We start from the raw sequence: 57,671 nt of genomic DNA, 5'->3' as shown, positions 1-57,671 counted from the left end.
GTAGCCGCGCTCCTCGAGCTCCGGGCGGATCATGTCGGCGAGATCCTGGCCATCCGGGATGTCGATCTTGTTGAGGACGACGATGCGGGGCCGGTCGTCCAGTCCGCCGTACTGCTTCAGCTCCTCCTCGATGATGTCGAGGTCGGAGACCGGGTCGCGGTCGGACTCCAGCGTCGCAGTGTCCAGTACGTGCACGAGAACCGAGCAGCGCTCGACGTGCCGCAGGAACTCCAGGCCGAGGCCCTTGCCCTGGCTGGCGCCCGGGATCAGCCCGGGGACGTCGGCGATGGTGTAGACGGTGCCGCCCGCGGTGACGACACCCAGGTTCGGGACGAGCGTGGTGAACGGGTAGTCGGCGATCTTCGGCTTGGCCGCGGACAGGACGGAGATGAGCGAGGACTTGCCCGCGCTCGGGTATCCCACCAGTGCGACGTCTGCGACGGTCTTGAGCTCCAGGACGATGTCCCGGGACTCGCCCGGCTCGCCGAGCAGCGCGAAGCCGGGGGCCTTGCGGCGGGCGGAGGCCAGTGCGGCGTTGCCGAGGCCGCCACGGCCGCCCTGTCCGGCCACGAACGTGGTGCCCTGGCCGACCAGGTCGGCGAGCACATTGCCGTCCTTGTCGAGGACGACCGTGCCGTCGGGAACAGGCAGGATCAGGTCCTGGCCGTCCTTGCCGGAACGGTTGTCGCCCGCACCGGGCTGACCGTTGGTGGCCTTGCGGTGAGGGCTGTGGTGGTAGTCGAGAAGCGTGGTGACGTCCTGGTCGACGACCAGGGTCACATCGCCGCCACGGCCGCCGTTGCCGCCGTCAGGACCGCCGAGCGGCTTGAACTTCTCACGGTGAACGGAGGCACAGCCGTGACCTCCGTTACCCGCGGCGGCATGCAGCTCGACGCGGTCCACGAAGGTGGTCATGGTGGAAACCTCCAGTTACGTACATGCAGAAATGACTCAAAGCTCATGGTGTCCCGCTGGGGACAGAAGTTGTCTCTCACAGGAGAAACACGCGAAAGGCGGACCCGCTTCCCGTACGGGAAGTGAGGTCCGCCTCCGCAGAAACCGCTCGACGAGCGCCGAAATTACTCGGCGATCGGAACGATGTTCACGACCTTGCGGCCACGGTGGGTGCCGAACTGCACCGCACCAGCGGCGAGCGCGAACAGCGTGTCGTCGCCGCCACGGCCGACGCCCGTGCCCGGGTGGAAGTGGGTGCCGCGCTGGCGGACCAGGATCTCACCGGCGTTGACGGCCTGGCCGCCGAAGCGCTTGACGCCGAGCCGCTGAGCGTTGGAATCGCGCCCGTTCCGGGTGGACGATGCGCCCTTCTTGTGTGCCATGTCTCCTCAGTCCCTTACTTCGCAGCCGCGGGGATACCGGTGACCTTGATCGCCGTGTACTGCTGACGGTGACCCTGGCGACGGCGGTAGCCGGTCTTGTTCTTGTAGCGAAGGATGTCGATCTTCGCGCCCTTGTGGTGGTCCACGACCTCGGCCTGGACCTTGATCCCGGCAAGCACCCACGGGTCGCTGGTCACGGCGTCGCCGTCGACCACGAGCAGGGTCGAGAGCTCGACCGTGTCGCCAACCTTGGCAGTGGAAATCTTGTCAACCTCAACGATGTCACCGACAGCAACCTTGTGCTGGCGGCCACCGCTGCGCACGATGGCGTACACGCGGATCTCTCTCTCACTCGGAACGGGTCCCCTGATGCCAGCCGCTCGCACAGGCCGAAACCTGCGACGATCCGGAAGGATGAGCGGCCTCTCCTGGCGGACGGATCCGCCATGAGGGATGTGCTCAGGGGTGGGCGCGCATGGAAACACGCCGAGGTGCAAGGCTACGGGGCCGCACACTTGCGGGTCAAACCGGGACCCTCGGGCCTGTCGGCCGGCTTCCGCCGGGTCGTCGCCAGGCTCCGCGGGCCCACCCGTGGAGCCTCCCCACCAGCCGAAGCACCGGGTCGGCAGCGTGCTAGTTTGTCGGTTTTGATCATTCTTTCGTATTTTCGAGGCCGTAGATGCTGCGCTCCGCCCTGCTCGGCCGCACCTGGCTGTTGCCCCTTCTGGTCTGTTCCATCTACGCGCTGACGCAGCTGACCGCCGGTTCCTCGTGGACCCTTTTCCCGGACTCGTACCGTTACGCACGCGCCGCGGAGCAGCAGCTCGGCGCCACGCGCGAGGAGGCGCACCAGATCGCGCTCAAGGCGTTCTGCACGAGTCGCGCCGACGCGGCCGCGGAGACCAGGTCCCTGGATCCGCTGGCCGATTCCGCCGACGCGGCCGACACCGGGGCATCGGGCTCCGCCGCCTGCCTGGCCCGGTGGTCGGACGCCACCGACATCACCACGGCGGACGACCGCTACCAGTCGATCTTCTCGACCCGGCCCGGGTATCCGATGCTCGCCGCTCCTTTCATCGGCGCTCTCGGCGTGCTGGACGGGATGCGCACCCTGGGCCTCGTACTGGCCCTGGCCGGTTCCCTGATGGTGCGCGGACTGCTGCGGAGCGCGGGTCTCGGCCACGTGCCGGCCGTCGTCGGGCAGATCGCTTTTCTCGTCTCGCCACTCGGCTGGTGGAGCCTGCAGGCGCTGAGCGAGGGGCTGGTCACGGTCTGTGCGCTCGGGGCGGTGTGGGGTGGTGTCCTGATGGCGCGCGGCAGGCGGCTGTCCGGTGTGCTGCTGTTCACCGGCGCCCTTGCCGCGTGCGCGGTGACGCGCTACTCGACGGCTCTGCTGCTGGCCGCCCTGATCGCGGCCGCGGCGCTCACCTCCTGGCTCCTGCGCCGCTCCCGGCACGATCTCCTCCTCGCCGGTGCGGCCACCGGATGCGCCGTCGTCGTGCAGCTGGCCATGAACCTGCTCGGCCTGCCGTCCTCCGAGGTCACGCTCCAGGACACCTTCACTCGTCATTTCCGCTCGCCGGACGTGCCCGACCCGTGGGCCCGGCTGACCGACCTCAATCTGCAGTACTGGAGCCACTGGTTCGCAGAGCAAGCCGCGATGCCGTTCTTCCTGGTGGCCCTGGTGGTCTCGCTCTGGGTGCTGATCCGTCGCGGCGGCGTCCTCGGCCCGCTCGCCTGTGCGGTGGCACTGACCGGCGTCGCTCAGGTCGCGGCTCATCCGCTGGTCCAGGAGGCTGATCGGCTCGGAGTGCTCATGTGGGTTCCGGTGACACTGGGGATTTCCCTGATCGCAGAGAGCGTTCAGGACTTTCGCCGGTTCCCGATAGGCCGTACGGTCCGAGTTCCTGCCCCAACCGTGGAGCCACAACGTGTCGACACCGCAGATCCCCGATGAATTCCTGGCCAAGGTCGCCCGCCGGGCGACCGCGCGGATGGCCCGTACCGACCGGCCGTTCCTGGCCGAGCGCATCCTGGGGGTCACCGCCCACCGGGTCCGTGACCGCAGGCTCAAGGCGGACCTGCTCGGCGCGGCGGCCGATGCGCAGCTGTCCCGGGGGCTGGTCCCACGCCATCTCGTCCAGGCGTACGGAGCCGAGCTGGCCTGCGCGGACGCGCATCTGAAGGCGGGCCGGAAGAAGGAAGCCGCCGCATCCTTCGCCAGCGCCCTCCAGCTGGCGTTCCACCGGGTCCCGCACATAGACCGGCTCCACTCGCCCCTGTCGGACGATCCGGGCGGCTTCACGGCCCGGCTACGCGCCAGTGCCACCGGCCGCGCGACAGCCGCGCCGCGCGGCCGCAAGACACCGGCCACTGCTGCGCCGACGGACCGGCCGCTGCGCCTGCTGGTGGTGACCCGGGGCAATGCCAACTTTCTCGGGCTGCTCACCGAACGTTACGCACAGCATCCCGGTGTCGAGCTCCGCACCCTGGACCTGGCCGCCGATCCCGTTCTGGCGCCACTGGCCAAGGGGCTGCAGCGGATGATCGAGCTGCCGCTCGGCGGCCAGGCCTCGTACGGCGCAAAAGTCGAAGCAGCGCTCCGTCCTCATCTGGACTGGGCCGACACCGTGTTCGTCGAGTGGTGCTCAGCGGCTGCGGCGTTCATGACGCTCGTCGATCCGGGCGCCACCCGGATCGTGGTGCGGCTCCACAAGTACGAGTCGTTCACGTACTGGCCGCACATCATGGACTTCTCCCGGGTCGACGATGTCGTCTTCATCGCCGAGCACATGCGGGAGTTGACCACCGCTGCCGTACCGCGCCTGCTCGACGCCGACGCGCCCCGGCTCCACTTCCTGCACAACGCGCTGGATCTGCGGCGCTTCGACCGGCCGAAGCAGGGTGACGTGCGGTTCACCGTGGCTCTCGTGGGCATCGGACAGATTGCCAAGGACCCGCGCTGGGCGCTGGATGTGCTCCGTCTGCTGCGCAGCCGGGACGAGCGGTACCGCCTCGTGATGGTCGGCGACGGCCTCAAACCGGGAGCGAGCGCGGCCGCGACGGCCTATCACGCGGCGCTGGAGAAGGATCTCGCCGAGCTGGAGCCGATCGGCGCCGTACACCGGCTCGGACCGACCAACGACGTGCCCGGCGTGCTCGCCGGGGCCGGGGTGATCCTGAGCAGTTCGGTGCGGGAGGGCTGCCACGTGGGGCTCATGGAGGGCGCGGCGGCCGGTTCGGTGCCGGTGGTCCGGGACTGGCCGTTCGTGGCCGGGCGGCCGCACAGCGCGCGCACTCTCTTCCCCGAGGACTGGCTCGTCACCACCCCTCAGCAGGCGGCCGAGCGCATTCTCGCCGTCACCGCGTCCGAGGAGATCCGGTCCGCTGCAGGTCTCGCCGCGTCCCGGCACGCCCTGTCCACCTGGGACTGGGAGACCGTGCGGGACGACTACGACCAGCTGCTGCTGGGCGCGGACCGGAAAGTAAGCTCACCGGTCGAGCACGCACTCCGAGAGGCAGACACATCGTGAACTACAGGGTCCAGCCCACCGCCCAGGTCGACGAGACCGCCGAGATCGGGGCAGGCAGCAGTGTCTGGGAACTCGCCCAGATCCGCGAGCAGGCCCGGCTCGGCGAGGGCTGCGTGGTCGGCCGCGGCGCGTACGTCGGTACGGGCGTCCGGATCGGTGACAACGTCAAGATCCAGAACTATGCGCTGGTGTACGAGCCGGCCGAACTCGCCGACGGCGTCTTCATCGGCCCGGCGGTGGTGCTCACCAACGACCACAATCCGCGTTCGGTCGACCCGGACGGCAAGCAGAAGCGCGGCGGTGACTGGGAGGCCGTCGGCGTGAAGATCGCCGAGGGTGCCTCGCTGGGCGCGCGTTCCGTCGCGGTGGCCCCGGTCCGGATCGGCCGCTGGGCCATGGTGGCGGCCGGCGCCGTGGTGACCAAGGACGTGCCCGACTTCGCACTCGTCGTCGGTGTTCCGGCCCGGCAGGTCGGCTGGGTCGGCCGCGCCGGTGTGAAGCTGGTGGAGTCCGCGGACGAGCCCGGGGTGTGGGAGTGCCCGCAGACCGGTGCGCGCTACCGCGAGACCGGCCCGGCCACCCTCGTCGAGGTCGCATCCGCCGAGCGGTAGATCCCCGAAACGCCCGAGAGACCCGGCCGACGCGATCGACCGGGTCCCTCGGCGCGCGTACGGCGGATCAGCCGCCGATGACGACGCGGCGGACGCCTTCCCAACGAGCCGGGTCCGTCGTGCGGCGGCCGTCGACCAGGACGCGCACGTCCGGCAGGTCGGCCGCGGCCAGTTCGCGGTACTCGGCGTGGTCGGCCTGCAGGATCGCGGCGGTGACGGTCTCGCCGGCGTGCGGCGGCAGGCCGTGGGCGGTCAGCTCCTCGGCCGTGTACAGCGGGTCGCAGACGTACGGCACCGCGCCGCGGGCCTTGAGCGCCTCGACCGTACCGTAGACGCCGGAGAAGGCCGTCTCCTTGACGTTGCCACGGTAGGCCGCGCCCAGGACGAGCACCTTCACACCGTCCAGGTCACCGTAGGCCGCCGCAAGGAGATCCACGGCGTACGACGGCATCGCGACGTTGGCTTCGCGCGCCGCGCGCACGACGGTCGCCTCCGGGTCGTTCCACAGGTACATCCGCGGATAGATCGGAATGCAGTGGCCGCCGACAGCGATCCCGGGCTGGTGGATGTGGCTGTACGGCTGCGAGTTGCAGGCCTCGATGACCTTCTTGACGTCGATGCCGGTCTTGTCGGCGAAGCGGGCGAACTGGTTCGCCAGGCCGATGTTGACATCGCGATACGTCGTCTCGGCGAGCTTGGCCATTTCGGAAGCCTCCGAAGTGCCCAGGTCCCATACGCCGTTGGGGCGCGGCAGGTCCTCGCGCGCGTCGAAGTCGAGCACCTGCTCGTAGAACTCCACACCCCGCCGTGTGGACGCCTCGTCGATGCCGCCGACCAGCTTCGGGTAGCGGCGCAGGTCGGCGAAGACGCGGCCGGTGAGTACCCGCTCGGGGGAGAAGACCAGGTGGAAGTCGTCCCCCGCGGTCAGGCCCGAGTGCTCGGCCAGCATCGGCGCCCAGCGATCGCGGGTGGTGCCGACGGGGAGCGTGGTCTCGTACGAGACGAGCGTGCCCGGTCGCAGACCGGCCGCGATCGCCCTGGTCGCCGCGTCCATCCAGCCGAAGTCCGGCACGCCGTCGGCGTCCACGAACAGCGGCACGACGACCACGACGGCATCCGACTGCGCGACCGCCGCAGTGGTGTCCGTCGTGGCCGAGAGCAGCCCGGCCCCGACGGTCTCCTTGAGCTTGACGTCGAGGTCGTGCTCGCCGGGGAACGGCTCGACCGCGGCGTTGACCAGCTCGACGACCTTCTCGTTGACGTCGGCGCCGATCACCCGGTGACCCTTGGCGGCGAACTGCACGGCCAGGGGTAGGCCGATCTTGCCGAGGGCTACTACGCAGATGTTCATGGGGGTTACTTCCTCTTGGAGAACTTGGCGCCGGTCAGCCGGGCTCGTAGCCGCGATCCCAGCGATGCCTTGGGCGGGTTGAGCGGGCGGGTGCCGACCACCACGCGCCCCTTGCTGTTGGGACGTGCCGCGGCCCGGTACGGCTCCTCCCCGCTGTGCCACTGCCGCGCCAGCGGCATCGGACGGCCGTCGGCCCGCACCGGGATCTCGTACGTCGATCCGGCTACGTCGACGTAGACACGCACCCCGCGCTTGGAGTTGCGCGGCTCCAGCGGGATCCGGGCATACAGCACAGTGGCGTTGCCGTCGGCCGCGACCTCCCGGAGGAACTCACCGGGCGCCGGGGGCAGTTGCTTGTCATCGGGCAGCCGCTGGGCGCGCGCCTTGTCGGCGCTGCCGGGCATGGCGCCTTCGGCGAGGCGTACGACGGCGGAGCCGGTGTCGCCGACGACGCCGATTCGTACCGTGGCGGTGAAGGACAGTTCGTCGCCGTCCTGTGCCCAACCGGACTCGATCAGCTCGGTCTTGTTCGCGAGCCGCCCCGGGACGCGCTCGCCGACCAGCTCGAAGCAGCGGTCCGGAAGCTCCGCACCGGCGTCGCGGAAGCCGGGGTACCGCGCGAACGCGCGGCCGTCCTCCAGGTGGAACGGCGGTGCGCCGTGCTCGGTCTCTTCGGTGATGGCACGGCAGAGTGTGTCCGTGGCACCGCTCTGGGCCAGCCGGAGCCTGGCCCGCAGCTTGACGGGCAGCGAGTCGCTCAGCTCGTCCGTCAGGTAGCTGTCCGCCAGCCGCGCGATGCCCGCGCAGACCTCGCGCCGGGTCTCCCCGTCGAGCGCCGGGAAGTCACCCTGGATGAGCTTGGACAGCTCCCAGGTGAAGTGGCGTTTGAGGAGGGCGTCCCGGTTCGGACCGGCCTCGATCAGCCCGGCCGCGTGGTCCATGATCGCCGCGGTGCAGCGCAGCCGCGCCAGGTGATCGGCGCGGTAGGTGATGTTGCTGGCGTCGCCGCGCTTCACCGCGTAGTAACAGGTGTAGTCGGCGACCACCGATATCCTGCGGGCGCGGTAGCAGGCCTCGATGGTGAACGGCTGGTCGCTGCCGACCGGCAGGTCCTCCGGGAAGCGCAGCTGGTACTTCTCCACCAGCTCGCGGCGGAAGAGCTTGGTGTTGGCCAGCGCGAACGGCAGCTCCGGCCCGTAGAGGCTGACGTCCGTGTCGTTGGCCTGGTAGAGCGTCTGGCGCACGTACCGGCCGTTGGTGCCGACCATCTTGCCGACCACGACGTCCGACTCGTTCCGGTCGGCGCAGGCGACCATCCGCTCCAGCGCTTCCTCGCCGAGGTAGTCGTCGGAGCCGATGAAGTAGACGTACCGGCCGGTGGCCAGCTCCAGCGCGCGGTTGCTCGGCGCTGCCGGGCCACCGGAGTTGGGCTGGTGGACCACCTTGACGACGTTCGGGTAGCGCTCGGCGAACCGGTCGAGTTCGGCGCCGCTGTCGTCCGTCGAACCGTCGTCGACCGCCACGACCTCAAGGCGGTCCGTACCGATGGACTGCCCTATGAGCGAATTGAGGCACTCGGTGAGGTAGGGCATGGTGTTGTACACGGCCACGACGACCGTCACATCAGGAACATCGGTTCTGAGGGTCACACGGTCACCTCGGCGGCTCTGTCGACGGATATGCGCGGACGTGCGGGAAGCAGCTTCGTGTACACCTCGTCGAGCGCCTCCGCCTGGGCCTCCCAGGTCCACTGGTCGAGCAGTCCCGGTTCGCCGTACACGTCCCGGTACTTCTTCGGTTCCGCGAGCACTGCCTTCACGGCGCGGATGTAGTCCTGGACGTCGTCGGCCTTGAAGACCTCGCCCTGACCGGTCTTGGCGGCCATGGCGCCCATCGTCTTCACATCGCTCACCACGAGCGGCAACCGCGCGTGCGAGTACTCGAAGAACTTGGTGATCAGAGCGATCTCGTGGTTCGGCCAGTGGTGGATCGGGATGACGCCGAAGTCCGCCTTCTCCAGGAAGGGCACAACCTGGTAGTGCGGTACGTAGGGCAGGATGTGCACGCGATCGGAGACACCGAGCTCCTCGGCGCGCTCCGCCAGTTCCGTCATGTACGGCGACTTCGGCCGCAGCACGATGAACGCCACATGCAGTCCGGGCAGGTTCGGCAGCGACTCGACCATGATGCCGAGGCCGCGCTGCGGGGCCGCCGCACCGCTGTAGACGGACAGCGGAACGTCCGGGCCGATCCCGCACAGCTCGCGCAGATCCGGCACCGGCTCCGCGGCCTGCTCGGGCGAGATCTCCGCGTCGGGGGCGTTCAGCACGACCGAGGGCGTCGTCGCCAGTCCGTGCCGCTCGGCCAGCATGTCCGCGAGGGTCGCCGAGACGGTGGTCACCGCGTCGGCGTACTTGGAGTACGCCAGCTCGTGCAGGCACTGGGCTACGTGCCAACGGGGGTGCGGATCCCACGGCTTGATGCCGGGCAGGAACTCGTGCGCGTCCCACACGAGCTTGACGTCCCGCTTCGCGGCGCGGGCCCGCAGCACGGCCCGTGCGCCGACGCCCAGCATGCGGAAGTCATTGGCGTGGATCAGATCGGGCTTCAGCTCGTCGATCACCTTGCCGTAGGCGAGATCGAGGTCGAGCAGGTAGGGGTCGAGCTTCCGCCAGGCCCGCCGCCCCAGCATGCGCTGCCAGAACGCCGTGGTGAACCGGTCGAGCGGGGAGTCCATCCGCTTGCGCCGCTGCTCCAGGGCATGCGTACGCCGCAGACGCACGCCGACCCAGCGGCTGACCACCTTCGCGCGGAGCCGCTCCGGGAGCAGCCTGGCCTTCGACAGTGCCGCCCCCTTGGCGCCCGCCTCGATGAGACGGATGTTCAGGTCGGCCCGCCACGCCTTCATCTTCTGCTTGCGATAGGCGGCGAGCGGTCCCGGGCGGTAGGCCAGGGGGGAGCGCAGCGGGGCGCGCCGGTACTCGTGCCGGCGCCGCTGCATCGGGTTCGGGACCTTGAGCAGCCGGACCTGGGCGTCGCCGATCATCCAGTGCTGTTCCGTCTTGCCGGGCGACTTGCCGAGCAGGATCACGTCCCAGCCGGCTTCGGCGGCCGAGCGTGATTCCTTCTGTACCCGGGAGTCACCGTTCACGCCGTTGTCGACCAGCATGACGATTCGCCCGCGGGTTCCGGCCCGCGGTGCGGGGTTGTTCTCAGACGCCATGAGCGGCCAGTTCTCCCGTGGAGGTGGTGACGGTGAGTCCGCTGCGCGCGGATTCCAGGATTGCGGCGGCGACCTCGACCGTACGAAGCCCCTCCCGCAGCGTGCAGATGTCCTGCGAGACGCCGAGCACCGCGTCGCGGAAGAGCTCGTGCTCGACCAGCAGCGGTTCGCGCTTGGGGATGGCGTACCGGATCATGTCGCCCTCGGAGACGCCGCGGAAGGCCTGGAGAGCCTCCCACTCGGTGGCCACGGCGGCGTTCGAGTGGAAGGTCAGGTCGGCGGTGAGAGTGTCGGCGATGAAGGTGCCGCGCTCGCCGGTGACGGAGGTGAAGCGCTCCTTGAGCGGGCTCAGCCAGTTGACGAGGTGGTTGACCATGCTGCCGTCGCTGAGCAGACCGGCGACGGACACCATGTCCTCGTGCGGCCGGCCGCTCTTGTGGGCGGTGTGGGCCGCGACCGAGACATAGCTCTGGCCCGTCACCCAGCTGGTCAGGTCGATGTCGTGCGTGGCGAGGTCCTTGACGACGCCCACGTCGGCTATGCGGTGCGGGAACGGGCCCTGCCGGCGGGTGACCACCTGGAAGACCTCGCCCAGCTCGCCCGCCTCCAGACGGGTACGCAGGGAGCGCAGCGCCGGGTTGCAGCGCTCGATGTGCCCGACGCCCGCGACCAGACCACGGGACTCGAAGGCCTCGACCAGACGGCGGGCCCGTTCGACCGTGTCGGCGACCGGCTTCTCGATCAGGGCGCAGACGCCGGCCTCGGCGAGCTGCAGGCCGACTTCCTCGTGCAGCGCGGTGGGGCAGGCCACCACGGCGTAGTCGATGCCGAGCGCGATCAGTTCCTCGACGGTGGACAGCACCGGAGCGCCCTGGGCCCATCCGTTCTTGTCGCCCATCGGGTCGACCACGCCGACCAGCGTCACGTTCTCCAGACCGGCCAGCACGCGGGCGTGGTGGCGGCCCATGGAGCCGAGACCGATCAGCCCGGCTCTCAGTCCTGCGGTCACTGTATTTCTCCCAGCGAGTTCACGGCCGCGACAATACGGTCCAGGTCGTCCGGCGAAAGCGACGGATGTACGGGCAGCGAGACGACCTCGGCGGCGGCGCGCTCGGTCTCCGGAAGATCCCAGTTGCGGCCGGCCTTCTGGTCGGGCTCCCAGTACGGCTTCAGCCGGTGGATCGGGGTCGGGTAGTACACGGCGTTGCCGATACCCGCCTCGTTCAGTCTGGCCATGGCGGCGTCCCGGTCACCATGCACCCGGACGGTGTACTGGTGGTAAACGTGGCGTGCACCTTCGGCGACGGGCGGGACCGTCACATTGGCCGCGGTGATGTGCCGGTCGAGGTAAGCGGCGTTGGCACGGCGCTGCTCGGTCCAGCCGAGCACCTTTCCGAGCTGTACGCGGCCGACGGCGGCCGAGACGTCCGTCATCCGCATGTTGGCGCCGACGATCTCGTTGGCGTACCGCTGCTCCATGCCCTGGTTGCGCAGCAGCCGCAGGGTCCGCGCGACCTCGGCGTCGGCGGTGGTGATCATGCCGCCCTCGAGCGAGTGCATGTTCTTGGTCGGGTAGAAGCTGAACGTGCCGCCGGATCCGAAGGCGCCGACGGGCGTGCCGTTCAGGGCCGCGGCGTGTGCCTGGCAGGCGTCCTCGACGACGGCGAGGCCGTGCTTGGTCGCGATCGCCATCAGCGCGTCCATCGCCGCCGGGTGCCCGTAGAGATGAACGGGCATGATCGCGGCGGTGCGCGGGGTGATGGCGGCCTCGACGGCGGCCGGGTCCAGACCGAAGCTCCCGGGCTCGATGTCGGCGAAGACGACGTCGGCCCCGGTCAGACGCACCGCGTTGGCCGAGGCGGCGAAGGAGAACGACGGGACGACGACCTCGTCGCCGGGGCCGATGCCCAGAGCGAGCAGCAGGAGGTGCAGCGCGGAGGTGCCGGAGTTGACGGCGACGCAGTGGCGTCCGTCGACCAGCTCCGAGAAGCCCTCCTCGAAGGCGGCCACCTCCGGCCCCTGGACCACGCGGCCGCTGCGCAGTACGCGCACCACCGCTTCGATCTCTTCCTCACCGATCACCGGCCGGGCAGCGGGGACAGGTCCCCGAGTGTCGCTCGACATGGGCATCCTCCTTGAACAGCGCAAGAGCTTGATCGGCGAGGGCTTTGAGGCGTGCGGATGTCCGGGGGGACCCCTACGCCCGGCACATAACCGATGGTGTACCAATGCATTACGGACAAAATCTGCCATTCCCTACGGAATTGGTTCGCGCAGGGAATGAACGACTGCTTCGCCCTGGCTGGGCCAGGCCACCGCCAGGAACAGGGCTTTTCCAGAAAGACCTCCCCCGGCACAGCCGCGTCACATTATCAGGCTTTTCACCGAGGGTTTCGTCCGGGTTAAGGGTCACGAAAGGGCCCGAACGACGAGGTGCGGCCCTCCCGTGAGAGGACCGCACCTCGTCGATCACCTTCTGCCCGTCGGTCAGCCTTCGGTGTCGGCCGAGACGCCCGCCGGCGACGACTGCTCCGCGGCGACCGTCTTCTTCGCCACCTTCTTGGCCGTCGTCTTCTTCGCGGCGGTCTTCTTGGCAGCCGTCTTCTTGGCGACTGTCTTCTTGGCGACCGTCTTCTTGGCAGCCGTCGCCTTCTTGACGGTCTTGCGCGCCGTCTTCTTCGCCGGGGCCTCGGTCTCCGCGGCTTCCGCGGCCTCCGCGGCCCCGACTGCGGCGGCGACCGGCTCCGCGTCAGGCTTCGGCTCGGTGGAGCCGGTCACCACGACGACTTCGGCGCCGTCCGCACCCGCGGGCGATCCCGCGGGGGCGGTGACCTTGCGGGTCACCCGGCGCCGGGCGCGCGGCGGGGCGGCCGGAGCGGCCACCTCCTCCGGCTGCGGCGCCTCGGCCACCGGGGCCTCGGCCACCACGTCCGCGACGGACAGCGGCGCTTCGACCGGCGCGACCTGCTCGGCCGGGGCCGGCGATCCCGCCGGAGCAGTGGCCTTACGGGTCGCCCGGCGGCGCGTACGGCCCTGCGGCGCCTCGGCCACGGGGGCCTCGACAGCCACCGGGACCTCGACGGCCGGCTCGGGCTCGACGACCGGCTGGGCCTCGGCGACCGGCTCCGGCTCCACGACCGGAGCGGGCGCCGGTGCGGACCTCGGAGCGCCGGCCGGGGCCGTTGCCTTACGGGTCGCACGCCGGCGGCCACGGCCACGCGAGGCAGCCGCCTCGGCCTCGGCCGGGCTGCTGTACAGCTCCTCGTCCGGTACGAACTCCGGCTCGGGGAGGGCCACCGGGGCTGCGACCTCCGCAGCCACCTCGGCCTCGGTCTCCACCTCCGCCTCGACATGCTCATGGTCGACGAGGTGCTCGTGCTCGGGCTGCTCACCGGCACCACCCCGGCCGCGCTTCTTGGCCCGCTTGCCGTTGCCACCGCCACCGATCGAGCTCGGCTGCTCCATGTGCACGATCACGCCGCGCCCATTGCAGTGAACGCAGGTCTCGGAGAACGACTCCAGCAGCCCCTGGCCCACCCGCTTGCGGGTCATCTGGACCAGGCCCAGCGAGGTGACCTCGGCGACCTGATGCTTCGTACGGTCGCGTCCCAGGCACTCCAGCAGGCGCCGCAGCACCAGGTCGCGGTTGGACTCCAGGACCATGTCGATGAAGTCGATGACGACGATGCCACCGAGGTCGCGCAGCCGCAGCTGACGCACGATCTCCTCGGCCGCCTCCAGGTTGTTCCTGGTGACGGTCTCCTCGAGGTTGCCGCCCTGACCGGTGAACTTGCCGGTGTTGACGTCGACGACGACCATCGCCTCGGTCTTGTCGATCACCAGCGAACCGCCGCTGGGCAGCCAGACCTTCCGGTCCAGCGCCTTCATCAGCTGCTCGTCGATCCGGTACGTCGCGAAGATGTCGACCTCGGAGGTCCACCTCGACAACCGGTCCGTCAGGTCGGGGGCGACATGCGCGACGTAACCGTGGATGGTCTGCCACGCGTCGTCACCGCTGACGATGACCTTCGAGAAGTCCTCGTTGAAGATGTCGCGGACGACCCTGACGGTCATGTCCGGCTCGCCGTAGAGCAGCGTCGGCGCGCTGGCGCTGCCGTTGCTCTTCGACTTCTTCTGGATGTCCTCCCACTGCTGCTGCAGCCGCTCGACATCACGGCGCAGCTCGTCCTCGCTCGCACCCTCGGCCGCGGTACGGACGATGACGCCCGCGTCCTCGGGGACGATCTTCTTGAGGATGGTCTTCAGCCGGGCGCGCTCGGTGTCGGGCAGCTTGCGGCTGATGCCGGTCATGGAGCCCTCGGGCACATAGACCAGGTAGCGGCCGGGCAGCGAGACCTGACTGGTCAGGCGGGCACCCTTGTGGCCGATCGGATCCTTCGTCACCTGGACGAGAACGGACTGGCCGGACTTCAGCGCGGTCTCGATCCGGCGCGGCCCGTGGGCCATGCCGAGCGCCTCGAAGTTGACCTCACCGGCGTACAGGACGGCGTTGCGCCCCTTGCCGATGTCGACGAAGGCGGCCTCCATGGACGGCAGTACGTTCTGCACCTTGCCCAGGTAGACGTTGCCGACGTAGCTGGTGGCCTGCTCCTTGTTGACGTAGTGCTCGACGAGCACGTTGTCCTCGAGGACACCGATCTGGGTGCGGTCGCCGTTCTGGCGGACGACCATCACGCGATCGACGGCCTCACGGCGGGCCAGGAACTCCGCCTCGGTGATGATCGGGACGCGGCGGCGGCCCTGCTCACGGCCCTCACGGCGACGCTGCTTCTTCGCCTCCATACGGGTCGAGCCCTTGATGGACTGGACCTCGTCGAAGCCGGTGCCGGGCTCGCGCTCGGCCGCTTCCTTCCCACGCCGTTCCCGCGGCTCGCGGACCTTGACGACCGTACGCTCCGGGTCGTCCGTGCCGGGCTCGGCCTCCGGCGACACGTCACCACTGCGACGGCGGCGACGACGACGGCGACGGCTGCTGCTGGAACCGGAGGCGGCCGCCTCGTGGTCCTCTTCCTCCTCCTCGTCGGCCTCGTGACCGCGCTCGTGCTCGTCCTCGGACGTGTCGGCGGCGTGCTCGTCGGCGGGCTGCTCCGCGGCTTCGTCCGCCTCGCTGGGCTCACCGCGGCGACGGCGACGGCCACCGCGGCGGCGACGACGCGAAGGACGGTCCCCGTACTCGTCCGACTCCTCGCCCTCGTGCTCGGCTTCGCCCTCGGCCTCCGCCTCGAGCTCCTCCTCGGCCTGCTCCTCCACCGGGGCGGCAGGGGCGGGCGCCCGGTCGGCGACCGGCTCGGCCTCGACGGCCTCGCCGCGACGGCGGCGACGGCGACGGGAACCGGGCTGCGGTGCGGCCTCGGCGGCCGGAGTCACCTCTTCGGCCGACGGGGTCTCCTCGGCCGTCTCGATCTCTTCCTCGGCCTCGTCGTAGTACGCGGGACCGGCAGCCGCAGCGGCGGCAGCGGCGGTCTCCGGGGTCTGGAACATCGGCTCGGCGAAGACCGGCGCCTGGAAGACGGCCACGGCGGGACGCGTCGCCCGACGGCTCTCGCGGGCGGGCTCCTCGACGGTGCCGGTGAACTCCGGCCGGCCTGCGGGGGCAGTGACCCGGCGGCGCTGACGGCCACGCGGCGCGGCGGCCTCGGTCTCCTCCTCCGGCTCGGCAACCGGTTCCGCGGCGGCCTCGGTCTCGACCACGGCCTCCACAGGCGCCACGGGCTCGACGATCTCGGCGGCCTGCGGGGCACCCGCGGGCGAGGTGGCCTTGCGGGAGGCCCGACGACGACCGCGCGGGGCAGCCGGCTCGGCAACCTCTGCGGTCTCTGCGGTCTCGGTGACGTGTGCGGCCTCCGCGGCCGCCACGGGCTCGACGATCTCGACGGCCTGCGGGGCACCCGCGGGCGAGGTGGCCTTGCGGGAGGCCCGACGACGGCCGCGCGGGGCAGCCGGCTCGGCAACCTCTGCGGTCTCGGTGACCTGTACGGCCTCCGCGGCCGCCACGGGCTCGACGATCTCGACGCTCGTCGTGTCGCCCGACACGGGCTGCGGGGCACCCGCCGGAGCGGACGCCCGGCGGCGGGTACGGCCACGCGGGGCGGCGGCCTCGACGGGCTCGGCGACGGGCGCCTCGACCGGAGCGGCGGTCTCGACGACCTCAGCGGCCTGCGGGGCACCGGCCGGAGCCGTGGCCTTGCGCGTCGCCCGACGACGCGCACGCGGCGCCGGAGCGGCCTCAGTGGGCTCTGCGGCCTCGGCGGGCGCAGCAGCCTCGGGGGTCTCCTCGGTCTTCGGCGCACCCGCGGGAGCGGTCGCCTTGCGCGTCACCCGACGACGCGCACGCGGCGCCTCGACGGCCTCGGCGGGAGCAGCGGCTTCGGCAGGCTCCTCCACCTCGACGGCCTCGACGGGCTCGACGACCTCGGCGGCCTGCGGGGCGCCCGCGGGAGCGGTCGCCTTGCGGACCGCGCGGCGGCGGGTACGCGCCGGCGGCGCGGCCTCCGCCTCGGCGGCAGCGGTGTCGGACGCTTCGGCGTCAACGGCCGGTATGGCCGGCGCGACTGCCTCGGCGGCTTCCGCGCCCTTGGCACCCGCCGACGGCGGGCCGGCCGGGCGGGACGCTGCACGGCGCCTACGGCGCGGCGGCAGCTTGTCGCCGGGGGCGTTGTTCTCTTCGGCGTTCCCGGTCGTACCGGGTTCGATCGGTTCGAGCATGCGGGCGGTTCTCCCGTCACGCTCCCGGGCGCCGCGCCTGATTCCGGTCCGACACGGTCCGCATGCAGAACGCGGTACCGCCGTCCGGGGCGCGGGCGCCGCACGGGAGCTGAATGTCTGGCTCGCCGGTTCCGTCCGCGATGTGCGTACGGCCTGGCGAAAGTCTTATGGGTCAGCGCGCGGCCCGGCCCAGGTGGCTCCCGAGCCCGAGGGCTGCGCTACAACGACCGCCTTACGCGGAACCTGCACCTTCCGGCGCCGTCGCGACAGCGGTCCCGGTGGCCGTGGATGGCACGGCTGGGGCTGCCTCGCGGTCGGGCGCGAGCGGGTCGGTCACCGTGCCGGACTCCTCGTCGAAGAGCCCCTGCGCCAGCCTGGTCACCGCTGCGGGGACCGGCGGCGCCAGGTCGGCCACAACGCGGAGACCGGACAGGACGTCGTCAGGTCGCACGGCAGGTGTCACGTGCCGAACAACCAGCCGCAGTATCGCACAGGGCTTGTCCCCCGGCCTATCAGCGCCGGGATCGACGGCCTCGAGACCGGCGACGGCCGCGCGGGCGTCGAAGGTCCGCATGCCGTTCTTCGTACGGCGCTGGACCTCGACGGTCTCGGCGCCGAGGAATCCGGCGACGGCCTTCTCGGCGTCCTCGAAGGGGACCCCGTCGAGCCGCATCTCCCAGACGGAGGCGGTCAGCCGGTCGGCGAGACCCGAGGTCCGGGCCTCCACCGCGTCGGTGATGTCGAGACCGTCCGGGAGCGACGTGTCGAGCAGTGTGCGCAACGTGTCGGGGTCCCGCGGCTCGGTGAGGGCGATCTCCAGGAACTCGGCCTCGCTGCCCGTGCCGGTGGGTGCGGCATTGGCGTACGAAACCTTGGGGTGCGGGGTGAAGCCCGCCGAGTAGGCCATGGGCACCTCGGCGCGCCGCAGCGCCCGCTCGAACGCGCGCTGGAAGTCGCGGTGGCTGGTGAACCGGAGGCGGCCGCGCTTGGTGTAGCGCAGTCGGATGCGCTGCACCGCCGGTGCGGGCGGCGGGCCTTCGGGCTGTCGCTTGCCCAGTGGTTCTTCTCCTCGGTGCGGAGCGGACGCGGTGGCACGCCGCCCTCGAAATACGGGTGGCCCGGGGGTGTCCGGTCCGGCTCACCCCTGCTTGCGCAGGGAGATCTCGGGTTCGGGCGCCGCGCTGGGCACAGTCGTTGTACTACCCAGAGTACGCGCAAGGCGGCCCACCGGTTCCCGGGGCTCGGGGACCGGGCCCCCGCCGACCAGTGCGCGCCACGCGTCGCGGCGGGCCTGCCGCACGCTCTCGCGTGCGGTGCGCAGCACACTGCGGGCCGCACGTCCCGCCTCGACCGCGGCGCGCTTGGCGGGGGCCCAGACCGCGTCGCGCACGACATGGCCGACCGGGGCGCACACCGTGCGGTAGACCCAGGCCATCGGGGCTCCGATGAGATGCCACGCCAGCCAGGCAAGGCCGCGGCCGACGGCCCGGGAGATGTGTCCGGCGATACGCCAGGCGACGCCGATCGCCGCGGCGATCTCGCGGCCGACCGGGGAGAGGACCCGCAGGTACAGCCAAGCGACGGGGGCGACGAGCAGCGTCCCGACCAGCCGGCCGGCTGCCGCCCCCAGCCCCCGCGCGGCCGCGACGACGCTGCTCGCCACCACGTCGGCCAGCCAGGCGATGCCGCGGCCGAGCGGGGTGAGCAGCGCCCGGTACGTCCAGGCCAGTGGCGCCACGACGAGGTGCTCCACCAGCCGGCCGACGGCGACCGCGAGCGGCACCAGGACATACCGCCACGCCCCGACCACCGGCCACACGAAGACAGCGGTGAGCACCCAGCCGATGCCGGCGGCGAGGCCCCGTCCCGCGGGGGTGAGCAGCTTGCGGTACACCCATCGCAGCCCGTGCCCGACCGGAGTGAGCACCCACTCGTACAGCCGGACCAGCGGCGCCACGATCCCGTACCGGACCACGGGCACGACCACATACCGCCACAGCGCCACCCACGGCCACACGAAGACGGCCGCGCCCAGCCACAGCAGCCCCTGCCCGACCACGGCGGCCAGCCACCGCAGCCCGTGCCCGAGCGGGGTGAGGACCGACTCGTACAGCCGGACCAGCGGGACGACCACGAGCACCCTGCCCAGCCAGGACAGGGCCCGTCCCAGGGGGCGCAGCAGGACCCGGTCGGCGGCACGGGCGGTGGCGACGAGCGCGTCCCAGACCATCCGTACGGGCAGGGCGACCACCAGCACCACGATCCGCACCGGAATCCTGATGAACGTGGTCAGGCAGCCGTCGCCGGTTTCGTAGTGCGCGGGTGCCTGATGCCTGCCGTACACGCGGGGCTGCTTCTCCTGGTCCATGGCAAACAGGACGCAAAAGGCCCGGCCCGGGGTTTCCCGGGCCGGGTCTTCGTCATCGAGCTGTCACCCGAAGGGTGACGTCCGGTGCGACGTGACGACCGGTGTTACTTGACGACCGTCAGCGGAAGCAGCTTCTTGCCGGTCGGGCCGACCTGGATGTGGGTGTCCATCTGCGGCTATAGCAAGACAGCTCCACATCCATCCTGTACGCTCCGCAACCATGAAGACGTACGACATCGAGAGCGAGTGGACCGCCTCGGACCTGGCCCTCCTGGAGGATCTGGAGCGGGCGGAGGCTCTGCTCCCCGAGGACGCTCCGCGCGCGCTCCTCTCCGTCCGCCTGTCCGTACTTACGGAAGACACCACCTCCCCGGTGCGACAGGAACTCGACCTGCGTCTCCTGGCCAGAGAGAAGGGGTACCGCGTTGTCGGCGTCGCCTCCGATCTCAACGTGTCGGCAACGAAGGTTCCGCCGTGGAAGCGGAAGGAGCTCGGCGAGTGGCTCAACAACCGGGCCCCGGAGTTCGACGCTCTGCTCTTCTGGAAGCTCGACCGCTTCATCCGTCGCATGACGGACCTGTCGACGATGATCGAGTGGTGCGAGCGGTACGGGAAGAACCTCGTGTCGAAGAACGACGCGATCGACCTCAGCACGACCGTGGGCCGGATCATGGTCACTCTCATCGGCGGCATCGCGGAGATCGAGGCGGCGAACACGTCAACCCGCGTGACGTCGTTGTGGGACTACGCACGCAGTCAGGACTCGTGGCTCGTTGGCAAGCCGACCTACGGCTACGTCACGACGAAGGTGGACGGCAAGCCGGCGCTCGCCATCGAGCCGAGCGCACACAAGGGACTGCACTGGGCCCGGCGCATGGCGCTCCGGGGCGTCTCCGCCCGACGCATGGCCCTCTGTCTCGTCCGCTCCGGGCTCATGTCGACGGGACTCACGACGTCGACTCTCCTTCGCCGCCTTCGTAACCCCGCACTCATGGGGTACCGGGTCGAGGAGAACAAGCAGGGCGGGAAGCGACGGAGCAGACTCGTCCTCGGCAACGACGGGAAGCCGATACGAGTCGGCCCTCCGATCTTCATCGAGGAGGAGTTCGAGACCCTTCAAGCGGCACTCGACCGCCGGGGCAAGAACCAGCCCACCCGACAGACGGGCGGAGCGACGCAGTTCCTGGGAGTCCTGATCTGTGTCGACTGCTCGACCAACATGACCGTGCAGAAGAACATGAGCAACGGCCGGAGCTACACCTACCTGCGCTGCGGCAAGTGCAAGGGTGGCGGCCTCGGGGCACCCAACCCGCAGGACGTGTACGACGTCCTCGTGGGCGACGTGCTCCGTGTCCTCGGCGACTTCCCCGTCCAGGTCCGGGAGTACGCGAAGGGAGCCGAGGCACGCGCCGAGGTGAAGCGGCTCGAAGACGCCATCTCCTACTACATGGCGGAGCTCGAACCAGAAGGCCGCTTCTCGAAGACGCGGTTCACTCGCGAGCGGGCGGAGAAGACGCTCGACAAGCTCACGGAAGAGTTGAGTGCCATCGATCCCGAGACCACGCAAGACCGTTGGGTCCTCGTGCACAACGGCAAGACCTTCCGGGCGATGTGGGAAGCGGGCGGCATGGAGGCCATGGCCGAGGACCTGCGCCGCGTGGGCGTCACATGCGATGTGACCCGTACGAAGGTGAAGGGGGTGCGAGCCCCGTCCGTACACCTGCGGCTCAAGATCCCGCGCGACGTACGCGAACGCCTGGTCATCAAAGGCGACGACTTCGCCGCAAGGCTCTGACGACCGAGCAGAGACGTACACCTCCGGGCCCCCGGGGCCAGCCAGGCCCCGGGGGCGTTCGGCTTGACGGCCGGTGCGGCCTCCGGGTAGGAAGACTCTCCCGCTCCTTCCTGGAGCGGGAGACCGTAGCTCCCGCCGTTCAGCGGCGGTAGAGCTGGCCACTCCGTGAGGGGCCGCGATCCCGAGGGGCTCGCAGGGACGTCGAGGACATCCCGAAGCGCAGGACGGTACTGCGCGACTTCCACCCAACGCTGAGGCGCGGCTCCGTGCTGCCCTCGGCCACCGCCAGGAGTCGCCAGCCCTTGAACATCACGATCGAAGTCGTCTGGACCTGTGAGGTCTGCGCCTCACCCCTCGTCGAGGGAGAGACGCACGACTGCGGCCGTGCCCCGCAGGAAGGGGGTGCGACCGGTGGCTATCAGCTTCGGCCGTGATCGCTCGTGGGGCGCAGTCTCCCAGCACGAGTACCGGCGCATGGCGCAAAATCCAGGACACCCTCTTGCCTACCGTGTGCACTTCGCCGCCATCGGATGGGCGGACAGGCAGGGACACGCAGGCTTCGAGCCCGGCCGGCTGGCCGCATTGCTGGGCAAGGAGGGCAAGCCGCTGTCCGACCAGAGCACCCGCAACGCGGTGGCCCGCGCCAAGGAGCTGGACCTTGTGTCGCCCCGTTCCGGGGCCGCCTGCCTCGTGCTCCCGCCTCACCTGTTCCAGAAGGGCAAGGGTGCACCAGTCCCCTGCCGACTCCATCAGAACCGGTGAGCACACGCGGGACGTGTAGTCAGAGCACCTCTGGCGTGTACCGACACGGCACCCGACCTGCGGAAACGCTCGCGTGCTCTCTTATCTATTTGGCTCCAGTGCAGTGCGGCCCCTATCGGGGCTGGCTGAGGAAGGCCGCGAGAACCAGCCGCAAGGGACACAAGGGGCGCGGCAGCGCCCCATAGGGGCAGGGCAACGGCGAAGAGAGAAGCGGCAGCGGGCGGCCTACCGGCCGCCACAGTCGCAGCGCTCAACAACAGTGCGGCCCGGCAGGGGCCGACAGGAGCAAGCCAGCAAGACCCGTGGGGGGCGCTACCGCGCCCCACTGCTTCAGCCGTAAGGCCCTGCTCCTCGCAGGCATCCGCCGCTGCGAACGAGCCAGGGAAGGCTGTGACCAGGCCATACGTCCCGCCATGGCTGTCTGCGGGCAAGGCAGACGGACCCTGAAACCGTGGCGGAATCTTGGCTGCCAAGACATGGCGGTCACGCAAGGACTTTCAGGGGGGCATACCCCACCCCTTCGACGCCGACGCGCTCAACCGTCTCGGTCAGCGGTCCTTGCCGTTGCCATGGAGGACGGCTTCGGCGATCTCCCGGACGCGCTCGAGACTGATGCCTGTGCGCTGCTCGACCGCGAGAGGATGATCGGTGGGCTCGAGCTCTATGAAGGGGCGCTGGCCGATCGGGCGGGTGTGAGCGTTCGTCTTCAGGTTGGTAGTGCCGGGCGAGTAGATCGGCAGCTCGGTGGTCAGCCAGCCGAAGTACGGCTTCTCGTCTTCGTGGCCGGGCGTGGTCCACATGTCGGCGGCCCGGGAGAAGTTGTCTCGACTGAGGGAAACCCAGACTCCCCACGAGAACACCTCGTCACTGCCGATGACGGGTATCTCGATCAAGCCCTTGATGAAGTAGTGCTGGGCCTTGATGACGCACTGGTCCGATGAGAGCAGGCTGTCGGATCGGCCTTCGAAACTCACATCCCAGACATCGGGGGCCGCGGCGCTGTAGCCCATCGGAAGTTCCGCGTGGTGCTTGCCGCAGCACGAACAGGTGTAACCGAGATCGTTGGTCATGCGCGGGAGCCTAGCTTCGCTGCGAAGCGCAACGACGAGACCGGTCTCGGCCCCTCGCGGGGACTCAACCCTGTTCAAAACCCGTCTCGAAACTCCCGCTCCAGGCTTGCTTTTTTGAGACGAGTTCTGAGACAGTCTCGTCATGGCAGAGATCACCACGTCCACGAGGCAGTTCGTCGGTTACGCCCGCGTCTCCACCGATGACCAGGAAGCGCAGTTGCAGCGCGACGCACTGACGGCCGCAGGTTGCGCCCGGATCTTCGAGGACAAGGCATCCGGCAAGAACACCAACCGGCCAGAGCTCACGGCCGCACTGGACTACGCCAGACCTGGCGACACCCTGTGCGTGTGGAAGCCCGACCGGTTCGCCCGCTCCCTCATCGACCTTGTGACCATGGTCGACACCCTCCGAGAGCGAGGCATCGGGTTCAAGGTACTCACGGGGGCACTGGCCAACATCGACCCCGGTACGGCGGACGGCCGTCTCATGCTTCAGGTGGTCGGGGCCATGGCGGAGTTCGAGCGCAGTCTCATCAAGGAGCGCACCCGTGCAGGGCTGGACGCGGCCAAGGCACAGGGGCGTACGGGCGGCCGGCCATCCGTGGTGGACGAGGACGTACTCACCGTGGCCCGCGCCAGGAAGGCCAAGGGAGAGAGCGTCAGCGCCATCGCCAAGGCCCTCGGAGTCTCCCGAGCTACGCTCTACCGGCACCTGGGAGAGAGCACCTGAGATAGGCACACAGCAGTGCAGACAGGCCCTCGGGGCTACGCCGGGGGCCGTTGTCGTACGTGGACGTACAGCACTGTCTGACGGCTGCAACGATGCTGGCCCCTCGACCCAAACCATGGGGACAGTCGACAGGGGCCAGCACAGGGACGCATGTCGCTCACGCCCCCCCTTCCAGCGCACCCCTGGTCTGTGTTGCTTGCCGCCCCTCAGTGCACCGGGGGTCTGTCTTGCTCGGCCCGCACCACCATGGCGAACGACGTACAGATCCGCCGGAAGCCGCGATGGTTGCTCATGCCCGCGTGGCTCATGCACTCGACGTCGACCGCCGCACTGTCCGTCGACGGCTCCGCCTTCCACTTGCAGTGCAGGCACTCCGCCTCAAAGGTCACGTCCGTGCCACCAACTCCCCGTTCGCCGAGTGGGACAAGACCTTCGGCGATCCCAGGCTCTGCGCGGCCATCGCCGACCGGATCACCTTCCGGTGCACGCTCATCCAGACCGGCACCGACTCCTACCGCTACCAGGCGACCCAGGACGAACGCCAGGGCAAGAAGCGGTGACTACCGCGCCGTCGACGGCTGCCGGATAGAGTTGCGAGGTGTTCGATGTCAAGGAACGGCAGCGTGTCCGGGATCAGTTGCTCGCATCTGCCGAGGAAGATCCCGGCATCGTCGGGGCCGCGATCACCGGCTCAGACGCACTCGGCGCAGCCGACCGCTGGTCGGACATCGACCTTGCGTTCTCGGTCCACGGCCGGCTCGATGAGGCCCTGGAACGCTGGACCGCGCGGATCTATCAAGACTTCGCCGCGGTCCACCACTGGGACCTGCCGTCGGGTAACGCCGTCTATAGGGTGTTCCTCCTGCCCGGGTGGCTCGAAGTCGATATCGCCTTCACCCCGGAATCCGAGTTCGGCCCTCTCGGCCCGGCATGGCGCACCGTCTTCGGCCAGACCAGCCAGCCCAGCCCCGGGCAATCATCCGATCACCAGCACCTGGCCGGCCTCGCCTGGCACCACGCCCTCCACGCCCGTGTATGTATCGAACGGCGCAGGTGGTGGCAGGCGGAATACTGGATCAGTGCGGTCCGCGACCACGTACTCACACTGGCCTGCCTGCGCCTGGGCCATCCCGCCAGCCACGCAAAAGGCACCCACCTTCTGCCGCAGGAACTCACCACACCGCTAGAAAAGACGCTGGTCCGATCACTGGACGAAGCAGAACTGCGACGCGCTCTGGAAGCTGCCACCGCCTCGCTGGCCACAGAACTGGCTCACACGGCTCCGGCCCTGGCAACGCGACTGCGGCCGATGCTGACCGAACTCACAAGCCCGGACTGACTCCCGCCAGGCGACCGGCACGTCTCGGCGTCAAGACCGACCGCAGAACGGGGCCGGGCCCTTCCAGACCGCGCCTGTCAGGGACACGGACCAGCAGAGCCCGGGAGTCACAAGCTACCGGGACGCCCGCACATCCTCGTCACAGACACTCCCGACCCCCAACCTGCGCCGAGAAAGTCACCCGATAGGGGTGGCTCCCATTCTCACCGCCGATCATGAACCCGTGCTGCGATCCATCCCCTTCACGGATGGACGAACGTGGCTCCCGAAACCGCCGTCCCACTGGCTCTCATACATCCCGCTAAAAACACGCCCACAGACGTGGCGTTCGCTCTGCTCACCGCGAAGCCGAGGCACTCACGGCAACCCGACACAGGGTCCGGAGGCGGAGACGGAAGGGACAGGTGTACGGGTCCCGACATGGTGGTCTGCTCACTGCTCATCTCGTACGCCTCCCGTGCGTTCTCCGATGGCAGGGGATCCTTGCCCGATGGTCGGGGGCGATTCGAGGTTCAGTCGCGTACTGGACTAAAGATCAGGACCGGAACGCCGTCGACCACTCGGCCAGCCGCTCCCGTGCGTCCTCGCCGAAGAGGGCGTGCTCGTCGTAACCGGCGAATTCGTCGAGGTACATCCGGACGTCTCTCGGGTCGCGGAACACCATCACCCCGGCCGTCGTCTCCACCGTGGCCAGCCGGTCGTCGTACACGGTGAACGTGTTCAGCGGACACCCCGGCAGGCGCGTCTCGATCGGGAGCACGCCAAGACGCACGTTCGGCAGGTGGGTCAGCGAAGCCAGCCGGTCGAGCTGGACGGCCATGGCATCCGGGGAGACGAACGGGGAGCGGGCCGCCTGCTCGGTGACGATGAAGGTGAACTTCTTCCGGCGGTCGTACAGGATCTCCTGTCGCTCCAGCTTCCTCGCCACGGCCTTGCTGTGGTCTCCGGGGATGTGGGCGAGGCTGGCCCTGATGTACTCCGGGGTCGAGAGCAGGGCCGTGAGCATCGAGAGCAGGAAGAACCGGAACTCCGTCGAAGGCGCTACGAGCCCAGCCAGCTCAAGCTGTTTCTTGTCCAGGCCCTTCCGTCGCATCGACCGCGCGTCCTGCCACTCCGTAGCGGCGATGCGGGCCAGCGCGGACACCTCCGCGACCAAGGCCGGCGGGGCGTCCAAGGCCCTGAGGATGCGCTCTATGTCCATCAGGGACGGGCGCACCTTCCCGCTCTCGATCCGGCTCACCTTCGACTGCGACATGTTGCAGCGCGCGGCGAGCCGGTCCCCGGAGAGACCGGCCTGCTTCCGCAGCTTGCGCAGTGTCGCGGCGAGTTCCTGGGAGGACTGACCGAGCTGCTCGGGCTCGAACGTCACTCGGTCACGTACTCCAAGAAGGGCACCGATTCCGCGATGGCCATGCGCTGGTATGCGACGAACGGAGCGGGGTCGCCCTCGTACAGCTCCCGCTCGATCTGCGTACCGTCGGCCTCGTACTTCATGAGGACGACCGTCGAGCGGTCGAACATCCAGAAGTCCTGAACATCGGGGAGCGGGTTCGGCCGGTCGGTGATGTCGAGGATGCGGATGTCCTCGCCCGCCGGGGCCTGGTGCCGGTAGTACCGCTCGAACTCGAACCGCAGGTAGTCCGTGAGGGGCCGGGTGACGGATGTGGACGCGGCCGACGTTGCGGGTGCGGACCATAGCCATCCACGCGTCCTCGTACGGGCCGGGGAAGCGAGCCCCCGCCTTGAAGGCGGCGAACTCTTCCGCTTCCTGCGGTACGAGGTACTGCGGCAAGGTCTCAAGGCGCCAGGCTTCGGTCTGGAACGTCTTGAACTTGTCCGCCCAGTCTTCACCATCCAAGAGCACGGACGGCCTCCCTCAGAACTTCCTCGGGGATCTCCACGAGTCCTTCGCCGACGGGCGGGGTGAAGGCAGTGGAGACGTCGCCCTGGACGACGAACGAGCCGGAGGCGGTGCGGTAGACGTTCGGGCAGTCGCCCTGCCCGCAGTTGCCACCATCGGTGTTGCCGGTGAGCCGTGTGAGTTCTTCGCGCGCCATGCTGAACCCCCTCTTGCGAGCCCTCTGCGGGCCCGGTCGCCACGACCGTACGAGCGGGGTGGACACGCCGTCTATGCGGAAGCGCGACTATGCGCGTTGTCGCATAAACAGGACCCCAGAAACGCCGAGAGGCGCCCGGACCAGATCGTCCGAACGCCTCTCTTCGCCTACACCCACTCGACCGCCGAGACGATGCTCGGGTCACGCCGAGGGGCGGGGAGCGGCGTGCGCCGCGTGGGGCGGGGAGCCTGCTCGCGCTCCTTCGTTCCGAGCCCTCGGAGGGCTTCGGCGCGGTCCGCCTCGGGTACGTCGGCAAGCGCCTCAGCCATCCGCTGGATGGCATCGCCGCTGGTCACGGCTACTTCTTGACCGTGAGCGGGAGCAGCTTCTTGCCAGTGGGGCCGATTTGTATAGCCGTGTCCATCTGCGGGCACACCCCACAGTCGAAGCACGGGGTCCAGCGGCAGTCCTCGACCTCGGTCTCGTCGAGCGAGTCCTGCCAGTCCTCCCAGAGCCAGTCCTTGTCCAGACCGGAGTCCAGGTGGTCCCAGGGCAGGACCTCCTCGTACGTCCGCTCGCGGGTGGTGTACCAGTCGACGTCCACGCCGTACTCGGGGAGCGTCTTCTCGGCGCAGGCCATCCAGCGGTCGTACGAGAAGTGCTCGCGCCAGCCGTCGAAGCGGCCGCCGGACTCGTAGACGGCGCGGATGACCGAGCCGACACGGCGGTCGCCGCGCGAGAGCAGGCCCTCGACGATGCCGGGCTTGCCGTCGTGGTAGCGGAAGCCGATCGAGCGGCCGTACTTCTTGTCGCCGCGGATCTTGTCGCGCAGCTTCTCCAGCCGGGCGTCGGTCTCCTCGGCGCTCAGCTGCGGGGCCCACTGGAACGGGGTGTGCGGCTTGGGTACGAAGCCACCGATGGAGACGGTGCAGCGGATGTCGTTCTGACCGGAGACCTCGCGGCCCTTGGCGATCACATTGACCGCCATGTCGCCGATCTGGAGGACGTCCTCGTCGGTCTCGGTGGGCAGGCCGCACATGAAGTACAGCTTCACCTGGCGCCAGCCGTTGCCGTACGCGGTGGCAACCGTCCGGATGAGGTCCTCCTCCGAGACCATCTTGTTGATGACCTTGCGCATGCGCTCGGAGCCGCCCTCCGGGGCGAAGGTGAGACCCGAACGGCGACCATTGCGGGTCAGCTCGTTGGCCAGGTCGACGTTGAACGCGTCGACGCGGGTGGAGGGCAGTGAGAGGCCGATCTTGTCCTCGGTGTACCGGTCCGCGAGCCCCTTGGCGAGGTCGCCGATCTCACTGTGGTCCGCGGAGGAGAGCGAGAGAAGGCCGACCTCTTCGAAGCCGGTCGCCTTGAGACCCTTCTCGACCATGTCGCCGATGCCGGTGATGCTTCGCTCCCGCACGGGGCGCGTGATCATGCCGGCCTGGCAGAAACGGCAGCCGCGGGTGCAGCCGCGGAAGATCTCGACGGACATCCGCTCATGGACGGTCTCGGCGAGGGGGACGAGAGGCTGCTTCGGGTACGGCCACTCGTCGAGGTCCATGACGGTGTGCTTGGACACGCGCCACGGCACGCCCGACTTGTTCGGCACGACGCGGCCGATACGGCCGTCCGGGAGGTACTCGACGTCGTAGAACCGCGGGACGTAGACGCCACCGGTCCGCGCGAGGCGGAACAGCACCTCCTCGCGCCCGCCGGGCCGGCCTTCGGCCTTCCAGGCGCGGATGATCTCGGTGATCTCCAGGACCGCCTGCTCGCCGTCGCCGATGACCGCGCAGTCGATGAACTCCGCGATCGGCTCGGGGTTGAACGCGGCGTGGCCGCCGGCCAGCACGATCGGGTCGTCGAGACCGCGGTCCTTGGCATCCAGCGGGATGCCGGCGAGGTCGAGGGCGGTGAGCATGTTGGTGTAGCCGAGCTCCGTGGAGAAGCTCAGCCCGAAGACGTCGAACGCCTTCACCGGGCGGTGGCTGTCCACGGTGAACTGCGGCACCTTGTGCTCGCGCATCAGCTCTTCGAGGTCCGGCCACACGCTGTACGTGCGCTCGGCCATGACGCCCTGGCGCTCGTTGAGCACCTCGTACAGGATCATGACGCCCTGGTTGGGCAGCCCGACCTCGTACGCGTCCGGGTACATGAGGGCCCAGCGGACGTCGCATTCGTCCCACGGCTTGACGGTGGAGTTGAGCTCACCGCCGACGTACTGGATGGGCTTCTGCACATGCGGGAGCAGAGCTTCGAGCTGTGGGAAGACCGAATCGACAGACATCGCGAACTTTCGAGAGCCGGCAGTGGTGACCATCCAGCGTACCCCGGCGCTCAGCTTGTCAGCTCCGACCGCAGTTCCGGCCGGGAGGCCCGCTCCCACACCCCGGGCAGTTCCCGTTCGCGGGCGGCCGCGTCCGCCTCCTCCCGCCCGTACAACAGACCCCAGGTGAAGGTGGACTCCCCCGCCGCGTGCGCCTGGGCGGCCACGGTGCGCAGGGCTTCGCGGGCGACGACGCTGTCCTGGTGGTCGCCGAGCACGGTCTGCACGGCCTTCATCCGCTTGGCGAACTTCTCGGCGGGCTTGCCCAGCGCGGGGGTGGCCGCCTCCCCCGCGTACCTGGCCCGCTTGGCGGCCTTGCGCGCCTGGTGCATCGCCACGTCCCGGTTCGGGCCGGCGGGGAGGTCCAGGGCGTGACCGATCCGGGTGGCGAGGCGCGCGTAGTCCTTCAGGACGGCGCGCGGCAGGGCGTCCTGCGCGCCGCGGTCCGCGGCGGGCAGCAGCGGCGGGTCGGCGAGGAACGCGTCGAGTGTGTCGAGGAGCGCCAGATACCGCTTCCCGTCGAGTACGCCGACGGTCCGGCGCCGGGAACCCGAGCGGCGGGCGGTGGACCAGATGCGCAGGCGGCTGCGGACGGGCCCGAGGACCAGGGTGCGGGACAGGTCCGCGATCCGGCTGCGGAGCCGTTCGTCGAGGACCTCCTGGTCCCGGTCGACGCCGAGCTCCGCGGCCACCCACTTCAGCTCGTCACCGATCGGATCGGTGACCGTCCGGTCCAGGATCTTCCCGTACGTCCTGAAGGCGCTGCGCAGTCTGCGTGTGGCGACCCGCATCTGGTGCACGGAGTCGGGCAGATCGCGGCGTACGGCGGGGTCGAGGGCGACGATCGCCGTGATCTGGTCTCGCGCGTAGGCCAGGACGTGGTCGCCCGCCGTCCGGGGCCGCGGCTTGCCGTCCCCCTCCGGGCGCTGCTTCCTCTTCGGGGCTGTCTCGTCGAGGGCCCTGGCCAGTTTGGACGACGCCGCGGAGGGGTGTACGCCGCCCTTGCGCAGCCGGCGTTCGACGGCGTCGAGGAAGGCGGGGTCGCCGTCGTCGGCGAGTTCGACCTCGATCTCGGTCCAGGCGGCGGTGCCACTGCCACCCGTGAGCCGCTCGGCCCGGACCTCGTCGACGCTGAGTTCGGCGAGCAGCGCGCCGTCGGCGTCGAGCAGGTGGTGGACGTCCCGGGTGGAGAGCAGCCGGACGACGGGGACGAGCTCCGTCCCGCGGACCCGGGAGCGCAGCAGCCCTGCGAGGCTGTCCGGAAGGGTGTCGGAGAGCGGGGCCCGGATCTCGTCGCGGATCCCGGAGGCGACCGGGAATTTGAGGTGCCAGCCGGCGTCGGCGCCGCCGGTGCGGCGGCGCAGGGTGAGCGCGTCGGCCGCGAGCCGGTGGTCCTCGGTGTCGTAGTAGACGGCGTCCAGCTCCGTGACGCCGCGGTGGTCCACGGCCGCGACGCCGGCCACCCGGGTCAGATCGGGAAGCCGGGTATCGACGGTGGCTTCGTACTTTCGCTCGATTTCACGCTTCGAGTCCGCCATGAACCGAATCTAGTCGTGTTTGCGCCCTCCGGGCAGAGGGCCGGGCGGATCCTCACCCGCTCAGGCCGACATCGGCCGCTGCACCCGGATCGACTGGAGCAGTCCGATGGCCACCCAGACGGCGAACATCGATGACCCTCCGTACGACACGAACGGCAGCGGGAGTCCGGCGACCGGCATGATGCCGAGCGTCATCCCGATGTTCTCGAACGCCTGGAAGGCGAACCAGGCGATGATTCCGGCGGCGACGATCGTGCCGTACAGCTCGGTGGTCTCGCGGGCGATCCGGCAGGCGCGCCACAGGACGACGCCGAGGAGGACGAGGATCAGTCCGGCGCCGAGGAAGCCGAGTTCCTCGCCCGCGACGGTGAAGACGAAGTCGGTCTGCTGCTCGGGAACGAACTGGCCGGTGGTCTGGGTGCCCTGGAAGAGGCCGGTGCCGGTGAGTCCACCGGAGCCGATCGCGATGCGGGCCTGGTTGGTGTTGTAGCCGACGCCCGCCGGGTCGAGCGCCGGGTTGGCGAAGGCGGCGAAGCGGGCGATCTGGTAGTCGTCGAGCAGGCCGAGCTGCCAGACGGCGACGGCTCCGGCCGCGCCGGCGCCGAGGAGTCCGAAGACCCAGCGGTTCGACGCGCCGGAGGCCAGGAGCACGCCGAGCACGATGACGGCCATGACCATCACGGAGCCGAGGTCCGGCATCCCCATGACGATCACCATCGGGACGAGCGCGAGACCGAGTGCCTTGGCGACGGTCCGGTGGTCGGGGTACAGCTGGTCGCCCGCGTCGACGCGGGCGGCGAGGACCATCGCCATCACCAGGATGATGGTGATCTTGGTGAACTCGGACGGCTGCAGGGAGAAGCCACCGCCGATGATGATCCAGGCGTGGGCACCGTTGACGGTGGCGCCGAGCGGGGTGAGGACCGCGAGGATCAGGAGTACCGAGAGGCCGTAGAGGACCGGGACGGCGCCGCGCAGGGTGCGGTGGCCGAGCCAGATCGTGCCGACCATCAGGGCGAAGCCGATGCCGGTGTTGAGGGCGTGCCGCAGCAGGAAGTAGTACGGGTCGCCGTGGTTGAGGGACTCCCGGCCGCGGGTCGCCGAGTAGACCAGGGCCGCGCCGATGAAGGAGAGCGCAACCGCGGAGCCGAGCATCGGCCAGTCGAGCCGGCGCACGACGGAGTCGCGGGCGGTGAGCCTGCCCCAGATGCCGCGGTCGGGGGCGTACCGGGAGACGGAGAAGCCGGCCATCAGTCGCGCCTCCCGAGCACCGCGGCGAGTGTCTGCTCCTCCGGGGTCTTCTGCGAGTTCGGGTCGTAGGGCTTGATCGTCGGGGCGTCGATCGAGCCGTCGTGCTGGATCTTGGGCAGGGACTTCTGCGGGGCGGCCAGCAGCGCCTTCTTGAGGTCCTGCTTGCCGGAGTCGTCGAGTCCGTAGATCGCGTCGTAGATGTTGCGGACGGCGGGCCCGGAGGCGCCGGAGCCCGTACCACCCTGGGAGATCGTCATGACGATCGAGTAGTCCTTGGTGTACGTGGCGAACCAGGAGGTCGTCTGCTTGCCGTAGACCTCGGCCGTGCCCGTCTTGGCGTGCATCGGGATCTTGTCCTGCGGCCAGCCGCCGAATCGCCAGGCGGCGGTACCGCGGGTCGCGACGCCCGCCAGCGCCCCCTCCATCTGCTTCAAGGTCTTGGCGCTGGCCGGCAGCTTGCCGTGCGAATGAGGCTCGATCCAGCGGACGTTCTTGCCGTCGGGGCTGATGATCGCCTTGCCGACCGTCGGGTCGTAGAGCGTGCCGCCGTTGCTGATCGCGGCGTAGATGGTCGCCATCTGGATCGGGGTGACGAGGGTGTCGCCCTGGCCGATGGAGTAGTTGATGGCGTCATAGGCGTGCAGCTTCATGCCCTCGAGGCAGTTCTCGTGGGCGAGCACAGTGCCGAAGTCCTTCTTCTTGGGCCATTGCTTGCCCTGTTCGCACCAGGCGTCCTTGTTGGCCTTCCAGAAGTCCTTCTTCCACTGGCGGTCGGGGACCCGGCCGGTGACCTCGTTGGGAAGGTCGATGCCGGTCTCCTTGCCGAGACCGAACTGGTGGGCGGTCTTGAAGAACCAGTCCTTGGCGTTCTTCTTGGGCTTCAGCCCGCCGTCCTTCTGCCACTGCTGGTGGCCGAGGGCGTAGAAGACGGTGTCGCAGGAGACCTCGAGCGCCTGGCCCAGGGTGATCGGGCCGTGGCTCTGCGATTCGAAGTTCTTGTAGACCTGGCCGTCGGCGCTGTACGAGCTGCCGCAGTTGTAGCGGCCGTCGAACGGGTAGCCCGCCCTGACGGAGGCCGCGGTCGAGACGACCTTGAAGATCGAGCCCGGTGCGGCCTGGCCCTGGATGGCTCGGTTGAGCAGCGGATAGTTGGACTTCTTGCTGGTCATCCGGGCGTAGTCCTTGCCCGAGATGCCGCCGACCCAGGCATTGGGGTCGTAGTTGGGGTTGGACGCCATCGCGACGACTCGGCCGGTCTTGGCCTCCATGACGACGACGGCGCCCGAGTCGGCCTTGTAGTTCTGGTTGGTGTTCTTGTCGAAGGTCTTACGGGCCGTCTTCATGGCCTCGTTGAGCTCGTACTCCGCGACGGCCTGGACCCGGGCATCGATGGAGGTGACGACGCTCGATCCGGGCTCCGCCTTGTCGTTCTTCGCCTGGCCGATGACCCGGCCGAGGTTGTCGACCTCGTAGCGGGTGACGCCGGCCTTGCCGCGCAACTCCTTGTCGTACGTGCGCTCCAGGCCGGATCGGCCGACCTGGTCGGAGCGGAGGTACGGCGAATTGGTGTTCTGGGCCTTGGTGATCTCTTCGTCGGTGACGGGCGAGAGGTAGCCGAGGACCTGGGCGGTGTTGGCCTTGCCGGGCGAGGCGTAGCGGCGTACGGCGGTGGGTTCGGCGGTGATGCCGGGGAAGTCCTCGGCGCGTTCGCGGATCTGCAGGGCCTGCTGGGTGGTGGCCTCGTCGGTGACCGGGATCGGCTGGTACGGCGACCCGTTCCAGCAGGGCTGCGGGGTCTTCGCGTCGCAGAGCCGGACCTTGTCGAGGACGTCCTTCGGCTTCATGCCGAGCACATCGGCGAGCCGGGTCAGAACGCCCTTGCCGTCGTCATCCATCTTCAGCAGCTCGGTGCGGCTGGCGGAGACGACGAGGCGGGTCTCGTTATCGGCGAGGGGCACGCCACGGGCGTCGAGGATGGAGCCGCGGACGGCGGGCTGGACAACCTGCTGGACGTGGTTGCTCCTCGCCTCGTCGGTGTATTCCCGGCCGTTGCGGATCTGGAGGTACCAGAGGCGGCCGCCGAGTGTCAGCAGCAGGGAGAAGACAAGGACTTGGATGACGATGAGCCTGATCTGGACCCGCTGGGTCCGGCCCGTCTCCGGAATGTTGCTCACGGGGCGCCCCCGGTGGTCGGGCCGGGTGTCCGGGGGGTGCCCCCCGGGAGATACAGCCTCACAGTCGCTTGGCTCCCTTGATCCGTCCGGCCCGTGCCGACCGGTTGCGGGCGACCTTCACCCGCAGTCCGGCGCGCTGGCTGCCGATCCTGAGTCCGGTGCCGGAGGAGAGCCAGCCCGAGGCCACGTCTCCGCCGGAGGGCTCGGAGATCGGGTCGTTCTCGGTGCGTCTGGCGAGCGCCATGATCAGTGGAACGGTGAACGGCGCGAGAAGCAGGTCGTAGACAGCGGCGGTGAACACCAGGCCGCCGAGGCCGACATGACGGGCGGCGGTGTCCCCGACGAGGGCGCCGACGAGGGCGTACAGCAGCGTGGATCCGATCGCGGCGGCCACGACCACGGTCATCGGGGCCAACGCGGACTTGAGCCGGCCGTTCTCCGGCCGGGCGAGTCCGGCGGCGTAGCCGATGATGCACAGGACCATGGCGTAGCGCCCGGCGGCGTGGTCGGCGGGCGGCGCCAGGTCGGTGAGGAGCCCCGCGCCGAAGCCGATCAGGGCGCCGGCCACATGTCCGTACACCAGGGAGAGGCCGACGACGACGAGGAGCAGCAGATCGGGGACGGCGCCGGGGAGTTGGAGGCGTGCGAGTACGGAGACCTGGACGACCAGGGCGATCACGACCAGCACGGTGGAGAGCAGAGTCCGGTTGAAGCGCATGGGGATCAGCTCTACCTCTGCTCGTTGACCGCGTTGCCGGTGGTTCCGGTGGGGCTGGGACTCCCACTGGGACTGCCGCTCGGGGTCTCGTTGACGTTCCCCACGACCTTTCCGTTGGTGTCGACGATGTCACCGTTGGGCGAGATGGTGACGGTGACCGTCGGGGTGGGGGTGGGTTTCGGTTTGGCGGGCTGTTTCGGCAGGACCATGTCGCGCGGGTCCTCGCGCGGTGCCTGGACGACGACGCCGACGATGTCGAGTCGGCTGAAGCCGGCGTACGGGCGGACATAGACGGTACGGGTGAGGTCACCGCCGGACGGGTCGACGCGGACCACCTCGCCGACCGGGACTCCGGGCACGAACGGCTTGTCCTTGCTGGAGCCGAAGGTGACCAGCCGGTCGCCCTTCTTCACCTGGGCCTTGCCGTTGAGGAATTGAACGGAGAGCGGGCGGTCTCCCTGGCCGGTGGCGAAGCCGAGTTCGTCGGTCTTCTCCATCCGGGTGCCGACGGTGAAGTCGGGATCGTTGGCGAGGAGCACCGTCGCGGTGTCCGGGCCGACGGTGGTGACGCGGCCGACGAGTCCGTCGCCGTTGATGACGGTCATGTCTCGCTTGAGGCCGTCGTTGGAGCCCGCGTCGATGGTGACGGTCCAGGAGAAGCCCTGGGCGGCTCCTATGGCGATGACCTGGGCGGCCTTGATGCCGTACTGCCCGGCGGCGGACTCCTTCAGCATCTTGTCGAGTTCGCGCACCCGGTTGCGGTTGCGGTCGTCGCTGCCGAGCTTCGTCTTCAGCTCGGTGTTCTGCTGTTCCAGGGCGGCGATCCGGTTGTGCCGTTCACCGGAGTCGCGGATCGCCCCTATGGCGTTGCCCACCGGATCGACGGCTGCCGCAACGCCGTTCTCGACCGGCCCGAAGGCCGTTGCGGCGGCCCGCCGGGCGCCGTCCACCGGTGACTCCTCGCCGCCGCGGATGTCCACCGTAATCAGTGCGAATGCGATGGCGATCAGCAGCACCAGGAGCAGCCGGCTCTCTCGTGTGTCCCTCACGTGCGGCGGCCGTGCCTTCCTCGTCGGAATGTTCGTGCCTGTATATCAACGATCCGCCGTATGGGGCGGCAGCGCCCGTACGGCGGACCGCTGTGTTGTCGTTCCCGGTGCTACCTGCGGGGCTGGGCGTCCAGCACCTGCTGGAGCGCCTCGAACTCCTCGACACACTTACCGGATCCGAGTGCCACCGAGTCCAGCGGGTCCTCGGCGATGTGGATCGGCATGCCGGTCTCACGGCGCAGCCGCTCGTCCAGTCCGCGCAGCAGCGCGCCGCCGCCCGTGAGGACGATGCCGCGGTCCATGACGTCGCCGGAGAGCTCCGGCGGGCACTTGTCGAGCGTGGTCTTCACCGCGTCGACGATCGCGTTGACCGGTTCCTCGATGGCCTTGCGGACCTCCGCGGCGGAGACGACGACCGTCTTGGGCAGTCCGGAGACCAGGTCACGGCCGCGGATCTCGGTGTGCTCGTCCTTGTCCAGGTCGTACGCCGAGCCGATCGTGATCTTGATCTGTTCGGCGGTGCGCTCACCGAGGAGGAGCGAGTACTCCTTCTTGATGTGCTGGATGATCGCGTTGTCCAGCTCGTCACCGGCGACCCGGATCGACTGGGCAGTGACGATTCCTCCGAGCGAGATCACGGCGACCTCGGTGGTGCCGCCACCGATGTCGACCACCATGTTGCCGGTGGCCTCGTGGACCGGCAGCCCGGAACCGATGGCCGCGGCCATGGGCTCCTCGATGATGTGCACCTGCCGCGCCCCGGCCTGCGTCGACGCCTCGATGACGGCGCGTCGCTCGACCCCGGTGATGCCTGAGGGCACGCAGACGACGACCCGCGGGCGGGCCAGGTAGCGGCGCTTGTGGATCTTCAGGATGAAGTAGCGGAGCATCCGCTCCGTGATCTCGAAGTCGGCGATCACGCCGTCCTTCAGGGGCCGTACGGCAACGATGTTGCCCGGCGTACGCCCGATCATCTTCTTGGCCTCGGAACCGACCGCCAGAATGCCGCCGGTGTTGGTGTTGATGGCCACGACGGACGGCTCGTTCAGAACGATGCCGCGCCCCCTGACGTACACCAGCGTGTTGGCAGTCCCTAGGTCGATAGCCATGTCACGGCCGATGAACGACATTGAGTTCCCCTTGTTCCCCATGAGGATGCGTCGGGCCTTCCCAAGAAGCGGTTATGGCTTGTTTTGGTAGGCGAGGTGAGCGCTGCGGGCGCGGATGATTCCATCGTAGTGCCGTGTTCACGGACACCGCGCGAGGGTCCTTCGCCATTGTGGGCGGAACGGGTGGCCGTTCCACTCATGGTGACGTTACGTCGGAGGGATGCGTTCCCGCGAACGGGGACCCTATACCGAAGGGCGACCGAATTACTTCGGTCGCCCCGGGTCATGAGCGCTGTTTGGCTGATTCGAGGTCAGGAAAGCCCCGGAAAGAACAGCTTCATTTCACGCTCTGCGGACTCCTCGGAGTCCGAGGCGTGGATGAGGTTCTCGCGGGTGATCGTGCCGAAGTCGCCACGGATGGAGCCGGGCGCGGCGGCGATCGGGTCGGTCGGGCCGGCCAGGGCACGGACGCCCTCGATGACCCGCTCGCCCTCGGCGACCAGGACGACGACGGGGCCGGACTGCATGAATTCGACGAGCGGCTCGTAGAACGGGCGGCCTACGTGCTCGGCGTAGTGCTGCTCCAGGGTCGCACGGTCGAGCGTGCGCAGCTCCAGCGCGGTGACCTGCCAGCCGGCCTTGCGCTCGATCCGGCCGACGATCTCGCCGATCAGCCCACGCCTGACAGCGTCCGGCTTGAGAATGACGAGGGTGCGCTGAGTCATGTGCGGCTCCTTGAGGGCATGCAGGTGCGGTGAGGTGAGGCTACAGGGGCACGAAGACGGGCCGACGGCCGGGTTTGCCCGACGTGCCCGGCTTCAGGTTTCAGCCGCCGGACGAGGCTTCGGTCGCCGCCTGGGCCGCCCAGCGTGCCTTCGCCTCGTCGACCTTGCGACCGTAGTGCACCGAGGCCCACCACAGTCCCCCGAAGACCAGCCCCAGGATGAACATCATCGGGACGACGAACCCGCTGGCGACCAGTGCCACCTGGAGCGCCCAGCCAAGGGCTGTGCCGCCGGGCCGGGTGATCATCCCGCAGAGCAGGACGGAGAGCAGCATGCCGACGCCGCAGACCGTCCAGACGGTGGTGTTCGACAGGTCGTCGGACTTCATGGCGACGAGTCCGGCGAACCCGATCACGAAGAATTCGCCGATCAGCGTCGACGCGCAGAGCGTACGCACAGGGTCAGTGCCTTCCCAGAAGCAGCCGGGCCTCGCCGACTGTGATCACGGAGCCGGTCACCAGGACGCCGGCGCCCGCGTACTCGTCCTCCTCCTCGGCGAGGGTGATCGCCGCCTCCAGCGCGTCGTCGAGGCGCGGCTCGACCTGGACGCGGTCGCCGCCGAAGACCTCGACCGCGACGGCGGCCAGTTCGTCGGCGTCCATCGCCCGGCCGCTGGAGTTCTGGGTGACGACGACCTCGGCGAAGATCGGCTCGAAGGCTTCGAGGAGCCCCCGGACGTCCTTGTCGTCGCTGGCGCCGACCACGCCGATCAGCCGGGAGAAGCCGAACGCCTCGGACAGCCCGTCGGCGGTGGCGCGGGCGCCCGCCGGGTTGTGGGCCGCGTCCAGGACGACGGTCGGGCTGCTCCGGACGACTTCGAGGCGGCCCGGCGAGCGGACCGAGGCGAAGGCCCGGCGGATCGTGTCGATGTCGAGCGAGCCGGACTGCTCGGCGCCGATACCGAAGAACGCCTCGACCGCGGCGAGCGCCACCGCCGCGTTGTGCGCCTGGTGGGCGCCGTACAGCGGGAGGAAGACCTCCTCGTACTCGCCCCCGAGGCCGCGCAGCGTCAGAAGTTGGCCGCCGACCGCGATCTCGCGGGAGACGACGCCGAACTCCATGCCCTCGCGAGCGACCGTGGCGTCGACTTCGACGGCCTTCTTCAGCATGACCTGCGCGGCGTCGACCGGCTGCTGGGCCAGGATGACGGTGGCGTCCTGCTTGATGATTCCGGACTTCTCACCGGCGATCTCGGCGGGTGTGGCGCCGAGCCGGTCGGTGTGGTCCAGCGAGATGGGGGTGACGACGGCGACCGAGGAGTCGATCACATTCGTCGCGTCCCAGCTGCCGCCCATGCCGACCTCGACGACCGCGACGTCGACCGGCGCGTCGGCGAAGGCCGCGTACGCCATGCCGGTCAGCACCTCGAAGAAGGAGAGCCGGTAGGGCTGCTGGGCGTCGACCATCTCGACATACGGCTTGATGTCGTTGTACGTCTCGATGAACCGCTCCGGGTCCATCGGCGCACCGTCCAGGCTGATCCGCTCGGTGATCGACTGGACGTGCGGCGAGGTGTAGCGGCCGGTGCGCAGCTCGAAGGCGCCGAGCAGGGCCTCGATCATGCGGGCGGTGCTGGTCTTGCCGTTGGTGCCGGTGATGTGGATCGACGGGTACGCGTGCTGCGGCTCGCCGAGCACGTCCATCAGCGCGGCGATCCGCGACACGGACGGTTCGAGCTTCGTCTCGCCCCAGCGGCCGGCGAGCTCCTGCTCCACCGCGCGCAGCGCCTTGTCCACCTCCGGGTCGGCGGGTCGGGCGGGGACCTCGTCACCCGGGACCGGTCCCGAGACCGTGCGCAGGGTGCGGCTGCCGGCCTCGATCACCGCCAGGTCGGGGTCGCGTTGGGTCGCTTCGTCGACGATCTCCGCGAAGGTGTCGTCGGACTCGGACGCGTCGTGCCGGTCTGAAGGGCGGGGCTCACTCACGGGTCCCAGTCTACGGATCGGGACGCACATCCGGCGCGGGGCCCGGCCACGGTCACGAATCGCCCGCCCGGGCCGCTGACGGCACGACGCGCCCCGGGGGCACATGGTCGTCCCTGCCCTCTGAGCCTGACTGCGGCGCCCGAGCGGTGCGCGCCCCGGCGTCCGGGCGGACGGCTGCCCTGCACCGGACACGCCGTACGAGCCGCTGCCGCGGACCCGGCCGCGGCGCGGGCGCCGCCACGGGTACGACGAAGCCCCCGTGTCCCTGGTCGGTCAGGGACACGGGGGCTTCACGCTCAGGTCATCAGCTCTGCGGCAGGTTCGCCAGCTGAGCGGTGATCCGCGCGATGTCCGCGTCGGCCTTGGCGAGCCGGGTACGGATCTTGTCGACCACGTTGTCCGGCGCCTTGGCCAGGAACGCCTCGTTGCCGAGCTTGGCGTTGGCCTGGGCCTTCTCCTTCTCGGCGGCGCCCAGGTCCTTCGTCAGGCGCTTGCGCTCGGCCTCCACGTCGATGGTGCCGGACAGGTCGAGGGCGACGGTGGCGCCCGCGACCGGCAGCGACGCGGTGGCGTGGAAGCCGTCACCGGCGGGCTGCAGGCGCAGCAGCTGGCGGATGGCCGCCTCGTGCGGGGCGAGCGCCGTGCCGGTCAGGGTGAGCTCGGCCGGGACCTTCTGGCCGGGCTGGAGACCCTGGTCGGAGCGGAACCGGCGGACCTCGGTGACGACCTGCTGGACGAGCTCGATCTCCTGCTCGGCGGCCGCGTCGCGGAAGCCGGAGTCCTTCGGCCAGTCGGCGATGACGACGGACTCGCGGCCGGTCAGCGTGGTCCAGAGCGTCTCGGTGACGAACGGGACGACCGGGTGCAGGAGCCGCAGCATCACGTCGAGGACCTCGCCGAGGACCCGGCCGGAGAGCTTCGCCTGCTCGCCGCCCGCGAAGAACGTGGTCTTCGACAGCTCGACGTACCAGTCGAAGACCTCGTCCCACGCGAAGTGGAAGAGCGCCTCGCTGAGCTTGGAGAACTGGAAGTCGTCGTAGAACGCGTCGACTTCGGCGACGGTCTTGTTGAGCTTCGACAGGATCCAGCGGTCCGTCGCGGACATCTGCGACGGGTCGGGCAGCTCGCCCTCGATCGTGGCGCCGTTCATCAGCGCGAAGCGCGTGGCGTTCCAGATCTTGTTGGCGAAGTTGCGGGAGCCCTGGACCCAGTCCTCGCCGATCGGGACGTCGACGCCCGGGTTGGCACCACGCGCCAGGGTGAACCGCAGGGCGTCCGAGCCGTACTTGTCCATCCAGTCCAGCGGGTTGACGACGTTGCCGAACGACTTCGACATCTTCTTGCCGAACTCGTCACGGACCATGCCGTGCAGAACGACGGTCTCGAAGGGCGGGACACCGTCGTTGACGTACAGGCCGAACATCATCATCCGGGCGACCCAGAAGAAGAGGATGTCGTAGCCGGTGACGAGGACGGAGTTCGGGTAGAACTTCGCGAGGCTGTCGGTCTGCTCCGGCCAGCCGAGCGTGGAGAACGGCCAGAGGCCGGAGGAGAACCAGGTGTCCAGGACATCGCTGTCCTGCGTCCAGCCCTCGCCCGTGGGGGCCTCGTCGTCCGGTCCGACGCAGACGACCTCGCCGTTCGGGCCGTACCAGACGGGGATGCGGTGACCCCACCAGAGCTGGCGCGAGATCGTCCAGTCGTGGAGGTTGTCGACCCAGTCGAAGTACCGCTTCTCCATCTCCTGCGGGTGGATCTTGACCTTGCCGTCGCGGACGGCGTCACCGGCCGCCTTGGCGAGCGGGGCGACCTTGACCCACCACTGAAGGGACAGCCGCGGCTCGATGGTGGTCTTGCAGCGCGAGCAGTGGCCGACCGAGTGGAGGTACGGGCGCTTCTCGGTGACGATCCGGCCCTCGGCACGCAGCGCGCCGACGATGGCGGACCTGGCCTCCAGGCGGTCCAGGCCCTCGAAGGGGCCGGGGACCGTGATGACGGCGCGCTCGTCCATGACCGTGAGGAACGGCAGGTCGTGGCGCTTGCCGATCTCGAAGTCGTTCGGGTCGTGCGCGGGCGTCACCTTGACGGCGCCCGTGCCGAACTCCGGGTCGACGTGGTGGTCGGCGACGACGGGGATCGTACGGTCGGTGAGCGGCAGCTTGATGCGCGTGCCGACGAGGTGCTTGTAGCGCTCGTCGTCGGGGTGGACGGCGACGGCGGTGTCACCGAGCATCGTCTCGGCGCGGGTGGTGGCGACGACGATGGTCGCGTCACCGTCGCCGTACTTCATGGAGACGAGCTCGCCGTCGTCGTCCTGGTACTCGACCTCGATGTCGGAGATCGCGGTCAGACACCGGGGGCACCAGTTGATGATGCGTTCGGCGCGGTAGATCAGCCCGTCGTCGTACATCTTCTTGAAGACGGTCTGGACGGCGGTGGAGAGGCCCTCGTCCATGGTGAAGCGCTCACGGGACCAGGCGACGCCCTCGCCGAGGCGGCGCATCTGTCCGGAGATCTGGCCGCCGGACTCGTTCTTCCACTGCCAGACGCGCTCGACGAAGGCCTCCCGGCCCAGGTCGTGGCGGGACTTGCCCTCCTTGCCGAGCTCGCGCTCGACGACGTTCTGGGTGGCGATGCCGGCGTGGTCCATGCCGGGCTGGTACAGCGCCTCGAAGCCCTGCATGCGCTTGCGCCGGACAAGGGCGTCGATCAGCGTGTGCTCGAAGGCGTGCCCCAGGTGCAGGCTGCCCGTGACGTTCGGCGGCGGGATGACGATGGAGTACGGCGGCTTCTCGCTGTGCTCGTCGGCTTCGAAGTAACCACGTTCTACCCAGCGCTCATACAGCTTCCCCTCTACCTCGGCCGGTGCGTACTGGGTCGGCAGTTCGGGGTTGCTGGCTGGCGTCTGCTGAGTGTTCTCGGTCACGGGGGACAGTTTAGGGCCGCCACGGTCGTGTACTGAAACTGGTTTGTCGAGTAACGGTGTGACTCCCGTTGCTCCATCCGGGTGGACCTTCCGTCAGGATGTTCGGAACGCATAAGCATGACGAACAGGGGACACCGCAGATGAGCTACAACCAGCCGGGCCCGTACGGCGGCCAGCCGCCGCAGGGCCAGCCCGGACCGTACGGTGGCCAGCCTCCGCAAGGCCAGCCCGGCCCGTACGGTGGTCAGCCTCCGCAGGGTCAGCCCGGACCGTACGGCCAGCAGCCCGGTCCGTACGGCCAGCAGCCGGGCCCGTACGGCGGCCAGCCGCCGCAGGGCGGCCAGCCGGGTTACGGGTACCCGCAGCAGGCCCCCCAGGGTGTTCCTCAGCAGCCCCAGCCGGGCTACGGCTACCCGCAGACCCAGCAGCCGGGCCCGTACGGCCAGCAGCCCCAGGCACCGTACGGCCAGGCTCCGTACGGCGGCCAGATGCCGATGCCCCCGGCCCCTCCGAAGAAGAAGACCGGCCTGATCATCGGCGGCGTCGTCGTGGCGCTGGCGGTCATCGCGGGCGGGGTGTACTTCCTGACGTCGGGCGGTGCCAGCAACAGCGACGTCGCGGACAGCACCAAGGGCTACAAGCTGACGCCGGCCGCTTCTGTCGGCGAGTACAAGAAGGAGTCGAAAGGATCGAGTCCTTCGACGCCGTTGACCGGTGAGCACAAGACGAAGGCCGAAGCGATGGGGATCAAGAATCCCCAGCAGACGGTGGCCCAGTACAGCGCGGGCTCCAAGGACAATGAGCTCAGCGTCAAAGGCCTCACGCTCCAGGGCCTTTGGGGCGATGTCACCGATCCCGCGAAGGTCATCGACAATTCGTTCACGAACACCGAGAACGACATGAAGAAGAGCAACACGGGCATGGACTACTCCCTCATCGGTAGTCCCAAGGCCGTGACTCCGGCCGGATTCAAAGGCGCACTGATGAAGTGCCAGGACATCAAGGTGACCAACAGCAAGGGCGACGGAACCGCTAAAGGCGGCCCCAAGGAATTCACCATTCCCACCTGCGTGTGGGCCGACTACAGCACGGTCGGCGCGGTGAGCGGTGTCGACGTGGCACTCTCCATGGCCGGCAAGGGCATGTCGCAGGACGACCTGGCCGCCCTGGCCGCCAAGCTCTACAACACGTCCCGCACCAAGATCTGAGCACTCGGTACAGCGGAAGGGGCGCCCGGCCAGTCACTGGCCGGGCGCCCCTTCGCGTACGTCGTGCTACCGCAACCGCTACGCGGACTTCTCGTGCCGCCCGTCGTCGCCCTGGCCGATCGTCCGCGGCTCGCGCGGGACCAGCGTCGGGTTGACGTTGTTGCGGACCACGTCCGCCGTGATGACGACGCGGGCCACGTCCTTGCGGGACGGCACCTCGTACATCACGGACTGGAGTACCTCTTCCATGATGGCGCGCAGACCGCGCGCGCCGGTGCCGCGCAGGATCGCCTGGTCGGCGATGGCCTCCAGCGCCGGGCGGTCGAAGTCCAGCTCCACACCGTCGAGCTCGAACAGGCGCTGATACTGCTTCACCAGCGCATTGCGCGGCTCGACGAGGATCTGCAGCAGCGCCTCGCGGTCCAGGTTGTGGACCGAAGTCAGCACGGGGAGACGGCCGATGAACTCGGGGATCATCCCGAACTTCACCAGGTCCTCCGGCATGACCTCCTGGAACTGGTCGCTCGCCTCGATCTCGCGCTTGGAACGGATCGTCGCGCCGAAGCCGATGCCCTTGGCGCCCGCCCGCGATTCGATGATCCGCTCCAGACCGGCGAAGGCACCGCCCACGATGAACAGCACGTTCGTCGTGTCGATCTGGATGAACTCCTGGTGCGGGTGCTTCCGGCCGCCCTGCGGCGGTACGGAGGCGGTGGTGCCCTCCAGGATCTTCAGCAGCGCCTGCTGGACGCCCTCGCCGGAGACATCGCGGGTGATCGACGGGTTCTCGCTCTTGCGGGCGACCTTGTCGATCTCGTCGATGTAGATGATCCCGGTCTCGGCCTTCTTGACGTCGTAGTCCGCGGCCTGGATCAGCTTCAGCAGGATGTTCTCGACGTCCTCGCCGACATAGCCGGCCTCCGTCAGCGCCGTCGCGTCGGCGATGGCGAACGGGACGTTGAGCATACGGGCCAGCGTCTGCGCGAGGAGCGTCTTGCCGGAGCCCGTGGGGCCCAGCAGCAGGATGTTGGACTTGGCCAGCTCGATGCCGTCGTCCCGGCCCTGCGCGCCGCCGTTCTCGCCCGCCTGGACCCGCTTGTAGTGGTTGTACACAGCGACCGAGAGGGCCTTCTTCGCGGGTTCCTGACCGACGACGTACCCCTCGAGGAACTCGTAGATCTCGCGCGGCTTGGGGAGTTCCTCCCACCGCACCTCGGAGGTCTCCGCGAGCTCCTCCTCGATGATCTCATTGCAGAGATCGATGCACTCGTCGCAGATGTACACACCGGGTCCCGCGATGAGCTTCTTCACCTGCTTCTGGCTCTTTCCGCAGAACGAGCACTTGAGCAGGTCGCCGCCATCACCGATGCGTGCCACGAGGTGCTTCCCCTTCGCCTGGGAGCAGCTTGGTTCAGCGGCTCCTGGTGCCTCTATCCGACGGTACCTTGCCTGGCCCCCCGTTCGGGCCCCCCTTGGCGCGGTTCACACAGCAGCGACCGTGTGAAACCACCGCACCAAGGGGCAAAGGCCGACGTCAGGCGGCCGCTCCGGCCGCGCTCTTGCGGGTCGACACGATCTGGTCGACGAGACCGTAGGCGAGGGCGTCCTCGGCGGTCAGGATCTTGTCGCGCTCGATGTCGTCGCGGATCTTCTCCAGCGGAGTGGTGGAGTGCTTGGCCAGCATCTCCTCCAGCTGGGTGCGCATCCGCAGAATCTCGTTGGCGGCGATCTCCAGGTCGGAGAGCTGCTCGCGGCCGGTCTGCGAGGACGGCTGGTGGATCAGCACACGGGCGTTGGGGAGCGCCATGCGCTTGCCGGGCGTGCCGGCGGCGAGCAGGACCGCGGCGGCGGAGGCCGCCTGGCCCATGCAGACCGTCTGGATGTCCGGCTTCACGAACTGCATCGTGTCGTAGATCGCGGTGAGCGCGGTGAACGAGCCGCCGGGGCTGTTGATGTAGATCGAGATGTCACGGTCCGGGTCCATCGACTCCAGGCACAGCAGCTGCGCCATGACGTCGTTGGCGGACGCGTCGTCGATCTGCACGCCGAGGAAGATCACGCGCTCCTCGAAGAGCTTCGCGTACGGGTCGTACTCCCGCACACCCTGCGAGGTGCGCTCCACGAAGCGCGGAACGATGTAGCGGTTGTCCACCTGCGGGCCGGTGTAGAGGCCGCTGGCGGAGGCGCCGGGGAGGCCGGGGTAGTTGCTCATGTCGGTGTTCACCATCCTGGTGGCGTTCTGAGGGCTGTGGGCTGTGGGCTGGGCGGGCAAGGGGCTCAGGCCCCGGTGCCGCCGCCGCCCGGAACGCCCGATGCGGCGGAGATGATCTCGTCGATCAGCCCGTACTCCACGGCCTCCTCCGCCGTGTACCAGCGGTCGCGGTCGCCGTCGCGGATGATCGTCTCCACGGTCTGGCCGGAGTGACGGGCGGTGATCTCCGCCATCCGCTGCTTCGTACGGAGCAGGTACTGCGCCTGGATCTTGATGTCCGAGGCGGTACCGCCGATGCCGGCCGAACCCTGGTGCATGAGGATGTCGGTGTTCGGGAGCGCGAAGCGCTTGCCCGCAGTGCCACCGGTCAGCAGGAACTGGCCCATCGAGGCCGCCATGCCCATACCGATGGTGACCACGTCGTTCGGGATGTACTGCATGGTGTCGTAGACCGCCATGCCTGCTGTCACCGAGCCGCCGGGGCTGTTGATGTAGAGGTAGATGTCCTTGTCGGGTTCCGCGGCAAGGAGAAGCAGCTGCGCCGTGATCTTGTTGGCGATCTCATCGTCGACCTGCTGACCGAGGAAGATGATGCGCTCGCCGAGCAGTCGGCTGTAGACCTGGTCGCCGAGGCCACCACCGAGGGACGGCTCTCCGGCGGCGTAAGGCATCAGATTCGTCACGTATCCACCTGCTCGTCTCTGACGGCTCCGGCCGTCTCAGCGTCTTCGTACCGGGCGGGCGGGGACTCCCCTGCCCTTCCTATTCATGGACCCTAACGCGCAGGTAGGACAACGCCATCCCGCTTCCGCAACTGTTCGCTGGGAGCGCAAGCTGGGCAGTGCGCACAAGGGTTCCGCGGCACCGGGCGGGGAGCTCGGGGCCGGCTGCGCGGGAGCCTGCCGCGAGACGACGACGGGCTCCGGACGCTGTAGCGTCCGGAGCCCGTCGCACGGGTTCAGCGCGAGGCTCAGGCCTCGTTCTTCTCCTCGGCAGCGGCCTCGGTGGCGCCCTCGGCGGCCTCGACCGTCTCGATGGCCTCCTCGAGCTCCTCCTCGTCCTCCAGCTCGACGACCTCACCGTTGGTGTCGACGACCTTGGCGGCCTCGACGACCACAGCCAGCGCCTTGCCGCGGGCGACCTCACCGACGAGCATCGGCACCTGGCCGCCCTCGACGACGGCCTGGGCGAACTGGTCCGGGCTCATGCCGGAGGAAGCGGCGCGCCGCATGAGGTGCTCGGTGAGCTCCTCCTGGTTGACGTTCAGCTTCTCCTTGTTGACGAGCTCGTCAAGGATGAACTGGGTCTTGATGCCCTTGATGGCCTGCTCGGAGGTCTCGGCGTCGAACTCCTCGACCGTCTTGCCCTGGATCTCCAGGTACTTCTCCAGGGTCAGACCCATCTGGCCGAGCTGGTGGTGCTCCAGGTTGTGCTTGCGGGTCTGGATCTCGTCCGCGAGCAGCTTCTCGGGGATCGGGACCTCGGCGAGCTTCAGCAGCTCCTCGAGGACGCGCTCCTGGGCCTGGGTCGCCTGGTCGTACTGCTTGGTGTTCTCCAGGCGCGTACGGCTGTCCGCCTTGAGCTCGTCGAGCGTGTCGAACTCGCTCGCCATCTGGGCGAACTCGTCGTCCAGCTCCGGGAGCTCACGGGCGGCGACCGCGGTGACCTTGACGGTGACCTCGGCCTCCTTGCCCTCGGCCGAGCCGCCCTTCAGCTCGGAGGTGAAGGTGGCCTCGCCACCCGCCTCCAGGCCCGTGACAGCAGCGTCGATGCCGTCGAGGAGCTCGCCGGAACCGATGGTGTACGAGACACCCTCGGCCACGCCGTCCTCCAGGACCTCGCCGTCGACCTTGGCCTGCAGGTCGATCGTGACGACGTCGCCCTCGGCGGCGGCGCGCTCGACCGGGTTGGTGGAGGCGAAGCGCTCGCGGAGCTGCTCCACGGCCTTCTCGACCTCTTCGTCGGTGACCTCGAGGGCGTCCACGGTGACCTCGATGCCGGAGTAGTCCGGGATCTCGATCACGGGGCGCACGTCGACCTCGGCGGTGAAGGCCAGCAGCTCGCCGTCCTTCAGCTCGGTGATGTCGACCTCGGGCTGGCCCAGGACGTTGAGCTCACCCTCGTTGACAGCCTCGGTGTAGAACTTCGGGAGGGCGTCGTTGACGGCCTCCTCCAGCACAGCACCACGGCCGAACCGCTGGTCGATGACCCGGTTGGGGATCTTGCCCTTGCGGAAGCCCTTCACCGTGACCTGCTGGTTGATCTTCTTGTACGCCGCGTCGAGGCTGTCCTTGAGCTCCTCGAAGGGCACCTCGATGCTGAGCCGAACCCGAGTCGGGTTCAGGGTCTCCACGGCGCTCTTCACGGTTCGGTCTCCTTGGTGGCTGACTTCTTGGGGTTCTGCTCGGCCACCGGACAGCGGCTCCGCGGATCGAGCCCGGTACATCAGACACACGGGCACGCATTTTGCATAGTAACGGCACGGGGGATGACTCCCACAATGCGATCTTGCTGGTGGTCGGGGTGGCCGGATTCGAACCGACGACCTTCCGCTCCCAAAGCGGACGCGCTACCAAGCTGCGCCACACCCCGTCGGTGCGACACGTAGGGTACATGCCGACAGGCGGTGCGCAGACCGCTTTTCGGGGGCGACGCGGAACGCGGCACCCCGTGCCACCACCATGTGTGCACAGACCGCCCGCGACCCGCTACGATGCTCTTCGTGCCGCGGTCCTCGTGACCTGCGGTGCGATGCTTGCGGGCGTAGCTCAATGGTAGAGCCCTAGTCTTCCAAACTAGCTACGCGGGTTCGATTCCCGTCGCCCGCTCCATGCCACTCAGGGCCAGGCCGAAGGAGATCCTTCGACCTGGCCCTGATGCGTTCGGCGACCCACGGCGACTCACCCCACGGGGCCGGCCGACGGTGCGTCAGAAGGAGATGTTGCCGATCGTCTCCGCTATCGAGTTCATGAACCTGTCGATCGACGGCGCCATGCCGGTCGATGCCAGGAAGAAGCCGAAGAGCACCGCGACGATCGCGGGTCCGGCCTTGATGGAGCCGCTGCGGATCAGGACCACCAGGATGATCGCCAACATCAGCACCACAGACAATGAAATGGCCACGACTGATCACACCCTTGGTCGGTCCGCCTTGCCGGCCCGGAGGCGCGCATCCCGGCACTCCTCCGTTGCGTCCATCGTGCCATCAACTCCCCCGTGATTGCTGCCAGGTGACGCATCACACTGTCCGGATCTCGCCATCCTCACGCCCCGCGTGCGCGAGGGGCGCACCACCCTTCCGGCACGTCCGCCTGCGCCCCACCGGAACCGCCCCGGGGCGGCGCAGGGGCCGTTCGGGGCCGGGGTCAAATGGCGCACCACTGTGGTGGTTTCCATATCCACACACATCATTCACATGGATTTCATCGACCTTGATGCGATGAAATTCACTCCCTCCAACCGCCTGACGGTATGCCCCATTTAAGGCGGATCAATCAGGTCATAGTGGGCATTCTTCGATGGTTTCACTTTCGAATGGGCGGGAACGCGCGATATCCGATGGCCGTTTTACGAATTGCATTCGAGACGCCTAAGGTGCTTGAGATGTTCCACGCTCCGAACGTATTTCAGAGGGACCCGATCTCCCCGGCGACCCGGGAGTCGGAGCCCAGACCGGAAGGAGGCAGGACCACCACCGCGACAGCCCCCGCACCGGTGGCGAACAAGCCTCCTGCGGCCGAGCCCGCGAAGCGGCGCGACGCCTACTTCGACAACGTCAAATACCTGGCGATCGTGCTGGTCGCCGTGGCGCACGCATGGGAACCCGTGATGGACGGGAGCCGGACCACCCGTGCGCTGTACATGGTTGCGTACACCTTTCACATGCCGGCCTTCATCATCGTCTCCGGTTATTTCTCCCGCTCGTTCGACCTGAGCGCCAAGAAGGTAAAGCGCCTGGTCACCGGCGTCGCCGTGCCTTATGTGGTGTTCGAGACGGCGTACTCGCTCTTCAAGCGGTACGCGGACGACTCGCCGGACCATCCGATCAGCCTGCTCGACCCCTGGTATCTCACCTGGTTCCTGTGCGCGCTGTTCATCTGGCGGATCACCACGCCCCTGTGGCAGGCGCTGCGCCATCCGCTGCCCGTCGCGCTCGTCATCGCCGTACTCGCCTCGTTCTCCCCCACGATCGGCAATGACCTCGATCTCCAGCGGGTCCTGCAGTTCCTGCCGTTCTTCGTGCTCGGTCTCCAACTGAAGCCCGAACACTTCCAGTTGGTGCGCCGACGCGAGGTGCGACTACTGGCGCTGCCGTTGTTCGCCGGGGCCTTCGTGTTCGCGTACTGGGCGGCGCCGCGGATGCAGTTGGGCTGGTTCTACCGCAGCAACAGCGCTCAGGAGATGGGCGCTCCGTGGTGGTCGGGTGCGGTGATGACGCTGGCGATGTTCGGCTGTGCACTGCTGCTCACCGCCGGGTTCCTGGCCTGGGTGCCGCGCCGCCGCATGTGGTTCACGGGGCTGGGCGCCGGAACGATCTGCGGCTATCTGCTGCACGGGTTCCTGATCAAGGGCGTCGGCTATGCCGGGGTGTTCGACCGGTACGCGTGGCTCTCCGAGCCGGGCGGCCTGGTCCTCGTCTCCCTGGCCGCGGCCGCCGCGGTGACGCTGATGTGTACGCCACCCGTACGGCGGGTGCTGCGCTTCGCCACCGAACCGGACATGGACTGGGCCTTCCGGCGGGACGCCGCCAGGCTCTGAGTGGATTCAGACCGACCGGCACATGGGGGCTCAGTTACCCGTGGTGTTGGCCGGATCCGGCCGGTCGGCGGCCGGTTCGACGGCAGTGAGCCCGAGCAGTGCGCGTACCTGCGCATATTTCGCGGTCAGCCGGGTACACGTCGCCGGGTCCAGTGCCGCGAGGCGGTCCGGATCGGCGTTGTGCGCAAGGTCGGACTCCTTGATCAGCGGGGCGCCCGGAGTGGCGAGGATGCGCCGCGTGTATGAGGCGAGGTCCTCGCCGTCCCGTTTGGTGACGGCGAGGACCATGTCCTTGACCTGTTGCGGCAGGGCCGCGCGGGCCAGCCACTCCTCGGACAGCACCTCGTCCTCGACGGCGTCGTGCAGCCAGGCCGCCGCGATCTGTTCGTCGGTGCCGCCCCTCGCCCGTACGCCCTCCGCGACGGCGGCGAGGTGTTCGGCGTACGGGCGTCCGGCCTTGTCCTTCTGATCCGCGTGGGCCGCACGGGCGATCGCCTCGACTTCGGCCAGGGTCGGATTGCTGCGGGATGCGGGCATGGGCCGACTCTACGGACGTGCGGCTGTCCGGCGCAGGACGGCACGGGCCGGTAGCGTGACGGCGGCGAGGCCGAGGCCGACGGTCGCGGCGACGAACGACCCGTACAGCGCCGGTGGAATGTACGGGGCTTCGCCGGTCAGGCCCTTCATCATCGGATTGAGCGTGGCCAGCGCGATGCCCGTACCGATCGCGATTCCGGCCACCGTGACGAGCAGCGCCTCCCAGCGGATCATGTCCATGACCTGGCGGTGGGTGGAACCGACGAGGCGGAGCATGCCGAGTTCGCGGCGGCGGTCGAGGACGGTCATGACCAGCGTGTTGACGGCGGCGACGGCGGCGAAGCCGCCGAGAACCGCGGCCATGGTGGTGTTGGCCCAGGCGTTGAGCTCACGGTCCTGGCTCCGCGCGACGGCGTAGCCGGACGCGTCGGTGACGGTGCCGAGCGCGGTGAGCTTGCGCGCGGCGGCCGGGGCGGACCGTACGAAGACATCCGAGGCGTACGGCGAGGTGACATGGGTCCGCAGGTCGGCTGCGGGCAGGGTGACGAGCGAGACGCCGAGGCCGCGGCCGTAGACGGCGACGATCCGCGGGGATGCTCTCGTGCCGTCCGGCAGCCGCAGCGCGAGCCGGTCGCCTGCGGCGACATGCGCCGATGCGGCGAGTGTGGTGTCGATGGCGACGGTGCCGGGCCGCAGCCGGGTGAGCGATCCCGTACGGACGTCGAGGTCCTGGACCTTGGTGAGGTCGTGCCCCGATCCGATGACGCCCTGGGCGGACGCGCTCTGCAGATACCGGTTGTCGCCGCTGCCCACGGGGACCAGGACGGAGGCGCGGAGCAGCCCGACGGCCGTGGAGACGCCGGGCGTGGCGGCGGCGCGGGCGGTCGCGTCGGAGGCGAGCCCCGTCGGGGCGGAGACGATGTGGTCGGCGGTGATGCCGTCGCGCTGTTGGTGTGCGATCACGCGGTCCTCGCTGGTCTGCATGAAGACGAGGGTCGAGGCGAAGGCCATGGCGAGCACGATCGGGGTGATCGCGGAGGCCAGCCGACGGGAGTTCGTCAGGGAGTTGGCGGCGGCCAGCGAACCGGACGCCCCTGCGGCACGCAGCGGGACACCGAGGACGGCGGCGCAGAGGCGGGCGAGCAGCGGGCCGAGCAGTCCGACCGCGAGCATGAAGAGCATGACGACGCCGAGTGCGGCGTTGGCGGCGTCCTCGCCGGTCTCGGAGGCGGCGACGCCCGCGAAGACCGCACCGCCGACGAGGGCGGCGATGCCGAGCGGTGTACGGATCCAGCCGAACGGGGCGCGTTCCACGGCGGACTGGGCGAGGGCGAGGCCCGGCTTGGTCTTCGAGGGGCGGCGGGCGGCGGCGTATCCGGCGCACAGCGCGGTAGCCATGGTGGTGGCCGTGGCGACGGTGAGCGGCAGCCAGGAGATGTGCAGGCCGACGGCGTCCGGGACGGCGCCCTTCGCCCGGAGTTGGCCGAACCACCAGTGGGCCAGGGCGATTCCGGGCAGGCAGCCGAGGGCTCCGGCAAGCGGGGCGACCAGCAGCGACTCGGTGGCGATGGTGCGGCGCAGTTGGCGCGGGGTGGCGCCGATGGCGCGCAGCAGGGCGAATTCGCGGCTGCGCTGGCCGACGGAGAGGGCGACGGTACCCGCTGCGGTGAACACGGCGACCATGGTTGCGACCCCGCCGAAGGAGCCGCCGATTCCGGTGAGGAGCTCCTTGGCTCCGGCCAGCCCGATGCCCTCTGCGGCGCCGCGGTCGTCGCCGGTGTGCACCTGGGCGGCTGCGGTGCGGCCGACGGCCCGGGTGACCTGGTCGGCGAGGGTGGCGGTGGGGGTGCCGGGGGCGGCGAGTACGGCGATGGCGTCGACGCGGCCGGGGTGTCCGGAGAGGGCGACGGCCTGCTGATCGGTGAACCAGGCGGTGCCTGCCGCGGCGTCGGTCGTGCCCGAGATGCGGAAGTCCCGTACGCCTGCCGGGGTGTCCAGGGCGATGCGGTCTCCGACGCGGCCCTTGGCGTCGGCGGGAACGACGACGTCGCCGGCTTCCGGTGCGTCGCCGGTGAGCAGCCGCGTCCCGGTGAGGACGGCGGATCCCCAGCCGTGTGCGGTCAGGGGCGTGCGGTCCAGGCGTACGCGGAAGGTGACGTCCCCGATCGCGGTTGCCGCGCCCGGAGCCGCGGCGGCCTTCCGTACCAAGGCTTCGGGCAGCCGTGGGGTGTCCGGGAGCGGGGTCGTCCCGTCGGATGCGTCCTCGCCGCTACCGGTCCTCAGATGCGCCTGCTGGTCCGCGGCGACGAGCACCGGCGCCTTCGCATAGCGCTCGGCAGGTACCGACGCACGGACTCCGGTCTCCAGGAGGATGCCGCAGGCGGAGACGATCGCCGCTGACATCAGGAGCGCGACGAAGGTCCCCACGAACGAGGAGGGCTTGAAGCGGACGGCCGCGCGGGCGAGACCGTTCGGGAGGTGCGGAGCGAACATCAGGCTGCTGCTCCCACGTGGGCGGGGGCCGTCAGCGCGGTCATCCGGGCGGCGATCTGCTCGGCGCGGGTACGCGGCAGGCTGTCCGCGATCGAACCGTCGGCGAGGAACAGCACACGGTCGGCGTAGGCGGCGGCCGCGGGGTCGTGGGTGACCATCACGACGGTCGCGCCAAGGCTGTCCACCGCGTGTCGCAGCAGGGCGAGGATCTCGGCCGCGGTCGTGGTGTCCAGCGCGCCGGTCGGTTCGTCGGCGAAGACCACGTCGGGGCGGGTGACCAGGGCGCGGGCGATGGCGACGCGCTGCTGCTGACCGCCGGAGAGCTGGCCGGGGCGGCGGTTTCCCTTGTCGCCGAGCCCGACCCGGCCGAGCATCTCGGCGGCTTCATGGCGGCTGTGGGCGGAGCCGGTGCGCCGGCCGGCGAGCCTCATCGGCAGGACGACGTTCTGCTCGACGGTCAGTGACGGGAGCAGGTTGAACGCCTGGAAGACGAAGCCGAGGCGGGTACGGCGCAGCTCGGTGAGTTTGTTCTCGCTCATGCCGGTGATCTCGGTGCCGCCGAGGCGTACGGAACCCTCGGTGGGGCGGTCGAGCCCGGCCGCGCACTGCAGGAAGGTCGACTTGCCGGAGCCGGAGGGGCCCATCACGGCGGTGAACGTGGCGCGCGGCAGGGCGAGGTCGATGCCGCGCAGGGCGTGGACGGCGGATGCGCCGCGCCCGTACTGCCGCCGGACACCGCGCAGTTCGACGGCCATGTCCGAGGAGCCGTGCCCCTCGTCGGTGTGCGCCGTGTGCTGCCCGTCCTGCGCGCCCTGCCTGGTGCGTCGCAGTCCCATGGTGTCCGCCTTCCGTAGCCCTTCGCGAGCGGGTGTCGCTCGTGCCTTTGAACCTACGGATCACGGGTGGCCGGAACCATGGCGGCTGCTGGAAGTTCGGGGGTAGGGCAAACCCCACCGGGGCCCTGGCCGACGCCGCCGCTGCGGTGACGCTGGTCCTTGCCGTCCTCGCACCACTGGCCGCCGGGTGGTCCCCCCGGCCGGCCCGGGTCCTGCCGGGATCCTGAGCGGGTCAGCCGCTGTCCGGGTGGCGGGCCGCCGCGTCCCGCACCCGGAGAGCGGCCGTGCCCCACGTTCGGGTGGCGGGCCGGCTTCCCTTGACGGAAGCCCGGTTCGGGGCGGTGGCAAACGGTTCAGTGGCGGCGGGACAGGAGCAGCAGCGCCCGGTCGTCGTTGACATTCTTCGCACACGCCTCGATCAGATGCCAGGCCGCGCCCTCGAAGCCGGTGACGACGTAGCGGTCCGCCTCGCCGGTCAGACGGTCGATGCCCTCCGCGATGTCCCGGTCGGACGTCTCCACCAGGCCGTCCGTGAACAGCATCAGGACGTCACCGGGGGCCAGCGAGCCCTTCACCGCGTCGAACTGCGCCCCGTCGTACACCCCGAGCAGCGGGCCCTCCGCGGCCATCTCCTCCCAGTGGCCGCTTCCCGCGTGCAGCTGCACGGCGGGCGGGTGGCCTGCGGAGAGGAGCTCGTAGTCACCCGATTCGAGGTCCAGCACCAAGTGGATCGACGTGGCGAAACCCTCGTCCCAGTCCTGGCGGAGCAGATAGCCGTTGGCCGCGGGCAGGAAGCCGTGCGGCGGCAGTGAACCGAGGAGACCGCCGAAGGCACCGGACAGCAGCAGGGCGCGGGAGCCCGCGTCCATGCCCTTGCCGGACACATCGGTGAGGACGACCTCCAGGGTGCGGCCGCCGTTGGTGCGGGCCGCGACGACGAAGTCGCCGGAGAACGACTGGCCGCCCGCGGGGCGCAGCGCCATCTCCCGGTGCCAGCCCTGCGGCAGACGTGGCAGGGAGCTCTGCACCCGGATGCGTTCGCGCAGGTCGAAGAGCATGGTGCCGCCGCGTCGCCAGGGGACTCCGACCCTGGCCCGGAACTGGGCGAGGATCAGGCCGAAGAAGCCGCAGGCGGCGACAACCAGGACGGTGCCCGGGGTGACCCGGGCCGCCCCCTGTCCGTACGGGCCGAGCGCGATGGACTCCACGATCAGGGCCGCGGCAGCGGTCGCGTACAGACCCAGCAGACTGGCCGGCCGCAGCAGCAGACCGCCCGCGACGATCGGCAGCACGAGCGCGGCCGGGGCGCACCACACCGCGTTCAGCAGCGTCCCGCAGGTGATCGCCGGGACGGTGAGCAGCAGTCCGGCCAGAGCGATCCAGTCGGAGCCGTCGCCACGGAAGTAGTCGACCCCGGATTTGCGCAGCGCGATGCGTGCCCGGTGCGCCGATTTCCGCAATCGGGCCGGGTACGAGTCTGCTCTTGCGCGACGGGCCATTGCTCGGACCTTATCCACCCGAGCGCCTCCGGTGCAGGGGGACCCCTGTGACAATGCGTTCGAAAACGGGTCGCCCGTCTGTCGTACCCCTGGTAGGCATGGCATATGACTACTGAGTTGCGGGTGCTGCGTCCGTCCGAATGGAACGAGTGGTTCAAGAGTCTGGAACTCGCCTTCGGCGGAGTCGCCGAGTCCCCGGAGGAACGCGAACTCTGGGACGCGCTGACCGAGCACGAGCGGTCGATCGGTATCTGGGACGGCTCGGACGTGGTCGGTACGGCGGGTGCGTTCAGCTTCCGGCTGGCCGTACCGGGCGGGGCGCTGGTGCCTGCGGCAGGGGTGACGATGGTGAGCGTCGCGGCCACGCACCGCAGGCGCGGACTGCTGACCTCGATGATGCGGCGCCAGCTCGACGACGTGCGGGCCCTGGGTGAACCGCTCGCCGTGCTGACGGCTTCGGAGCCCGCGATCTACGGCCGGTTCGGGTACGGAGCGGCCACGAAGCAGATGTCGCTGGAGATCGACACCGACCGGGTAGGGCTGACGGTGCCGGACGGCACGGACGGGATCCGCCTGCGGTACGCGAAGCCGGACGAGGCGCTCACCACGATCGAGGGCGTGTACGAGCAGCTGGTGGCAGGGCGGCCGGGCGCAACGGCGCACGGTCCCGGCTGGGAGCGGAAGGCGGTGCTCGACCCGGAGAGTGCGCGGCAGGGGGCGTCGCCGCTGCAGTGCGTGCTGGCGGAACGGGACGGTGGGGTGGTCGGGTACGCGACCTTCCGCAACAAGCCGGACTGGGAACTTTCGGGCCCCAAGGGCCGGATCGTGGCGGACGATGTGTCGGCCCTCGACCCTGCGGCGTACGCCGCGCTCTGGCGGTTCCTCTTCGAGATCGACCTGACGTCGACGGTCGAGGCACGGAACCGGCCGGTCGACGATGCTCTCCTGCATCTCGTCTCGGACGTGCGGCGGTGCAACATCAAGGTGCGCGACTCGCTGTACGTACGGCTGGTGGAACTGGGCACGGCGCTGGAGGCGCGGGCGTACCGGGCACCGGTGGACGTGGTGTTCGAGGTGACCGACGCGTTCTGCCCCTGGAACGAGGGGCGTTGGCGGCTGACGGCCGACGCGAAGGGGGGAGCGTCGTGCAAGCGGACGGACGACCCCGCGGATCTGGCACTTTCGGTGCGGGAGTTGGGGGCGGCGTACCTGGGCGGCACATCGGTGGTCTCGCTGGCGCGGTCGGGCCGGGTACGGGAGTTGCGGGCGGGAGCGGTCGACGAGGCCTCGCTGGCGTTCTCCTCGGCGGTGGAGCCGTGGCTGCCGCGGGGGTTCTAGGGCGTGTTTCGAAAGTAGCGTTGTCCGCCCGTAGGGCGGGCCGGGCGGTGTCTGGTGCGTGCGATCGCAAGGCGGAGGCTCGCCCCGATA

At 69.4% G+C, this 57,671-nt stretch carries 45 protein-coding genes, 2 tRNA genes and 2 pseudogenes (1 of these 49 running past the window's edge); 12 read left to right on the top strand and 37 right to left on the bottom strand.

The annotated features are described in order from the left end of the window. From obgE to rplU, 3 genes are all read right to left on the bottom strand, one after another. A protein-coding gene (gene obgE, locus AB0N06_RS21825; RefSeq protein ID WP_366136343.1) for a GTPase ObgE crosses the window boundary here: on the bottom strand, positions 1–915 show its 5' portion. It extends 522 nt beyond the left edge of the window; 915 of the gene's 1,437 nt are visible here — the first part of the coding sequence; its start codon is at positions 913–915; its stop codon lies beyond the left edge, outside the window. 164 nt (positions 916–1,079) lie between these two features. After that, complete coding sequence (gene rpmA, locus AB0N06_RS21820; RefSeq protein WP_116211787.1) at positions 1,080–1,337, bottom strand: 50S ribosomal protein L27; 258 nt, start codon at positions 1,335–1,337, stop codon at positions 1,080–1,082. A 14-nt stretch (positions 1,338–1,351) separates the two neighbouring features. Next, complete coding sequence (gene rplU / locus AB0N06_RS21815) at positions 1,352–1,672, bottom strand: 50S ribosomal protein L21 (RefSeq protein ID WP_042812502.1); 321 nt, start codon at positions 1,670–1,672, stop codon at positions 1,352–1,354. Positions 1,673–2,016: 344 nt separating this feature from the next. On the opposite strand from rplU, the gene AB0N06_RS21810 reads away from it, so the two are divergent. From AB0N06_RS21810 to AB0N06_RS21800, 3 genes are read left to right on the top strand one after another with little or no spacing between them, the layout of a single operon-like run. Further along, positions 2,017–3,294: a hypothetical protein gene (locus tag AB0N06_RS21810; RefSeq protein WP_366136342.1), complete on the top strand. Its 1,278-nt coding sequence runs from the start codon at positions 2,017–2,019 to the stop codon at positions 3,292–3,294. Further along, positions 3,269–4,870, top strand: coding sequence for a glycosyltransferase (locus AB0N06_RS21805; RefSeq protein ID WP_366136341.1), 1,602 nt, complete (start codon positions 3,269–3,271; stop codon positions 4,868–4,870). The genes AB0N06_RS21810 and AB0N06_RS21805 overlap by 26 nt, the downstream gene beginning before the upstream one ends. Beyond that, positions 4,867–5,481: an acyltransferase gene (locus AB0N06_RS21800; protein ID WP_366136340.1), complete on the top strand. Its 615-nt coding sequence runs from the start codon at positions 4,867–4,869 to the stop codon at positions 5,479–5,481. Before AB0N06_RS21805 ends, AB0N06_RS21800 begins: the two co-directional genes overlap by 4 nt. A 67-nt stretch (positions 5,482–5,548) precedes the next feature. On the opposite strand, the gene AB0N06_RS21795 is transcribed toward AB0N06_RS21800, so the two are convergent. The 8 genes from AB0N06_RS21795 to AB0N06_RS21760 form a co-directional block, all read right to left on the bottom strand. Then, a complete protein-coding gene (locus AB0N06_RS21795) occupies positions 5,549–6,832 on the bottom strand; it encodes a nucleotide sugar dehydrogenase (RefSeq protein ID WP_366136339.1) in 1,284 nt (427 codons plus the stop codon). Positions 6,833–6,837: 5 nt separating this feature from the next. After that, positions 6,838–8,481 carry a glycosyltransferase gene (locus tag AB0N06_RS21790; RefSeq protein ID WP_366136338.1) on the bottom strand — a complete coding sequence of 548 codons (1,644 nt, stop codon included), beginning with the start codon at positions 8,479–8,481 and terminating at the stop codon, positions 6,838–6,840. Further along, positions 8,478–10,055: a glycosyltransferase family 4 protein gene (locus tag AB0N06_RS21785; RefSeq protein WP_366136337.1), complete on the bottom strand. Its 1,578-nt coding sequence runs from the start codon at positions 10,053–10,055 to the stop codon at positions 8,478–8,480. The genes AB0N06_RS21790 and AB0N06_RS21785 overlap by 4 nt, the downstream gene beginning before the upstream one ends. Next, entirely contained in the window at positions 10,045–11,064 is a 1,020-nt protein-coding gene (locus AB0N06_RS21780; RefSeq protein WP_366136336.1) for a Gfo/Idh/MocA family oxidoreductase, read from the bottom strand. Before AB0N06_RS21780 ends, AB0N06_RS21785 begins: the two co-directional genes overlap by 11 nt. Continuing rightward, positions 11,061–12,179 carry a DegT/DnrJ/EryC1/StrS family aminotransferase gene (locus AB0N06_RS21775; protein WP_366136335.1) on the bottom strand — a complete coding sequence of 373 codons (1,119 nt, stop codon included), beginning with the start codon at positions 12,177–12,179 and terminating at the stop codon, positions 11,061–11,063. Before AB0N06_RS21775 ends, AB0N06_RS21780 begins: the two co-directional genes overlap by 4 nt. Positions 12,180–12,542: 363 nt before the next feature. Then, positions 12,543–16,781, bottom strand: coding sequence for an Rne/Rng family ribonuclease (locus tag AB0N06_RS21770; protein ID WP_366136334.1), 4,239 nt, complete (start codon positions 16,779–16,781; stop codon positions 12,543–12,545). 232 nt (positions 16,782–17,013) lie between these two features. Next, a complete protein-coding gene (locus tag AB0N06_RS21765; RefSeq protein WP_366136333.1) occupies positions 17,014–17,796 on the bottom strand; it encodes a TIGR03936 family radical SAM-associated protein in 783 nt (260 codons plus the stop codon). Between the two features lie 123 nt (positions 17,797–17,919). Beyond that, the gene (locus AB0N06_RS21760; RefSeq protein ID WP_366136331.1) at positions 17,920–19,149 is read right to left on the bottom strand and encodes a hypothetical protein; all 1,230 of its coding nucleotides are present in this window, start codon (positions 19,147–19,149) and stop codon (positions 17,920–17,922) included. Between the two features lie 220 nt (positions 19,150–19,369). On the opposite strand from AB0N06_RS21760, the gene AB0N06_RS21755 reads away from it, so the two are divergent. After that, positions 19,370–20,944, top strand: a complete 1,575-nt coding sequence (locus AB0N06_RS21755; RefSeq protein WP_366136329.1) for a recombinase family protein — start codon at positions 19,370–19,372, stop codon at positions 20,942–20,944. A 411-nt stretch (positions 20,945–21,355) separates the two neighbouring features. Further along, positions 21,356–21,706 (top strand): hypothetical protein, encoded by a 351-nt coding sequence (locus AB0N06_RS21750; RefSeq protein ID WP_366136328.1) that lies wholly within the window; start codon positions 21,356–21,358, stop codon positions 21,704–21,706. Between the two features lie 548 nt (positions 21,707–22,254). On the opposite strand, the gene AB0N06_RS21745 is transcribed toward AB0N06_RS21750, so the two are convergent. Further along, entirely contained in the window at positions 22,255–22,716 is a 462-nt protein-coding gene (locus tag AB0N06_RS21745; RefSeq protein ID WP_366136357.1) for a DUF2199 domain-containing protein, read from the bottom strand. A gap of 202 nt (positions 22,717–22,918) precedes the next feature. Here AB0N06_RS21745 and AB0N06_RS21740 point away from each other — a divergent pair, with 202 nt between their 5' ends. The 3 genes and pseudogenes from AB0N06_RS21740 to AB0N06_RS21730 all read left to right on the top strand — a co-directional run bounded on the left by AB0N06_RS21740 (position 22,919) and on the right by AB0N06_RS21730 (position 24,845). After that, on the top strand, positions 22,919–23,506 hold the full coding sequence (locus AB0N06_RS21740) for a recombinase family protein (RefSeq protein ID WP_366136327.1): 588 nt from the start codon (positions 22,919–22,921) through the stop codon (positions 23,504–23,506). Positions 23,507–23,901: 395 nt separating this feature from the next. Next, a pseudogene (locus tag AB0N06_RS21735) lies at positions 23,902–24,066 on the top strand (ATP-binding protein); the annotation flags it as partial. A gap of 38 nt (positions 24,067–24,104) precedes the next feature. Continuing rightward, positions 24,105–24,845, top strand: coding sequence for a hypothetical protein (locus AB0N06_RS21730; protein WP_366136326.1), 741 nt, complete (start codon positions 24,105–24,107; stop codon positions 24,843–24,845). A 535-nt stretch (positions 24,846–25,380) separates the two neighbouring features. Here the strand turns inward: AB0N06_RS21730 and AB0N06_RS21725 are convergent. The 15 genes and pseudogenes from AB0N06_RS21725 to AB0N06_RS21655 form a co-directional block, all read right to left on the bottom strand. Continuing rightward, positions 25,381–26,214 carry a helix-turn-helix transcriptional regulator gene (locus AB0N06_RS21725; protein WP_366136325.1) on the bottom strand — a complete coding sequence of 278 codons (834 nt, stop codon included), beginning with the start codon at positions 26,212–26,214 and terminating at the stop codon, positions 25,381–25,383. Beyond that, positions 26,211–26,709, bottom strand: a pseudogene (locus tag AB0N06_RS21720) (DUF6879 family protein). Before AB0N06_RS21720 ends, AB0N06_RS21725 begins: the two are co-directional and overlap by 4 nt. Then, the gene (locus AB0N06_RS21715; RefSeq protein WP_366136324.1) at positions 26,693–26,902 is read right to left on the bottom strand and encodes a hypothetical protein; all 210 of its coding nucleotides are present in this window, start codon (positions 26,900–26,902) and stop codon (positions 26,693–26,695) included. Before AB0N06_RS21715 ends, AB0N06_RS21720 begins: the two are co-directional and overlap by 17 nt. Before the next feature lie 167 nt (positions 26,903–27,069). Continuing rightward, complete coding sequence (locus tag AB0N06_RS21710; RefSeq protein ID WP_366136323.1) at positions 27,070–27,258, bottom strand: hypothetical protein; 189 nt, start codon at positions 27,256–27,258, stop codon at positions 27,070–27,072. Between the two features lie 2 nt (positions 27,259–27,260). Continuing rightward, complete coding sequence (locus AB0N06_RS21705) at positions 27,261–29,186, bottom strand: TIGR03960 family B12-binding radical SAM protein (RefSeq protein WP_366136322.1); 1,926 nt, start codon at positions 29,184–29,186, stop codon at positions 27,261–27,263. A gap of 50 nt (positions 29,187–29,236) precedes the next feature. Next, positions 29,237–30,763, bottom strand: coding sequence for a CYTH and CHAD domain-containing protein (locus tag AB0N06_RS21700; protein ID WP_366136321.1), 1,527 nt, complete (start codon positions 30,761–30,763; stop codon positions 29,237–29,239). A 60-nt stretch (positions 30,764–30,823) separates the two neighbouring features. Continuing rightward, positions 30,824–32,014 (bottom strand): rod shape-determining protein RodA, encoded by a 1,191-nt coding sequence (gene rodA / locus AB0N06_RS21695; RefSeq protein WP_366136320.1) that lies wholly within the window; start codon positions 32,012–32,014, stop codon positions 30,824–30,826. Then, entirely contained in the window at positions 32,014–34,188 is a 2,175-nt protein-coding gene (gene mrdA, locus AB0N06_RS21690) for a penicillin-binding protein 2 (protein ID WP_366136319.1), read from the bottom strand. Before mrdA ends, rodA begins: the two co-directional genes overlap by 1 nt. Before the next feature lie 58 nt (positions 34,189–34,246). After that, the gene (mreD, locus tag AB0N06_RS21685; RefSeq protein ID WP_366136318.1) at positions 34,247–34,906 is read right to left on the bottom strand and encodes a rod shape-determining protein MreD; all 660 of its coding nucleotides are present in this window, start codon (positions 34,904–34,906) and stop codon (positions 34,247–34,249) included. Between the two features lie 11 nt (positions 34,907–34,917). Then, positions 34,918–35,955, bottom strand: coding sequence for a rod shape-determining protein MreC (mreC, locus tag AB0N06_RS21680; protein WP_366136317.1), 1,038 nt, complete (start codon positions 35,953–35,955; stop codon positions 34,918–34,920). Between the two features lie 110 nt (positions 35,956–36,065). Beyond that, positions 36,066–37,085, bottom strand: a complete 1,020-nt coding sequence (locus AB0N06_RS21675; protein WP_266361529.1) for a rod shape-determining protein — start codon at positions 37,083–37,085, stop codon at positions 36,066–36,068. 290 nt (positions 37,086–37,375) lie between these two features. Beyond that, on the bottom strand, positions 37,376–37,789 hold the full coding sequence (ndk, locus tag AB0N06_RS21670) for a nucleoside-diphosphate kinase (protein ID WP_366136316.1): 414 nt from the start codon (positions 37,787–37,789) through the stop codon (positions 37,376–37,378). A 100-nt stretch (positions 37,790–37,889) separates the two neighbouring features. Further along, positions 37,890–38,246 carry a DUF4233 domain-containing protein gene (locus AB0N06_RS21665; protein ID WP_366136315.1) on the bottom strand — a complete coding sequence of 119 codons (357 nt, stop codon included), beginning with the start codon at positions 38,244–38,246 and terminating at the stop codon, positions 37,890–37,892. A 4-nt stretch (positions 38,247–38,250) separates the two neighbouring features. After that, positions 38,251–39,774: a folylpolyglutamate synthase/dihydrofolate synthase family protein gene (locus AB0N06_RS21660; RefSeq protein WP_366136314.1), complete on the bottom strand. Its 1,524-nt coding sequence runs from the start codon at positions 39,772–39,774 to the stop codon at positions 38,251–38,253. A 304-nt stretch (positions 39,775–40,078) separates the two neighbouring features. Continuing rightward, complete coding sequence (locus tag AB0N06_RS21655) at positions 40,079–42,700, bottom strand: valine--tRNA ligase (protein WP_366136313.1); 2,622 nt, start codon at positions 42,698–42,700, stop codon at positions 40,079–40,081. A gap of 140 nt (positions 42,701–42,840) precedes the next feature. Here AB0N06_RS21655 and AB0N06_RS21650 point away from each other — a divergent pair, with 140 nt between their 5' ends. After that, positions 42,841–43,908 (top strand): hypothetical protein, encoded by a 1,068-nt coding sequence (locus tag AB0N06_RS21650; protein WP_366136312.1) that lies wholly within the window; start codon positions 42,841–42,843, stop codon positions 43,906–43,908. Positions 43,909–43,986: 78 nt separating this feature from the next. Here the strand turns inward: AB0N06_RS21650 and clpX are convergent, their stop codons facing one another. The 5 genes from clpX to AB0N06_RS21625 all read right to left on the bottom strand — a co-directional run bounded on the left by clpX (position 43,987) and on the right by AB0N06_RS21625 (position 48,712). Next, positions 43,987–45,285 (bottom strand): ATP-dependent Clp protease ATP-binding subunit ClpX, encoded by a 1,299-nt coding sequence (gene clpX, locus AB0N06_RS21645; protein ID WP_366136311.1) that lies wholly within the window; start codon positions 45,283–45,285, stop codon positions 43,987–43,989. Positions 45,286–45,442: 157 nt separating this feature from the next. Further along, complete coding sequence (locus AB0N06_RS21640) at positions 45,443–46,135, bottom strand: ATP-dependent Clp protease proteolytic subunit (protein WP_358859026.1); 693 nt, start codon at positions 46,133–46,135, stop codon at positions 45,443–45,445. Between the two features lie 50 nt (positions 46,136–46,185). Continuing rightward, entirely contained in the window at positions 46,186–46,791 is a 606-nt protein-coding gene (locus tag AB0N06_RS21635; protein WP_358859087.1) for an ATP-dependent Clp protease proteolytic subunit, read from the bottom strand. A gap of 299 nt (positions 46,792–47,090) precedes the next feature. Beyond that, positions 47,091–48,485, bottom strand: coding sequence for a trigger factor (tig, locus tag AB0N06_RS21630; protein ID WP_366136310.1), 1,395 nt, complete (start codon positions 48,483–48,485; stop codon positions 47,091–47,093). Between the two features lie 150 nt (positions 48,486–48,635). After that, positions 48,636–48,712 (bottom strand) — tRNA-Pro (locus tag AB0N06_RS21625). A gap of 165 nt (positions 48,713–48,877) precedes the next feature. Here AB0N06_RS21625 and AB0N06_RS21620 point away from each other — a divergent pair. Then, positions 48,878–48,951 (top strand) — tRNA-Gly (locus AB0N06_RS21620). Between the two features lie 97 nt (positions 48,952–49,048). Here the strand turns inward: AB0N06_RS21620 and AB0N06_RS21615 are convergent. Further along, positions 49,049–49,243, bottom strand: a complete 195-nt coding sequence (locus AB0N06_RS21615; RefSeq protein WP_366136309.1) for a hypothetical protein — start codon at positions 49,241–49,243, stop codon at positions 49,049–49,051. Between the two features lie 480 nt (positions 49,244–49,723). On the opposite strand from AB0N06_RS21615, the gene AB0N06_RS21610 reads away from it, so the two are divergent. After that, a complete protein-coding gene (locus AB0N06_RS21610) occupies positions 49,724–50,878 on the top strand; it encodes an acyltransferase family protein (RefSeq protein WP_366136307.1) in 1,155 nt (384 codons plus the stop codon). A gap of 30 nt (positions 50,879–50,908) precedes the next feature. Here AB0N06_RS21610 and AB0N06_RS21605 read toward each other — a convergent pair whose 3' ends face one another. From AB0N06_RS21605 to AB0N06_RS21590, 4 genes are all read right to left on the bottom strand, one after another. Next, positions 50,909–51,415 (bottom strand): HD domain-containing protein, encoded by a 507-nt coding sequence (locus AB0N06_RS21605; RefSeq protein ID WP_366136306.1) that lies wholly within the window; start codon positions 51,413–51,415, stop codon positions 50,909–50,911. A gap of 9 nt (positions 51,416–51,424) precedes the next feature. Beyond that, positions 51,425–53,908, bottom strand: a complete 2,484-nt coding sequence (locus AB0N06_RS21600) for an FtsX-like permease family protein (RefSeq protein WP_366136305.1) — start codon at positions 53,906–53,908, stop codon at positions 51,425–51,427. Further along, entirely contained in the window at positions 53,908–54,744 is an 837-nt protein-coding gene (locus tag AB0N06_RS21595; RefSeq protein WP_366136304.1) for an ABC transporter ATP-binding protein, read from the bottom strand. The genes AB0N06_RS21600 and AB0N06_RS21595 overlap by 1 nt, the downstream gene beginning before the upstream one ends. A 353-nt stretch (positions 54,745–55,097) precedes the next feature. Next, entirely contained in the window at positions 55,098–56,243 is a 1,146-nt protein-coding gene (locus AB0N06_RS21590; protein WP_366136303.1) for a PP2C family protein-serine/threonine phosphatase, read from the bottom strand. 105 nt (positions 56,244–56,348) lie between these two features. On the opposite strand from AB0N06_RS21590, the gene AB0N06_RS21585 reads away from it, so the two are divergent. Then, positions 56,349–57,581: a GNAT family N-acetyltransferase gene (locus tag AB0N06_RS21585; RefSeq protein ID WP_366136302.1), complete on the top strand. Its 1,233-nt coding sequence runs from the start codon at positions 56,349–56,351 to the stop codon at positions 57,579–57,581. Positions 57,582–57,671 lie beyond the last annotated feature (90 nt).

It is taken from the genome of Streptomyces sp. NPDC051020 (assembly GCF_040683105.1).
GTDB lineage: Bacteria > Actinomycetota > Actinomycetes > Streptomycetales > Streptomycetaceae > Streptomyces.
This window is presented reverse-complemented; position numbering and strand designations above follow the sequence as displayed.

What these genes read in the sequence shown, in the direction of transcription:
- AB0N06_RS21715 (WP_366136324.1), bottom strand. Translation starts at nt 26,902, where the DNA reads ATGGCGCGCGAAGAACTCACACGGCTCACCGGCAACACCGATGGTGGC.
- AB0N06_RS21810 (WP_366136342.1), top strand. Translation starts at nt 2,017, where the DNA reads ATGCTGCGCTCCGCCCTGCTCGGCCGCACCTGGCTGTTGCCCCTTCTG.
- AB0N06_RS21595 (WP_366136304.1), bottom strand. Translation starts at nt 54,744, where the DNA reads ATGGGACTGCGACGCACCAGGCAGGGCGCGCAGGACGGGCAGCACACG.
- AB0N06_RS21775 (WP_366136335.1), bottom strand. Translation starts at nt 12,179, where the DNA reads ATGTCGAGCGACACTCGGGGACCTGTCCCCGCTGCCCGGCCGGTGATC.
- rodA (WP_366136320.1), bottom strand. Translation starts at nt 32,014, where the DNA reads ATGGCCGGCTTCTCCGTCTCCCGGTACGCCCCCGACCGCGGCATCTGG.
- AB0N06_RS21635 (WP_358859087.1), bottom strand. Translation starts at nt 46,791, where the DNA reads ATGCCTTACGCCGCCGGAGAGCCGTCCCTCGGTGGTGGCCTCGGCGAC.
- AB0N06_RS21785 (WP_366136337.1), bottom strand. Translation starts at nt 10,055, where the DNA reads ATGGCGTCTGAGAACAACCCCGCACCGCGGGCCGGAACCCGCGGGCGA.
- AB0N06_RS21610 (WP_366136307.1), top strand. Translation starts at nt 49,724, where the DNA reads ATGTTCCACGCTCCGAACGTATTTCAGAGGGACCCGATCTCCCCGGCG.
- AB0N06_RS21585 (WP_366136302.1), top strand. Translation starts at nt 56,349, where the DNA reads ATGACTACTGAGTTGCGGGTGCTGCGTCCGTCCGAATGGAACGAGTGG.
- AB0N06_RS21770 (WP_366136334.1), bottom strand. Translation starts at nt 16,781, where the DNA reads ATGCTCGAACCGATCGAACCCGGTACGACCGGGAACGCCGAAGAGAAC.
- AB0N06_RS21640 (WP_358859026.1), bottom strand. Translation starts at nt 46,135, where the DNA reads ATGGTGAACACCGACATGAGCAACTACCCCGGCCTCCCCGGCGCCTCC.
- AB0N06_RS21755 (WP_366136329.1), top strand. Translation starts at nt 19,370, where the DNA reads ATGAAGACGTACGACATCGAGAGCGAGTGGACCGCCTCGGACCTGGCC.
- rpmA (WP_116211787.1), bottom strand. Translation starts at nt 1,337, where the DNA reads ATGGCACACAAGAAGGGCGCATCGTCCACCCGGAACGGGCGCGATTCC.
- AB0N06_RS21740 (WP_366136327.1), top strand. Translation starts at nt 22,919, where the DNA reads ATGGCAGAGATCACCACGTCCACGAGGCAGTTCGTCGGTTACGCCCGC.
- AB0N06_RS21675 (WP_266361529.1), bottom strand. Translation starts at nt 37,085, where the DNA reads ATGTCGTTCATCGGCCGTGACATGGCTATCGACCTAGGGACTGCCAAC.
- AB0N06_RS21745 (WP_366136357.1), bottom strand. Translation starts at nt 22,716, where the DNA reads ATGGGCTACAGCGCCGCGGCCCCCGATGTCTGGGATGTGAGTTTCGAA.
- AB0N06_RS21590 (WP_366136303.1), bottom strand. Translation starts at nt 56,243, where the DNA reads ATGGCCCGTCGCGCAAGAGCAGACTCGTACCCGGCCCGATTGCGGAAA.
- AB0N06_RS21700 (WP_366136321.1), bottom strand. Translation starts at nt 30,763, where the DNA reads ATGGCGGACTCGAAGCGTGAAATCGAGCGAAAGTACGAAGCCACCGTC.
- mreD (WP_366136318.1), bottom strand. Translation starts at nt 34,906, where the DNA reads ATGCGCTTCAACCGGACTCTGCTCTCCACCGTGCTGGTCGTGATCGCC.
- AB0N06_RS21650 (WP_366136312.1), top strand. Translation starts at nt 42,841, where the DNA reads ATGAGCTACAACCAGCCGGGCCCGTACGGCGGCCAGCCGCCGCAGGGC.
- AB0N06_RS21760 (WP_366136331.1), bottom strand. Translation starts at nt 19,149, where the DNA reads ATGGACCAGGAGAAGCAGCCCCGCGTGTACGGCAGGCATCAGGCACCC.
- ndk (WP_366136316.1), bottom strand. Translation starts at nt 37,789, where the DNA reads ATGACTCAGCGCACCCTCGTCATTCTCAAGCCGGACGCTGTCAGGCGT.
- AB0N06_RS21705 (WP_366136322.1), bottom strand. Translation starts at nt 29,186, where the DNA reads ATGTCTGTCGATTCGGTCTTCCCACAGCTCGAAGCTCTGCTCCCGCAT.
- AB0N06_RS21605 (WP_366136306.1), bottom strand. Translation starts at nt 51,415, where the DNA reads ATGCCCGCATCCCGCAGCAATCCGACCCTGGCCGAAGTCGAGGCGATC.
- AB0N06_RS21600 (WP_366136305.1), bottom strand. Translation starts at nt 53,908, where the DNA reads ATGTTCGCTCCGCACCTCCCGAACGGTCTCGCCCGCGCGGCCGTCCGC.
- AB0N06_RS21795 (WP_366136339.1), bottom strand. Translation starts at nt 6,832, where the DNA reads ATGAACATCTGCGTAGTAGCCCTCGGCAAGATCGGCCTACCCCTGGCC.